Consider the following 57254-nt stretch of genomic DNA (forward strand, 5'->3'; position numbering starts at 1 on the left):
TCTATTTGTCAGCCACCAACCAGGATTTTCACAACGTTTATCATTTTAAAACGAAGGATTACGAGGCGTACGTTGACGGTTGGACGGGGGTGATCACCAATTATTACAATCAAAAAGAGCCTAGCGGGAATATCCTGTCCGATCAGGCGTATATCAAGCGGTCGAAGCAATTTCTGCGGGAACACGGCCGCGAACTTGACAAACAAATCAAGGCAAAAGTAAGCCGTGATGACGACGAAGCTACTGTTGAATTTTACCGTGAAGGCCAGGATCCTGAATTAAGCACAATGGGGTTTACTTGGAGGAAGGAAACACTGATAGGTTTTTCCGAGGACACGTCTGTTTACAACTTAGAAAGCGTGAAACAAGCCCGCGTTTCTGGTCAGGATATCGAGCGGGGTGTTGAAGCGGTCTATCGTAAGCTGGGTATACCCGTCTCAGCTTATCAGCTGACAGATATTGATTTATTATTTCCATCCAGCCTCAACTCGGCATCCATAAACGTGAAGACAAGCGACGGAACGGAGATGGCGTTCCATCCTGTAACAGGTGCATTAACGGCTATTACGTTCACATCTGAAAGCGCCTTGCCTTATCGCGGACAAGAGCTCGAAAAACGCTTGCTTTCATTATTTGATCAAGACCTTTCTCAGCTGAAAAGGGTGGAGTTAGAAAAGGATCTGATAGAATTTCAGAAAAAAGAAAGCGATGCTGTATTAAATACGAGCTGGACCATGACGAAACATGAAGAGGGAGCTTATCTGACGGTGAGAAAGGACTTTCGCAAAGCGGATGAAAAGCCCCCCTACACATATGCAGACGGGGAAAAGGCTTTTCGGAAAGTGTCTGAACACTATCAAAAAGGGTTGGTTTATTATAAACGGACGAAGCTTGTGATTGTTTCAGACGGGGATCAAAAGAGCCGGTATGCGTGGCTTGTCATCATCCAGCCGTTCGGCTCAAACGAACATGATGCATACTTGGTTGATGCCGTAACAAATGAGGTGAAACAATTTGATGACAAGTGAAGAAAAAAAAGCGGTGTTTCTTGATTTGTATGAGCTCTATCAAGAAGGTGAACTGGAAGAGGAAACCGTGATCTGGATGAAAGAGCATGAGCAGCTTTTTCAAGGCCAGGCTGAAGCGGCAGCAGTCGAGAATAGAACGCTTCCCGGCATACAAAAGGCAGATGATCGTCAGCAGCTCCGTCATATCATGGTTTTTGTTTACTCGTTGTATGGTGCTTTCCTGCTCCTTTCGATTTGGATGACGGTGTGGTTTTTTTTCTAAATGGCTTCCAATAAAAAACAGACGATTGAAGAACTGTACAGGGAATATTATCATGACATTATGTACTATTTGTACAGGCGAACCCATCAGCTTGAGACGGCGAAAGACCTGGCACAGGATACGTTTCTGAAAGCTTTTGCGGGCCTGGAGTCTTTCAGAGGCCATTCCTCGATCAAAACATGGCTGTATACGATCGCGCATCATACGTTTATCAACTGGTACAGAAAAGATAAAAAAATCCGGTTTTCCGATGTGACGGCCTGCGGCGACATGGAACAGCACACGTTTGAAATGCCTGAGCGCCATTTGGCAAACGCCATAAGGCAGGAGGAGCTGAAACATCACATTGACCGGCTGAAAGAACATTACCAGACCGTACTTATTTTAAGAGAGTTTCAGGAGCTTTCCTATGAGGAAATAGCGGAAGTGCTCGATTGGAAACTGTCAAAGGTAAAAACCAATCTTCACCGGGCCCGCCTTGAGCTGAAAAAAAGCTTGGAAGGCAGGGAGGTTTAACAATATGAAATGTCATCTTGTGAGAGATTTACTGCCTCTATACATAGAAGGCGATTGCAGCCGCAAAACGGAACATTTGGTTATGGCGCACATCAAAACGTGTGCAGATTGCCGGGAAATGTATGACATGATGAGGGAACCTGTCAATTTTCATGATGACGACAGATTGCCAACGGAAGCAGGAGAAGCGGAAGAACAAAAATTCAGGAAAGCATACTATCAAAGGCTGATTCTCAAAGGGGCAGCGCTTTTTGGCGGAGGCTACTTGCTGATGCTTTTGATTTATTTATTCTTTTTATAAGAACTGGCGGGCAACCTGCCGCCAGTTTTTTTGGAATTTAATAATCAAAAGCCCCTTCAGCCGGAAGGGGCTCTTTTTTATTCAAGCAGGCCTTTTTCGCGCATTCTTTTTTTGAGAGTAAAACCGCTCCCCATAATGACGATCAGAATTGCGACGGCAATTGCGACGCCGGCAGCGCTTTTTTCGGCGACTGCAACGCCGATCATCATGATGCTGATCACTGCAGCAAGTGCGAATAATAAGAATATCCATTTGATTTGTTTCACTGTTTTTCCCATCCCCTTAGTATGAAGTCTACTGTTAGTTTACAGAAAATCGTGCTGAATAGAAAGGGTCAACCGAATCTGGAAATTTGAAACAAATTGAAATAACTTCGTTCGTCAGTTATAATATGAAAGATTATCTAAATTTTTTAGGAGATGAAAATGTGAAACTTCGAGAAGATCTTCGCAATATCGCTATTATCGCCCACGTTGACCATGGAAAAACGACGCTTGTGGATCAGCTCCTCCATCAGGCTGGCACATTCCGTGCAAATGAAAACGTGGCGGAGCGCGCCATGGATTCCAATGACTTGGAAAGAGAGCGCGGCATTACGATTTTAGCGAAAAATACAGCGATTAACTATAAAGATACACGGATTAATATTTTGGATACTCCGGGACACGCAGATTTCGGCGGGGAAGTTGAGCGGATCATGAAAATGGTCGACGGCGTTCTGCTTGTTGTTGACGCTTATGAAGGCTGCATGCCGCAAACCCGCTTTGTGCTGAAAAAAGCACTTGAGCAAAACTTGACGCCAATCGTTGTTGTCAATAAGATCGACCGCGATTTTGCCCGGCCTGAAGAGGTCGTTGACGAAGTGCTTGATTTGTTTATCGAGCTTGATGCCAATGAAGAACAGCTTGAATTCCCGGTTGTTTACGCTTCTGCGATCAACGGCACCGCTTCAGCTGATCCGAAGCAGCAGGATGAAAATATGGAAGCTTTATTCGAAGCGATTGTCAACCATATTCCTTGTCCTGTCGATAACCATGAGGAGCCTTTGCAGTTCCAGGTCGCTCTGCTTGACTACAATGATTATGTCGGCCGTATCGGAATCGGACGCGTGTTCAGAGGAACGATGAAGGTCGGACAGCAAGTTGCTTTAATGAAGCTTGACGGTTCTATCAAGCCGTTCCGCGTAACGAAAATCTTCGGTTTCCAGGGCTTGAAAAGGGTCGAAATTGAAGAAGCGAAAGCCGGCGACCTTGTCGCGGTATCAGGAATGGAAGACATCAATGTCGGAGAGACCGTCTGCCCGATTGAGCATCAAGAGGCGCTTCCGGTTCTGCGCATTGACGAGCCGACGCTTCAAATGACGTTCGCGGTTAACAACAGTCCTTTTGCCGGTCGCGAAGGAAAATATGTCACGGCCAGGAAGATTGAAGAGCGCCTTGAACAGCAACTTCAGACAGATGTCAGCCTTCGAGTCGATCCGACGCCATCTCCTGACGCCTGGGTCGTATCCGGTCGCGGTGAGCTGCATTTGTCGATTTTAATCGAAAACATGCGCCGTGAAGGCTTTGAACTGCAAGTATCGAAGCCGGAAGTCATCATTAAAGAAATCGACGGCGTTCGCTGTGAGCCTGTTGAACGTGTGCAAATCGATGTGCCTGAAGAGCATACCGGATCTGTAATGGAATCAATGGGCGCGCGCAAAGGTGAAATGATCGACATGATCAATAACGGAAACGGGCAGGTCCGCCTGATTTTCAACGTTCCTTCACGCGGATTAATCGGCTACTCAACCGAATTCCTTTCCCTTACACGCGGTTTCGGGATTTTAAACCATACGTTTGACAGCTATCAGCCTGTTGAGCCTGGGCAAGTCGGCGGACGCCGCCAAGGTGTGCTTGTTTCAATGGATACCGGGAAAGCTTCAGCTTACGGCATTCAAGGCGTTGAAGAACGCGGCGTGATTTTTGTCGAGCCGGGCACAGAAGTATATGAAGGTATGATCGTCGGCGAGCACAACCGTGAAAACGACCTTGTCGTCAACATCAATAAAATGAAGCAGCAGACAAACGTGCGCTCAGCGACGAAAGATCAGACGGTCAGCATGAAAAAACCGCGTATCATGTCGCTTGAAGAATCGCTTGAATACTTGAACGAGGATGAGTACTGCGAAGTCACGCCTGAATCCATCAGATTGAGAAAGAAAATTCTCGACAAAAACGAACGCGAAAAAGCAGCGAAAAAGAAAAAGCTGGCAGGATTGTCGTAACATTTGCAGAACCTAAAAAAAGAGCAACCCAACTAAGCAAAGGGGAGGGGAATCTTTTTGACTGATGTAAGTGAACGGCTGTCGTTTTTTGCCGCTCTTTATAAAGTGGACCAGAATCCTGAGGCGGGAATGTGGTGGCTTTATGCCACCATCTTCGTCCTGTCTGCGGTCGTCTTTAAACTGGGGTTCGCCAAACGGCTGCCGCTGTTGAAAACGGCGATCATTTACTTTTTTCTGGCGCTAGGCTGTACGTTTTTAACTTTTTTCGGCGTTTTTCTGCCGGTTGGAGAAGGGCTGATCGTAGCCGTTTTAATCCTTTCGATTTACAAAATCCGTCTGCACCGTTCGAAAAAAGAGCAGACGGGGGCGAATACGTAGAAAAGACATAGCCAAAGAAGGCTATGTCTTTTCTGTATCCGCCAGAAAATCCGCTGTTAATAAGTCCCGAAACAAAGCCCTGGCAAAAAGAATCTCATCTGCTGAATACCGGCTTAAAAATCGTTTAAACCTTTGTTCGATTTTTTCGTGCTCACGCTGGTGAAGGTGATGAATACTTCTCCCTTTATGGCTTAAGCGGAAGTAGATTTCTTTTTTATTGTCGCTGAGCTGTGTCTTGCTGACGAGGCCTTTTTCGGTCAGCTTTGCGGTGATCCTTGAGACCGTCGCTTTTGAAAATCCCATCTTCTCGGAAATCGAGGTGACGTTGATCGGTTCGTGGTCGCCAATGCAGCTGATCGTATGGATGTCAGACATGTTGAGTTTCAGTTCAGCTCCGAATTCGCGTTCCATCTTTTTCATTTCAGCGGAGATGTGCTCTTTCATGACGGTTTCTTGCTGCTCTTGCTGATGAATGAGCCTGATGTACAGATCGAATATTTCTTGTTTTGCGTGTGTTAAATGCTCCATGCAGAAAATCGGCTCCTTTAATCGATGTTTCTGCTTTGATTATATCATTTTGTTGCGCATGAAACAAAATGATTAAACAGACTGAATGTGAGAGTTCCCGCACCAGCGGTGGATACCATCGGCAATCAATTGCTCCGCGTTTTCCATGGATTCGTCGACAGCCCAGGCCACGTGACCGTCGGGACGGATCAGCGCTGCTTTTACCCCATTCCATTCAGGCCTGCCGTCAATTGCTTTCACTTGTATACGCCGGACGTGAGGAAGGATGGAAAATTCCTTCGTTTCTATCCCGAATGTTGCTAATAAAAAGCGTCCATCACGGAGAAAAGTGTAGAGCCGTTTGACAGTACCATCTGAAAGGGTCAGATCGATATCTGGGAGACGTTTTCCGTTCAGCTCATGTTCAGGCATCTTTTCATCTGCTTCGTATTGCACGCTGAGCGCCGTAATTTGTTCTGCCAGATAGCGATTGACGTCTGAAAATCCGAGAATGCCGGATAATAATTCGCGGAGGTACAGGCCTTCACGTGTAAAATCAAACAGCTTTGTTTGGATTTGTGTATTGACGAGCAGCGCTTCCCCGACAGGGTGTCTTTCATTATGGTAACTGTCAAGCAGCCAGTCGGGGCACCGTCCGTTGATCTTTGCCGCGAGTTTCCAGCCAAGGTTCATCGCGTCCTGAAGCCCGACATTTAAACCTTGCCCTCCCGCGGGAAAATGAATATGCGCGGCATCTCCAGCCAAGAAAATTCTGCCGGAACGGTAATGCTCCGCCAACTTGCTGGCATTTCCGAAGCGGGACATCCAAACCGGGCTGTCCATTCCAAGGTCCGTGCCGCAGATGCGCTTGAGTTCTGTTTTTAATTCTTCCAGTGTGACGGGCTCGTGAAGCAAAGCTTGAGGCATGTGCGGCGCCGTTATGAGGACGCGGAAAATGCCGCCGTCTAAAGGCACGATCACAACGGCACCTTCACGGTTCTCGCAAGTATAAAAATGAGATTCCGGCGGATTTTCAAGCGACACATCACCAAGCATTGCCGTGATATTTGCATCAGTTCCGGAAAAAGCGATGCGCGCCTGTTTGCGAATGATACTTCCGGCTCCGTCAGCACCGACGATATAGGAAGCGGTTAGAAAGGACAGGCCGTCGGGTCCCTGGACGACGAGCTCGGCGGTTTCCTCATGCTCGCGGACAGCGAGAACTTCATGACCGCGAAGGATGCAGACACCGAGATTTCGCGCATGTTCCTCAAGCAGCTTCTCAGTTTCGTATTGGGGGATGAACAATGTAAAATTGGCTTGCGTGTCAAGCGCAGAAAAGTCCAATCCAGTCTTCAGACCGGCAAAATGCCCCGAAGGAATCGGTTTGCCAATTTCCTTAAACTGTTCTCCAAGCCCCCTCATTTCAAGTATCTCGATTGAGCGCGGATGCAGTGTGAGCGCTTTTGAGAATGGAGAAGGCTCTTTCAGCCGTTCGACAATACAGGTCTGGACACCGGCCAAAGCCAGCTCGGAAGCCGTCAGCAGACCGACGGGGCCGCCGCCTGCGATCAGTACATCAAAATCCATGATGAATCACTCCTTTTTTGTTACTCATGAAACAATTTTAAAATACTACAAATGAAAATGTTTATCAACTATAATCTTTAATTTTGTTACTGATGTAACAAAAAAGGCGATAAAAAAGCATGGAGCTTGTCCATGCTTTACGACTTGATCTGCTCTTTATCTTTTCTGTGCGGATATAACTTAAAACGGCCGGTTTTCATCCGGTTTTCGGTTTTGATTTTAATTCGTTCGCTGCATTCATGGCACATATAAGTATGTATCGGCCGGTTTCGGAGACGTTTGGCAATGAGTGTGTCATCATCGATTTTTTCGATTTTGTCACACAATGAACACTTTACCCTCACTTGATTCACCTCGCTTACGATTCATTATACCTTAATCAATCGGACAAATAAATTTTCTCCTTTAGAAAAAAGGAAAAAGCCTGTGCCGTCAAGAAAACAGTGGCACAGGCTTTTAAAAGTTATGGCTGCCGATTTTTCATATGCTTGTTCGATTGCTTATTTTGCTCCTTTTCAAGCTGTTTCTGGTTTCTGTCATTCAGCTGGTCGTTGTTGGATTTTGTAGGATTTGTTTGCTGATTGTCTGTTGCGTCGTTCGGCACTTCAGGAAGGACGCGCCCGACGATGGCTGCCAGCTCGTCGAGAATCCCTTTGACAGGACGTCCCGCTTGAATTTCCCTGCCCATTGCCCGCAGGCGGTTGACGGTGTCGGGATCTGCGACAACGGCGGCGTTTGCTCCGTAAGGGTCATTCTGCAGCGCTTCAGCCACGGAATACTTAATAGATTCGACTTTGCTGCGCTCCAAATTGTCTTTCACATCAATTCCGACGACGGCTAGCCTGCCGAGCACGACGGCGGTCGCATCATTGACACCCGGAACGCTTTCAGTGATCTTCACAAGGCGCCGCGAGATGGCTTGCCCGTCTTTACGGTTCACCGGCTCTTGGGAGCTGTTTTTTACTTGAATCGGTTTGTTGCCGGGAAGCTCGTTCGCTTCATTTCGGGCATTATTTTGAATGCCGCAGGCTGAAAGCAGCATAACGGTTTGAATTAGGATCAAAAAAAAGATTCGCACTTGAGGTTGCCTCCTTAAAAATGCTTTCATTAATTTTTATTGTTGAATTAACCTTCTATCTTTATTCACAAAAACATATATTTTAGCGGGCGCTCCATCAGCTTTTAACCCAATTGAAAAGAAAAGGCTAAAAATCCTGATCAGGAGGCGGAAGATTGAGTAAAATTTATGTGCTGGATACGAATGTGTTATTGCAGGATCCGAATTCAATCTTTTCTTTTGAAGATAACGAGGTTGTCATCCCGGCTGTCGTATTGGAGGAAGTCGACTCAAAGAAACGCTACATGGATGAAATTGGGAGGAATGCAAGGCGCGTATCTAAATTGATAGATGATTTGCGTTTAAAAGGAAGGCTGTATGAAAATGTTCCCCTACCAAACGGAGGAAGCTTGAGAATCGAGCTGAACCATCGCTCTTTTCAGCAGCTTCAAGAAATTTTTATCGAAAAAACAAGCGACAACCGTATTTTAGCCGTAGCGAAAAACCTCAGCCTGGAAGAGGAAACGAAAGAAGACGGCAGGCCGGTTATCCTTGTCAGCAAAGATATGCTGATCCGTGTCAAAGCCGATGCCATCGGCTTGATGTCAGAGGATTTTTTGCACGACAGGGTTGTCGACAATGATGATATATACAGCGGTTATACAGACGTGTACATTCGCCCGGATCAGATGAATTCCTTTTTTGAACATCACGATTTGCCGCTTCACGAAATCAGCAGTGAGATGCTGCGTCCGAACCAGTTTGTTGTCATGAAGGACGCGCTCGGCGGATCATCCTCTGCCGTAGGGATCGTAGATCAAAGCGGAAAAGCCGTTAAAAAGCTTGTTTTCGATCAGGAACAGGTTTGGGGCATACGTTCGCGAAATGTACAGCAGACGATGGCTTTGGAACTTCTTTTAAGACAAGATATTCCGCTTGTCACCCTGATTGGAAAAGCCGGCACAGGAAAAACCCTGCTTGCGTTGGCAGCAGGGCTGCTGCAGACAGAAGACCTGGGGAATTTTAAAAAACTTGTTGTCACAAGGCCGATCGTTCCTGTCGGAAAAGATCTCGGCTATCTTCCGGGTGAAAAAGAAGAAAAACTTCGTCCGTGGGTCCAGCCTATTTTTGATAACCTGGAATACTTGTTCAATGCAAAAAAGCCGGGGGAGCTTGATGATATTTTAGCGGGGATGGGCTCCATTCAAGTCGAAGCCCTCACATATATAAGGGGCAGAAGCATTCCTGACCAATTCATCATCATTGATGAGGCTCAAAATCTGACCAAGCATGAAGTCAAAACGCTTCTGACCCGCGTCGGGGAAGGCAGTAAAATCGTATTGATGGGAGACACCGAACAGATCGACCATCCTTATTTAGATGCGATGAACAACGGCCTGGCCTATGTTGTCGAGCGCTTTAAGGATCAAAAAATTTCCGGAAACGTGAAGCTTTTAAAAGGAGAGCGCTCCCGGCTCGCCAGGCTTGCAGCCGATCTGCTGTAAATAAAAAAACCCGGGCGTTTAACCCGGGTTGCAACTTGCATGGCCCGCGGGCCGGGTTGCCGGCAAGTGCCGATAGCCCGGCCGGGAAAGAGGAGGCGGATTTTTTCATCGCCTCCGGCGCACCCGTTGCAGTGTTGTAGCTTTAAACAATGTGAATTTCTTTTACTCGTTTCACAGGAGTCATCCTGTTTGAACCGTCGGGAAAATAAACGTGTACAGGCCCGTCTTCGCCAAGCGGCTTGCCATTGTTGCTGAAGCAGAGAATCATGCCGCCCGCTTCTTCGATCGGAACGGAAACGTCTTCACCTTCCGTTTTGAAGAGGCATTTGACGGCGGAGCCTGTCACCTCCGCATTTTTTAAAAAAGGTTCAAGCTTGATCCCGAAAGTGCCGTCAAGCAATTTCTCCTTTTCATATTTTTTCTCTGATTTCAGTGTCGGCGGCGATACAGTACCTTCCCTGATTTGCCGTTCCCGGTCAATCACAAGGTCGTCTTCTTCATCTTTTACCTCTCTGAAATCTGAAAAGAACTGATCGAGATCAAATTTTCGGTCATCAAAAATCCAAACGCTCGGATCGAGCGTAATCGAATACTTTACATTTCCTGTGATCGTTACAATGCTCATGTCTCTACCACTCCCTCACAAAAATTATAAGCGCTTTCTTTCAAATTGTCACTTCTCATAACAAAAGCCCTCTCCGGGAAAGATAACAGCAACGACGCTCGGATGGAGGGAAAAAACTTGAATTGCCGGGATAATGAGGAGCTTGAATATTTTGTCACGGAAGCGAAAAAAGTGACGGACAAAGGAAAGGTTGCATCTTACATACCGGCTTTGGCTGAATTATCGGAGGACGATTTATCGGCGGCGGTCTACTTTACGGACGGGACGTGTATATCAGCGGGAGACGTGGAAAAAGCCTTCACTCTGCAAAGCATCTCAAAAGTATTGTCGCTTGCTCTCGTCCTGATCGATCACGGTCCGGAAACAGTGTTTCATTATGTAGGACAAGAGCCGACTGGTGATCCGTTTAACTCCATCATCAAACTTGAAACCGTCAACCCGGGGAAGCCGCTGAATCCGATGATAAATGCCGGAGCATTGGTGGTGACAAGCATGATTAAAGGAGAGACGAATGCCGATAAGATCGGCAGGCTTCTTGATTTTATTAAAAAACTGGCAAATAACCGGAATATTACCTTTTGTGAGAAGGTCGCCGAATCTGAATTTGAAACCTCGATGGTCAACAGGGCGATGTGCTACTACATGAAAGAGCACGGTATTTTTCAGGCTGAGGTTGAGGATGTCATGGATGTGTATACAAAGCAGTGCGCCATTGAAATGAACAGCCTAGACTTGGCGAAAATCGGTTCTGTTTTTGCTTTGAACGGCAAGCATCCCGAAACGGGAGAACAAATCATACCGAAGGATATCGCGAGAATTTGCAAAACATTTATGGTGACATGCGGAATGTATAATGCCAGCGGCGAATTCGCAATCAAAATCGGCATACCCGCCAAAAGCGGGGTTTCAGGGGGAATCATGGGTCTATCCCCATACCGTTTCGGCATCGGCATCTTCGGGCCCTCGCTTGATGAAAAGGGAAACAGCATCGCTGGAATCCGGCTTTTAGAGCTGTTATCGGCGAACTACAGTTTAAGCATTTTTTAAAACGTGAGCGGAAGCTTAAAATGCGAGTCTTTGAAATACGGCGAAAGGACAGAAATAGCTTGCTTTTTTTCGGCTGAGGCTTTATCATAAATAGAAGAATTAGGTACTCGCCTGGGGAACGGAGGGATACTTTTGGCGTCTGAGATTGTAGTCGACCATCGTGAAAAAGCACTTGCCCTGTTAAAACGTGATGCTGATAAAATCTTAAAGCTGATTCAAGTGCAAATGGACAACTTAACGATGCCTCAATGTCCTCTTTATGAAGAGGTTTTAGATACACAAATGTTCGGACTCTCTAGGGAAATTGATTTTGCTGTCCGCCTTGGATTAGTGGATGAAGAAGAGGGTAAAGAACTGCTTTACAGGCTGGAACGTGAATTGTCTGCATTACATGATGCATTTACAAAAAAATAAATGAACACCTCAGAAGAATCTTTCTGTCTGAGTCAGCTTGTCGACGACGTTTCGATAGAAACAAACTGCCGGCAGGCTTTTTTTGTTATGGAATGAGAAAGAAAACGTCCGCTGATGAAGGAATGAATGCTGTTCGTGCCGAATAAACGAAGACGCATGGTATGCCGATAAAAAAATAGAACGGCAGTCTTGGAACAGACGGACTTTTCTTTCAGACGAGATTCGAAGTCTTATGAAAAGGGTATCTTTCGTGCTTTTTAAGAAAGTGTAGTAAAATAACGAAGGAGTTACCACAAACACATTTTGAAGGCAAGTAAGGAAGAGGATAATAATATGATAAAAAGAATGCTCAAATCCTATGATTATTCATTAATCTTCGCTGTATTCCTGCTGTGCGGGTTCGGGCTCGTCATGGTGTACAGCTCAAGCATGATCACAGCCGTGACAAGGTATGGACAAGACAGCAGCTACTTTTTTGACAGGCAGCTGATGTTTTTGGTGCTCGGAACCGTCATATTTTTATGCGCGGCGCTTTTTCCGTATAAGGCTTTTGCCAATCAAAAATTCCAAAAGTTTTTGCTGCTCATTTCCGTTGTCGCTTTGTTCGGGCTGTTCGTTGTCGGACACGTGGCCGGGAATGCCCAAAGCTGGTTCAGGGTTTCGAATTACGGCATCCAGCCGGGGGAGTTTGTCAAGCTGACCGTCATCTTGTATCTTTCTTCCGTCTATGCCAAAAAGCAAAGCTATATTGACAACTTGGGAGCCGGAATCGCCCCTCCCGCGATCATCACGCTTTTCATTTGCGCCCTGGTCGCTGCTCAGCCGGATGTGGGAACGGCCTTTATCATCGCTTTAATCGCTTTGTGCATTATTTTGTGCTCGGGATTCAGCGGCAAAACGCTGTTAAAGCTCGTACTTTTGGCCGGGGCTGTCCTTGTGCTCGTCAGCCCGCTCATTTATTTCAACTGGGACAGCATTTTAACAGAAGGACGGATGAAGCGGTTTGAAAGCTACCAAAACCCGTTTAAAGATGCGGGAGATTCGGGCTTTCAAGTCGTCAATTCCTACTTGGCGATCGGTTCGGGAGGGCTGTTCGGCCTGGGTCTCGGCGAAAGCGTGCAGAAGTATGGATATCTGCCTGAAACGCACACCGATTTCATTATGGCGGTCATCGCCGAGGAGCTCGGCATTTTCGGCGTCCTTTTTGTCGTGCTGCTGCTCGCTTTCATCGTTTTAAAAGGGTTTTATATTGCGAGAAAATGCGACGACCCGTTTGGAAGCCTGCTTGCGATCGGGATATCAAGCATGATCGCCATCCAGTCTTTCGTGAACCTGGGCGGCATATCCGGCTTGATTCCTTTGACAGGGGTGACGCTTCCGTTTATCAGCTATGGAGGGTCATCGCTCATTCTGCTGATGGCAAGCGCGGGGATATTGGTGAACATCAGCATGTTTAATGAATACTTTGACCGGTTCAAACGAAAACAGCCTGTCGTTACTACAAAAACCAAAGAAAATCAATATAAAAAAAGTATAAATTTTTAAAAAACTAAGCGTGTACAATGTCCATCCGATTCATTTAGAATAGATACATACTTAAAACAGCGGATGAGGGGGAACGACATGTCACAACAGTCTATTCAAAAAGTTCTTGTTGCAAACAGAGGGGAAATCGCTATCCGCGTATTTCGCGCCTGCACAGAACTGAATATCCGTACGGTAGCGATCTATTCTAAAGAAGACAGCGGATCATACCACAGATACAAAGCCGATGAAGCATACTTGGTCGGCGAAGGGAAAAAGCCGATTGATGCTTATCTTGATATTGAAGGGATCATCGAGATTGCGAAACGCAACCATGTGGATGCCATCCATCCGGGCTACGGCTTCCTGTCTGAAAACATTCAGTTTGCCAAGCGGTGTGAAGAGGAAGGCATCATCTTTATCGGACCGACCTCCAAGCACCTCGATATGTTTGGAGACAAAGTAAAAGCCCGTGAACAAGCTGAAAAAGCAGGAATTCCCGTCATACCGGGGAGCGACGGCCCAGTGGCTGATATCGCGGAGGTCAAACAATTTGCGGAGGAGTTCGGATATCCGTTTATCATCAAAGCGTCGCTTGGCGGCGGCGGCCGCGGCATGCGGATCGTCAGAGACGAATCGGAGCTGGAGGAATCCTATAACAGGGCAAAATCAGAGGCGAAAGCCGCTTTTGGCAATGATGAAGTGTATGTCGAAAAGCTGATCGAAAAGCCGAAGCACATTGAAGTTCAAGTCATCGGAGATAAAGAAGGTAACGTGGTTCACCTTTACGACCGTGACTGCTCTGTGCAAAGGCGTCATCAAAAGGTTATCGAAATAGCGCCGAGCGTTTCGCTTTCTGAGTCCCTCCGGGAAAAGATTTGCGATGCTGCCGTTAAGCTTGCGAAGAATGTTGATTATGTCAATGCCGGAACGGTTGAATTTTTAGTTGCGAACGATGAGTTTTTCTTTATTGAAGTCAACCCGCGTGTTCAGGTGGAGCACACCATTACGGAAATGGTGACGGGTGTCGATATCGTTCAGACACAAATCCTGATTGCTGCCGGACTCAGTCTAGGCAGCAGCGAAATCAGCATTCCGAACCAGGATGCCATCACGCTGCACGGATATGCGATCCAGTCAAGGGTTACGACTGAAGACCCGTCAAACAATTTCATGCCTGACACAGGCAAAATCATGGCATATCGCTCAGGCGGCGGTTTCGGGGTGAGGCTTGATACCGGAAACAGTTTTCAGGGCGCTGTCATTACGCCTTATTATGACTCGCTGCTTGTTAAGCTTTCAACCTGGGCTCTGACGTTTGAACAGGCGGCGGCCAAAATGGTCCGCAACCTACAGGAATTCAGGATCAGGGGAATCAAAACGAATATTCCTTTCCTTGAAAACGTGGCGAAACACGAAAAATTTCTCACAGGGCAATACGACACGTCTTTTATTGATACAACGCCGGAACTCTTTGTCTTTCCTAAGCAGAGAGACCGCGGAACAAAAATGCTGACGTATATCGGGAACGTAACGGTCAACGGCTTCCCGGGCATTGATAAAAAGAAGAAGCCGGAGTTCGACAAACCCCAGATCGTCAAAACGGATGTCGATCAGCCGATCGCGAGCGGAACAAAACAGATTCTTGATGAACGCGGAGCTGAAGGGCTCGTCAAATGGGTGAAAGATCAAGAGGAAGTGCTTCTCACTGATACGACGTTCCGCGATGCCCATCAGTCACTGCTTGCGACAAGATTCAGAACGCATGATTTGGAGAAAATCGCCAATCCGACAGCTGCGCTCTGGCCTGAGCTTTTCAGCCTTGAAATGTGGGGCGGCGCCACTTTTGATGTCGCTTACCGTTTCTTGAAAGAAGACCCGTGGAAAAGGCTTGAGAAGCTGCGGAAGGAAATTCCGAATACGATGTTTCAAATGCTGTTGAGATCTTCGAATGCCGTCGGGTATACAAACTACCCTGACAACCTGATTAAAAAGTTTGTCAGCGAATCCGCTGCGGCCGGAATCGATGTATTCCGCATTTTTGACAGCTTGAACTGGGTTAAAGGGATGACGCTCGCCATTGATGCAGTGCGCGAGTCGGGCAAACTTGCCGAAGCCGCGATCTGCTATACCGGAGACATTCTCGATCCGAACAGAACAAAATATAACCTTGAATATTATACGTCAATGGCAAAAGAGCTTGAATCAGCGGGGGCGCATATTCTCGGCATTAAAGATATGGCCGGCCTGCTGAGACCTCAAGCAGCATACGAACTGGTGTCAGCTTTGAAAGAGACGATCGATATTCCGATCCACTTGCATACACACGACACGAGCGGCAACGGTATTTTTATGTACGCGAAGGCGATAGAAGCAGGCGTCGACATCGTCGACGTAGCGGTCAGCTCTATGGCGGGCCTGACATCACAGCCAAGCGCAAGCTCGCTTTATCATGCGCTTGAAGGCGATAAACGCCGTCCGCAGCTGAATGTCGATGCGGTAGAGTCGCTGTCTCAATATTGGGAGTCTGTCAGAAAATACTACAGCGAGTTTGAGAGCGGCATGAACGCGCCTCATACCGAAATTTACAAGCATGAAATGCCTGGCGGCCAATACAGCAACCTTCAGCAGCAGGCTAAGGGAGTCGGCCTCGGTGATCGCTGGAATGAAGTGAAAGAAATGTACAGCCGGGTCAACCACCTGTTCGGGGACATCGTAAAGGTTACGCCGTCATCTAAAGTCGTCGGGGATATGGCACTTTACATGGTGCAAAATAACCTGACGGAAGATGATATTTACGAAAGAGGAGAATCACTCGATTTTCCTGACTCAGTAGTCGAGCTTTTTAAAGGGTATATCGGCCAGCCTCACGGCGGATTCCCTGAGAAATTGCAAAAGCTGATTTTGAAAGGGCAGGAGCCGATTACAGTGCGCCCTGGAGAACTTCTCGAACCCGTTTCGTTTGACGATATAAAAGCGGAGTTTAAGGAAACGCATGATCTGGAGCTTTCCGATCAGGATGCTGTTGCATATGCGCTTTATCCGAAAGTGTTTACCGAGTATGTTAAGACAGCGGAACTGTACGGGGACATCTCAGTGCTTGATACACCGACCTTCTTCTACGGCATGACGCTCGGCGAAGAAATCGAAGTCGAGATCGAAAGAGGGAAAACGCTGATCGTCAAACTTGTCTCTATCGGCGAACCGCGTCCTGATGCAACGAGAGTCGTCTACTTTGAACTGAACGGCCAGCCTCGCGAAGTGGTCATTAAAGACGAAAGCATTAAATCGTCCGTTCATCAAAAGGTGAAAGCCGACCGTTCAAACCCGAATCATATCGCGGCGTCCATGCCGGGAACGGTGATTAAGCTTCTTGTAAGCAAAGGGGACCAAGTGAAGAAGGGCGATCATTTAATGATCAATGAAGCAATGAAAATGGAAACGACCGTTCAGGCTCCGTTTTCAGGAACTGTTGAAAACATTCATGTGACAAACGGAGAAGCCATTCAAACCGGCGACCTCCTCATTGAGCTGAAAAAATAAAAGTGCGGCCGCTGACTTTTGTCGGCGGCCTTTTTTTATGAAAAAATCCCCCGCAACAGGCGGGGGATCAACCGTTTATTGTTATTTTTGCGCCTGTCTGCGATAGCGCGCAACAAGCAGCAGGAAGTAGCAAAGGATTCCGAACAGGCAGGAAATGAAGAAAGCGTGGGCGAGTGCAAATCCCAAATCCAGCCTGCTGTAGACAACCGCAATTCCTGAGGCAGCCTGAAGGATAATCAGGATCAGGGAAATCATCCAGCCCCAATAAATGCGTTTTTGATTTTTATACTGTTTGGCCGCATGTATCGCTGCCGCAATGATCCAAGCGAACAGAAGAAGCGCCGCAGCCCTGTGTCCCATCTGCACCCATTCGTGAAACTTCCCTGGGAGCCAGCCGTTTTGTGTGCTGCACATCGGAAAGTCAAGACACGCAAGGCTTGACTTCGTATGCCGGACATATGCGCCTGTATAAACGACGACATATGTGTATATAATGATTCCTATCATATGAAACTGCATGGTTTTTCCTATATAAAACGATTCGGCTTTCTGCTTGCTGTCAGCTTCAAACACGAGGAGCGTCAACAGCAGAACAGATGCAAAGGAAATAAGCGAGATTCCGAAGTGCAAAGCCATGATCAGGGCCGAAGACCCGAAGACGACCGCCGCAGCGCCCAGGAGCGCCTGAAGAATGAGGAAGACGACCGACATCACCGCGAGAAATTTCGTTTCTCTGATATGGCCGATTTTTTTCCATGTCCAAATGGCGAGAGCCAGCACAAGGACGCCGGATGTGCCGCTGACAAACCTGTGGCTCCATTCGATAATCGATTCAAGGGTTAGAGCCGGGAATATGCTTCCGTTGCAAAGCGGCCAAGATCTGCCGCAGCCCATTCCCGAACCCGTCTTTGTGACGAGGGCGCCGCCGATCAGCACGAAAAGCATGGCGATAGTTGTGATAATTCCCAAGCCTTTTAATGCTTTATTCATAAATTCAATTCTCCTTTTTTAATGCAAACTGACTAATAAAAAGATATTTACCACCTTCAAGTGTAAGCGAATTGATGTTCTGCTGCAATTCATAATGATTATTGTTCACAAAAATGCAATAGAAGGCGTTCACATTTTTATTGGTTTTGAAGACTTGATAATTGTGGCTTCGTTTGATAGAACTATATTAGAATGACAGTGGTTTTCCGCTCTTGTTCACAACTTTTCCTTCATCTGTAAAGAAAGTCATAAAAAGTTCACAAATATAAACCGGTTTGTCGATTAATATTTAATAGGCTGTTTTTTTCCAACCGGTAATCTTGTATGATAGAGTTGTAGGTTTTTTATGAATATACCGCTTCTCTTGACGTGATGAAGGTTTGAGTAAGGGGGGTTAGTATTATGGCTGAAACAAGAATTACAGCTGATACAGCAATGAATGGACAAATAGAAGAGACGACAGCATGGAAAGATTTCCTCGCCCTTATCAAAGTCGGGATTGTTTACTCGAACCTGATAACAACTTTTACGGGCTTGTGGCTCGCTTTTTACTTTTCAAATCTGAGCTTTCTAGGAAACCTTGATATCGTGCTGTTCACTTTAGCGGGATCCTCGCTTATTATCGCAGGATCATGCGTCATCAACAACTATTATGACCGTGATATTGACCAGCTTATGCAGCGGACGAGAACAAGGCCGACGGTGACTGGTAAAATCCAGCCTTCACAGGCATTGTGGTTCGGCATTCTGCTGACTGCGCTCGGTTTTATCATGCTGCTGATGACCAATCTGACAACTGCCGCAGTAGGCTTTGTCGGCGTCTTTACGTACGTGTTTCTATACACGATGTGGTCAAAGCGCCGCTATACCGTTAATACGATTATCGGAAGTGTGTCAGGGGCTGTTCCTCCTTTGATCGGATGGACCGCTGTCCAAGGCTCCATCGGAGTTGAGGCGTGGGTGCTGTTTTTAATCATGTTTATTTGGCAGATTCCCCACTTTCTGGCGCTTGCGATTAAGAAAACGGAGGAATACAGAGCCGCAAATATACCGATGCTGCCTGTTGTACACGGTTTTGAAGTGACGAAAAGGCAAATCATCATTTGGATTGCCTGCTTAATGCCGCTGCCGTTTTTCCTGGGCGGACTCGGACTGCCGATCGTCATTTTGGGAACGGTACTAAATATCGGCTGGCTCGTTTGCGGTCTGGTCGGTTACAGAAGCAAAAATATCATGAAGTGGGCAACGCTCATGTTTGTATATTCATTAAATTACTTGACCATATTCTTCGTTGCCATGGTCGTATTCACACTTTTTAAAATTGGATAGAACTCTATAATTCATCACATTGAAGGCTGTCACTTAACACTTCAAACAGACAACAATCATGTAAAAGCCGCCTTATCGATTTTTTTCGATTATGTTTAACAAGGCGGCTTTACGTTCATACATAGATGGTATTTTGAGTAAAAAACCTCATTATTTAAGAAATGAGGAAATGTAAGTGCTTTAATTTAAGTGGGGAGTCAGATGAATGAATAGGTGTCCTATAAACGTTTGAACAGTGAAAGTTTCAAAAGGATTGATTGAAAAGGGGTTGGGAAGAAATGTTAAAGAAATGGCGTCTGATGTCGCTGTTCACTATTTTGGCGCTCGTTTTAGCAGGGTGCGGAGAACCGTTCATATCAACGCTGCAGCCGGCGGGCGAGGTGGCTGATCAGCAGTATTTCCTAATGATTCTCAGCACGCTGATCATGGTTGTTGTTGTAGTGGTGGTAAGTTTCATTTTCGTATTTGTCATCGTCAGGTACAGAAGATCTAAGCTCGGTGATGACCACATCCCGAAACAGGTTGAAGGAAACCGCAATTTAGAAATTTTATGGACTGTTATTCCAATTCTTCTCCTTCTTATCCTGGTTGTTCCTGTTGTCGCACAGACCTTTGATCTTGCTGATACAAAACCGATGGATAAGAAAAACAGGGATCCGGAGAAGGCGCTGGTCGTCAATGTCCGGGCGAACCTTTACTGGTGGGAATTCGAATATCCTGACTACGGCGTGGTGACGAGCCAGGAGCTGGTCGTGCCGACCGATGAACGCGTTTACTTTAAGCTGAAAGCTTCCGATGTCAAACATTCATTCTGGGTTCCTTCAGTCGGGGGTAAGATTGATACGAACACAGACAATGAAAACAAATTCTTCTTAACGTTCGATTCAAAACGCGCTGAAAAAGCCGGAGACTATTTCTACGGGAAATGCGCCGAGCTCTGCGGACCTTCCCATGCTTTAATGGACTTTAAAGTTAAAGCGGTTTCGAAGGATGAGTTCAAGGAATGGATGAGCGATATGGAAAACTATAAAGCGGGGGCGAAAACCGATCTCGCTGTTGAAGGAGAAAAAGTGTTCAAAGAGAAAAACTGCCTGAGCTGTCATGCGACCGATTCAAAAGATCAAAGGGCGGAAGCGGCCAGAACGGCTCCGAACCTCGCGACTTTTGGAGACCGGTCGACGATCGCCGGTGTGAAGGAATTCAGCGATGAAAACTTGAGAGCGTGGCTCAAGGATCCTGAAAGCATAAAACCGGGCAACAAAATGACCGGCACATACCCTGATTTGAGCGACAAGGAACTTGATGCACTGACTGAATATTTAAAGGGGTTAAAAACGGAAGACTAACGCTTCAAAGGGAGAATGAGGGAGGTTACATTGTGAGTACGCTTAAGAAAAAGCAAGGTTTTGGGGCTGTATTATGGGACTATTTAACGACTGTCGATCATAAAAAGATTGCCATCCTTTATTTGCTGGGCGGCGGGTTCTTCTTTGTGCTCGGCGGAATCGAAGCGATGCTGATCAGGGTTCAGCTGATGATACCGAACAATGACATCATGAGCGGCGGAGTCTACAATGAGATCATGACGATGCACGGTACAACGATGATTTTCCTGGCAGCGATGCCGCTTTTGTTCGCACTGATGAACGCCGTCGTTCCGCTGCAGATAGGCGCGAGGGATGTTGCGTTTCCATTTTTGAACTCGCTCGGCTTCTGGCTGTTCCTTTTCGGCGGCATCTTTCTGAATTTAAGCTGGTTTTTGGGAGGGGCACCCGATGCCGGCTGGACGTCTTACGCGTCGCTTTCCCTTCATTCCGAAGGGCACGGGATCGATTTCTATGTTCTCGGTCTGCAAATTGCCGGGATCGGTACGCTGATTGCCGGAATTAACTTTCTCGCGACGATTATCAATATGAGGGCGCCGGGCATGACATACATGAGGCTGCCGCTTTTCACATGGACGACATTCGTCGCTTCGGCTTTGATTTTATTCGCGTTCCCGCCGCTGACCGTAGGCATCGCGCTCTTGATGCTGGACCGGTTGTTCGGAACGAGCTTTTTCAATCCGGAATTAGGCGGTAATACGATCATTTGGGAGCATCTGTTCTGGATCTTCGGACACCCTGAAGTTTATATTCTCGTACTCCCGGCGTTCGGAATCTTTTCGGAAATCATTCCGGTTTTTGCGAGAAAAAGGCTGTTCGGTTATTCTTCAATGGTATTTGCGACCGTATTGATCGGCTTTTTAGGCTTCATGGTTTGGGCCCACCATATGTTTACAACGGGACTCGGGCCTGTGGCGAACGCCATTTTTGCGGTGGCGACGATGGCCATTGCCGTCCCGACCGGAATTAAAATCTTCAACTGGCTGCTCACGGCTTGGGGCGGGAGCATTAAGTTTACAACGCCGATGCTTTATGCGATTTCTTTTATCCCGTCGTTTGTCATGGGCGGGGTGACAGGTGTCATGCTTGCTGCTGCACCGGCTGACTATCAGTTCCACGACACGTACTTTGTCGTGGCTCACTTCCATTACGTCATCATCGGCGGAGTGGTGTTTGCCATCCTCGCCGGCGCTCATTACTGGTGGCCGAAAATGTTCGGGAAAATGCTGAGCGAAGCGTTGGGCAAAATAACATTTGTGCTCTTTTTCATCGGGTTCCATCTGACTTTCTTCATCCAGCATTGGCTCGGGTTGTGGGGAATGCCGAGACGCGTGTTCACATACTTGCCGAATCAGGGATTTGACATGGCGAACTTAATCAGTTCAATCGGAGCTGTGTTTATGGCGGCTGCGGTCATCATACTCGTGATCAATATTATCGTGACGACTGCCAAAGGGGAAAAAGTCGGCAGCGATCCTTGGCATGACGGAAGAACGCTTGAGTGGGCCGTTTCTTCACCGCCTCCTGAATACAACTTTAAACAGCTGCCTCTAGTTAGAGGCCTTGATGCTTTATGGATCGAAAAAAGAGCCGGCAAGCAGTCAATGACCGCCGCGGAGCCGCTTCAGGACGTCCATATGCCAAACGGATCGATTCTCCCGTTCATCATGTCACTCGGGCTGTTTATATCGGCTTTCGGCTTCATGTACCGGACGGAATTTGCCTGGGGGCTGCCTGTCATTCTGATTGGATTAGGAATCACATTATTTATGATGCTTCTCCGGTCTGTAATTGATGACCACGGGTATCATATTCATAAAGAAGATCTGATGGATGATGACGACAAAGGGGTGAAGGCATAATGCATACAGAAGAGAAATTAACGGCTGAAACCTTCCCGGCTTCTCCTGAAAAAGCTACATTAGAAGGAAAAAATAAGTTTATCGGCTTTTGGCTATTTCTCGGAGGAGAGACGGTTCTTTTCGCGTCTCTCTTCGCAACATACCTTGCGCTGAAGAATTCGAATGCAGGAGGGCCGAAAACGACTGAGATGTTTGACATGGGGCTGGTCTTTCTGGCGACAATGCTCCTTTTAACGAGCAGTTTAACGAGCGTATATGCCATGTATCATATGAAGAACTTTGCTTTTAAAAAGATGCAGGTTTGGCTCGGAATCACTGTTCTGCTCGGTGCAGGCTTCCTGGCGCTTGAAATATATGAATTCACCCATTATATTCACGAATATGGGTTCACCATTCAAAGCTCGGCTCTCGGCTCCGCTTTTTATACGCTAGTCGGCACGCACGGTGCGCACGTTACGTTCGGGCTGCTCTGGATTCTTTCTTTGATGATCAGAAATGCGCGCCGCGGATTAAGCCTTTACAACGCGCCGAAGTTTTTTGTCGCAAGCCTCTATTGGCATTTTATCGACGTTGTCTGGGTGTTTATCTTTACCGTTGTATACTTGATGGGGATGGTGGGATAAAAATGGTGAATAACGAAAACAGAGGGAATCCCAAAACAGATCTTGCCTACCGCAAAAAGAAAAACGCGGAGGACATGAGATATCAGGTTATTTCATTCGGTTTGATGATCGGCTTGACCCTTGTCGCTTTTTTAACGGTCGCCTCAGATGCAGGCGTATGGTTTACGGTGCCGTTCATTCTGCTGCTAGCCGTCATTCAGGTTGCATTTCAGCTGTACTACTTCATGCATATGAGTCAGCGGGGGCATGAAGCGCCGACTTTGTTCCTTTATTCGGGCGTTTTGGTCGCTTTTGTTACCGTTTTGGCTTTTGTGACGCTTATCTGGTGGTAATCGAACCGACATACAGAAAGGAGGATGCCTCATGTTGGGCAGCCTTGAAATATTCGGTTTTCGCGCCCTGTGGAGCCCCTATTTCCTAGGGGCTGTCGTTTTCATAACCGTCCTTTACTTTTTTCTGATGAAACGATTTGGATCAGAAGAAGAGCGGGCATCCAGGAAAGAAATCGGTTTATTCGTGACAGCGATGTTTCTTTTATACGCGTCTAAAGGCAGTCCGATTGATTTGCTGGGACATATTATGTTCAGCGCGCATATGGCGCAAATGGCGGTTTTGTATTTGATCGTACCGCCTTTGATCATCCTTGGCATACCGCCTTGGTTTTGGAAAAAGATCATTTTTCTGCCGGTCGTCAAGCCGCTGTTCCGGTTTTTTTCAAAACCATTGATCGCGATTATCGTGTTTAACGGTTTATTTTCGATGTATCACATTCCTTTGGTGTTTGATTTTATTAAGACAGATGCCGTTTATCATGCCGTCATTACGGTGCTGATCTTCATTGCGGCGTTTTTCATGTGGTGGCCGCTTGTTCACAAGGTCGAGGAGCTTCCGCAAATGAACGGACTTTTGAAACTCGGCTACATTATGGCTGACGGCATTTTGCTGACACCGGCGTGCGCGCTGATCATGTTCAGCGATACGACCCTGTATTCGACATATTCAGATCCTTCCGCATGGGCGGAGGCAATGAAACTGTGCGTTCCTCTCGATACGCTGAGCGGAATGACGCTTACAGGTCCGGAAATGTTCAGCAGCATGCCTGTTCTGGAAGATCAGCAGCTTGGCGCGATCGTCATGAAAATCTTACAGGAAATCGTGTACGGGACATTTTTGGCGATTATCTTTTTCGGATGGGCGAGGAAGGAAAGAGCCAAAGACGAAAAGGAACTGGAAGAAGAGCGATACTCGCCGTCTACGGTTCATTAAGATGAAAAAAGGGTACAGCCTCATCAGAGGGGCTGTACCCTTTTTATGTACGTCTGCTACACTTCAAGCGCTGAAACTTTTTCTTTGATTGAATTCAGCACCGTCTTGCTTGTTTTGAGGAGCTGCGGCGGGAAATGTTCGTTTTCACCGTATTCCACTCCATGCGGATAATAATATTTGCCCAGAAGCGGTGTCATCAGTTTGATGACCGCGCGCCGGGCGCCCACATCGCCTTCGACGGCATATCCGAACACGCGGAGGTAGTACCTGCCTTCCACCATATCGAATTTGCGGTCATATGTGACGCGTTCATAATCCCATTGGCCAGCTCTTACGAACCCTTCGTTTTCCATGATGTCGTCTAACCGGTTAAGGTCAGCAGTCAAGCCTTCGATACCGGATTCTTCAAATTTCATCCCGTAAAACCCCCTTTAAAAAATTACCTTTACTGACAATCATAGTATGAAAGCGTTAAACTTTCAATCCTGGCTTTAGCCGATATATAAATATTTTTGTGAACAGTATGAATCGCGGGCGGCTTGACGACAATATGAACAAACGAAAGACAAGAGGAGGTCTTCTGATTGACACGTGTGAAAGATATTATGACAAAGGAAATATTATATTGTACAGTTCTTGATAATGTGTACGAGGCTGCCGTGAAAATGAAAGACGGAAATGTCGGAGCGATTCCGGTTGTGCTTGATGACGGTTTGGAACTGGTTGGGATCGTTACTGACCGGGATTTGGTGCTGCGGGGGATCGCCGTTAAAAAACCAAATTCGCAAAAAATTACAAATGTCATGACGACGGATCTCATTACGGTAAGTGAAGACGATTCAATTGAAAAAGCGGTTGATCTCATGGGAGATTATCAGATCAGGAGGGTCCCGGTTACACGGGGAAAGACGCTTGCGGGCATCATTACGCTAGGCGATGTTTCAACCCACAAAAAATCAAACCGGCAGGCTGGCGACGCGCTGACATTTATATCGGAAAACGAAGAGAGGCCTGGAGATTTTCTTCATTAAAACATATTTTGTCGCACATCTTAATAGGCTGTATTATCATTGAAAATTCATGTCAGTTCTGTTTAAATGACACTAAAGGCAAGTTTTTGATGCGGTGCGCCGTTTTATGGATAGATTGATCCGTCAGTCGGAGGTGAAAGTTTGAAAAATATATTAAGAGCGGTTGTGATCCTTCTCATCGTTGCGGCTTCATACACGCTGTTTATTCAATACGGTTCAACACCTGAGGAAATTGTGAAGGAAGACAAGCCGCAAGTCTCAAACGAGGATGCGAAAAAAGAGAAATCCTTGAACATTCCCGATTCCGGCTTGCTTTCTTTTATCGGAGAGTCGGCTGAGACGATCGAAAAGAAACTGGGGAAACCGGACAGGGTCGATCCTTCAGCATATGATTATGAATGGTGGGTCTATAGCCAAGGGGCAAAACAGTACGTTCAAATCGGCTTGCTTGGCGGCAAGGCCGTGACATTGTTTGCGACAGGCGACGGGTTGAACACCGCTCCGTTTAAAATTGGACGGCCGTCAAGGGAAGTTTTCAAAACCGCCCAGATCGCCCCGTATGTCAATGTTCAATATAAAGGCAGTTCATACCGTTTCGAATTTTCTGAGGAAGACATGAATACAAGGCCGACGGTGAAAGTCGGAGACATTTATGTTCAGCTGTATATGGATAAATTCGAGGGGACGCTGTCAAGCATCAGGGCATTTGATGCGCCGACTTTCATCAAGCAAAGGCCGTATGAAGTTGTCTACAGAGGCACCCTGATCGAACCTCAAGCATTGACAGAATCGGATTGGAAAAAAATCGAGAAAGCAAATGAGAAGCAGATCTTTGATTTGACGAATGTCATCCGCGCAAGACACGGTCTTTCCCAGCTCTCTTGGGATGAAGGCGTATCAAAAGTGGCATACGGCCACAGCAGCGACATGAAAGAGCACCATTATTTCTCCCATGTGTCAGAAACGGAAGGCACGCTCAAAGACAGGCTGGAAAAAGGGAAAGTGAACTTTGAGCAGGCGGGGGAAAATATCGCGCTCAACTATGTCGACGGGCCTGCGGCGGTTGAAGGCTGGTTAAACAGCGAAGGACACAGAAAAGCGCTATTAAATGCCGACTATACTCATCTCGGAGTCGGGGTGGACGAGAAATATTATACGCAGAACTTTATTAAAGAATGGCACTAGAGCCCGGGATCATACCCGGGTTTTTAGTTTTTAGAGAAAACCATGAAACTTTTAATGTTTGGTCTGCTGCTCACTCTTCCGCACGGACTCCTATAAAAAGAGGAATTTTTAGGCGAACACATTTTGCCGGGGCGGATTACACTATAGCAGGCATATGTTTTCGGAGGGGGTGTAGACGTTGGCAAATCAAAACGCGCAATCATCCATTGATGAATTTAAGCAATTTATTAAACGGCATCCTAAGTTGATTTCCGAAGTCCGGAAACAAGAAAAAAGCTGGCAGGAAGTATATGAAAACTGGGTTTTGCTCGGGGAAGACGATTCGATTTGGGATCCGTACAGGGAAAAAGAAGCTTCGGCAGAAAAGGAGCCTTCTGCTGGCGGCAAAAACGATTTCATTTCAAAAATGGTGACGGCCGTCCGAAAGATGGATGCCAATCAAATGAATGAGCAGATCAATAAAATGAGCCAGTCTATTTCTTCGCTGCAAAGCTTGCTCAGCCAGTTTTCGGGCGGAAGCCAAAAACAGCAGAATCAAAGCGGCGGCGAGCATCCGTTTTCTTTCCGAAAAGATTAGGGAAGGAGTCAGACATGCGTAAAGAAGTGCAGGAGTATGTGTTCGCTGATGAAGAGCGCCGCCGGTTCATCCGTGAGCAGCCGGTCTGGTACCGCAAGCTTTCGCGGAATCCGAATGACTTGTCAGCCTTTCATCTCGATATGATGAACTTTTATGAAAAAACGATTCCTCACAGGGTCAACCAGCTATCGGGCGGCATTCAGATGGCCCAGATGATGCTTCAAATGTTTCATGCGATGCGCACTCAGGATTAATTTAAAGCCTGAGTCTTTTTTTTATGATGATAAATCGTGTCATTCTGGCAAAGCTAGGTGTAAAGGAGTTGATCTGTGATGAAAAAGTGCTGGCTTGTAATCATGTTGTGCCTCTTGCTGGCCGGCTGCGCCACCCATAAACCAAAACCCAAGGGCGTTTCAGAATGGCGCGATGCAGCTTGTGCAAGCGAAGTTTTTGGAAAATAATAGTTTGGAGGCGGCACAGACATTTTTGAAAACGGCTGTTTTGTGATACACTATAGCTGGAGGTGCATGTCTATGTTTGCCACAATGGAATCGTTGCGGCTTCAAAATGAAGCATATGATTTGGCCAACATGATTCTTCAATCAGAGGCGGCTGAATATTACAGAAAATGCTACAAGCGTCTCCGCGAAGATGAAGAGGCCGGACGTATTATCGATTCGTTTACGAAAATAAAAGAACAGTATGAGGATGTGCAGCGCTTTGGCAAGTATCATCCTGATTATAAAGAGATATCCAAGAAAATGAGGGAAATCAAACGGGAGCTTGACCTTCACAATACAGTAGCCGAATTTAAAAAGGCGGAAACCGAGCTGCAATCTATCCTAGATGAAGTCAGCGTGGAAATCGGTCAGGCTGTATCAAAACATATCAAAGTACCGACTGGAAACCCTTATTTTGATAATCTTTCATCTTGCGGCGGCGGCTGCGGGTCAGGCGGAAGCTGCGGCTGTAAAGTTTCCTGATGAGGCTCGGTCGCCCCGAGTCTCGTTTTTTTTAGAACTTCATGCACAGAGCGACAGGCAGGTGAACAATTTGGAAATCAGGCGTCAAGGCTTAATCGTTTGGCTGCACTCCTTGAAGCAGGCGAAAATGCTCAGGAAATTCGGAAATGTTCATTACGTTTCAAAGCGGCTGAAATATGTAGTGGTTTATTGCAATATGGAAGATGCCGAAAGAATCATCGCTAAAATACGTTCGTACTCTTTTGTCAAACAGGTGGATCTTTCATACAAACCGTTCTTGAAAATGGAGTTTGAATCCAAGCAGGATAAAGCGAAAGAATACGACTATAAAGCCGGGCTCTAACTTGCTTTATTTTAAAAAAATCCCCGCAGAAATACCTCTGCGGGGTCCTTCTATTCCTTAAAAATCAAGGAGAAGGCAAAGGGAGAGGAGAAACCGGAGGAAGAACTTATGGGGAAACGTAAGTCTTCTCCGCGGTTGGCAACAACATCAATCGATGCTGTTGCTATTATTATCACCACTGAGCCTTTTTGCTATACATATGAATTTGTACTTTGGGTGTTTGTGCCAGAAAACACTTTATGATAAGATAGGAATGATTTTTTTCGAGTTTTAAGAAAAAGTGGTGGAAGTATGAGAGTGATTTCTGGGACGTATAAGGGACGTGCCTTAAAAGCGGTTCCCGGCACGTCGACAAGGCCGACGACTGATAAAGTAAAGGAATCCATCTTTAATATGATCGGCCCGTATTTTGAAGGCGGCACGGGTCTTGATCTGTACGCGGGAAGCGGCGGATTGGGGATTGAAGCGCTGTCGCGGGGGTTTGACCGCTTCATTTTTGTCGACCGTGATTTTAAAGCGATTCAAACCGTAAAAGGCAATTTGAAAACACTGGGCTTGGAAAAACGGGCCGAGGTATACAGGAATGACGCTGAACGGGCTCTCCATGCGCTGGTGAAAAGGGGCGCAAGCTTTGACGCCGTCTTTTTGGACCCGCCATATCGAGAACAAAAGCTGGAAGCGCTTTTATCGAAGATTGATGAAGCGGATATGCTGACTGACAGAGGTTTTATTGTAGCTGAGCATGGGAAGGAAGTTATCCTTCCGACCGAGGCGGGCGGACTTCAGCTTGCCCGTCAGGAAATATACGGCTTAACAGGCGTGACCATATACAGAAAGAGAGGGAATGGGGATGGCTAGCATTGCCGTTTGTCCCGGAAGTTTTGATCCGGTGACTTTTGGACATTTGGATATCATCAGGCGCGGGGCGAAAGTGTTTGACAAAGTGTATGTATGCGTCTTGAACAATTCTTCGAAAAAGCCGCTGTTTACGGTGGAAGAACGCTGTGGGCTGCTTCGCGAAGTGACGAAGGATATCCCGAATGTGCAAGTGGAATCTTTCCAGGGGCTATTGATTGATTATGCAAAGAGCAAGCAGGCGAACGTCATCCTGCGAGGGCTTAGAGCGGTATCTGACTTTGAATACGAGATGCAGGGAACCTCTATGAACAAAGTGCTTGATGAAAATATTGAAACGTTTTTTATGATGACGAATAACCAATACTCATTCCTTAGTTCAAGCATTGTCAAAGAAGTGGCAAAATATAAAGGTTCAGTCGCAGAACTCGTGCCGGAAGCGGTCGAGGCTGCACTTGAAAAAAAGTTTGCAAAAAATGAGCGGCCGTAATCGGCTGCTCATTTTTTAGCAGGGGTGAAAGACTTGGCATAAAGAATGCTGTAAATGAGAAGGGTGCCGATCGTAAGGAGCGGACCAATCTCTGCCAACGCGTTCCACATCTGCAGAAAGAAAGATTCCGTTTTCCCGGCCGTCAGAAAGGAGAAGGCCGGCTCCGTCGGAGAATAGAGCGATGTATAAAGAGGCTTCCAAAGAATAAGAACAAAGATCGCTGCATAAATTCCCTGAAGGATGCGGGCGATAAAAAACGGCTTAAAGCGAATATCGGTTTCAGCAAGAATGCCTGCAACCTGCGCCTGAACGCAGAAGCCGCTGAAACCCAAAATAAAGCTGACAATCACCGCTTGCTGGAGAAGCGCCGCATCCGTGGCACTGACCAGTTTGCTGCCGAGCGTAATTTCAAACAATCCCGATAATAACGGTTTATCAAAATCACCGGGGAATTGAAGAGCAGTCAAAATCATTCGTGTGGCGTGCGAAAGAATGTCGGTGATGTGCATCACAGAAAGAATGTTATTAAAAACCGAAAAAAGAATGATGAAGCCGCCCACCATTAACAGCGTTTGGACAGAAGAGATGACAGCATCGCTCAAAAGTTTGCCGAGCGGCCGCTTTTCTTCAAGTCTTGCCTGATGGAGCGCTTTTAAGGCTTCTTTAATAGAAGGCAAAGGAAGCTTCTTTCGCACAGCGGTGCGGTTCTCTTCTTTTCTTCCGTAAGTACGCATCGTCAACCCGACTGCGAAATTGCCCAAATAATGGGCTGCCGCAAGCACGACGCCGAGAGAAGGATTATGGAAAAAGCCGACCGCAACGGCTCCGAAAATAAACAGCGGGTTAGATGAGTTGGTGAACGAAGCGAGCCGCTCTGCTTCGACCCGTGAAATCTGCCGCTCTTGTCTCAGCCTTGAAGTCAGTTTTGCACCGGCCGGATTTCCTGATGCCATTCCCATCGCAAGCACGAACCCTCCGACGCCGGGAACGCGGAACACCGGTCTCATGAAAGGCTCGAGCAGCAGCCCGACAAACCTGACGACACCAAATCCGATCAAGAGCTCTGATAAAATAAAAAAAGGCAAAAGGGAAGGGAATACGACCTCCCACCACATGGCAAGTCCACTTTTAGAAGCGTCAAATGATTCTTGCGGATGGGTGATGACGGCGGCTGTAAACGAAAGCAGCAAAACGGCAATCATAAGTGTCTTTACCTTTGACATGTCCATTTCTAACCCCCTTTGCGGCTGTGAATACACATTGGAAACAGGATCATGATAAAATAAACGAAAAGCTTGCCCGATTTGTGCGGAAGCCTTCTCCGTGAAACTTCTTTATCATTATACGAAGGCTGGTCCTCATTTTAGACCACCAGATTGCAGATCGGCGATACAAATGAACCGGAAGCTGCTTGAGACTTGCTGAAGCCCTTCTCCTTAATAAGCATCAATAGAAGGTATGGCATACATCTGTGAATTCATGCAGGCTGAAAATTTGGAACCGGACGGAAGATGTGAGCCGGTGAAGATAAAGATGGAGGGTTACATATACATGCTGAAAAAAAGAATTATACGCATCGCATTACTGATCGTTATCATCACGGCCGCGCTGTCATTTGTGAAGCTGCCTTATTACATTACAGAACCCGGCGAAGCGACTGAGCTGAAACCTTTAATTAAAGTTGATAACGGCTATCCTGAAAAAGGGAGCTTTTCTTTAATGACAGTGAAAGTCGGCCCTGCAAATCCGCTTACATACATGTGGGCAAAAGTGCGCCCTTATCACGAAATTCTTCCGGAAGAAAATTTCAAACAAGAAGGCGAATCTGATCAGGAATATATGAAGCGCCAGCTGCAAATGATGAGAGATTCCCAGGAAAATGCGATGATCGCCGCTTATAAGCGGGCCGGAAAAGAAGTCAGCTACACGTTTAACGGCGTATATGCCATGACGGTCGTCAGCGGCATGCCTGCAGAAGGAAAAATACAAGTCGGAGACAAAATTAAAAAAGCTGACGGAAAAACGTTCCGTTCAGCGGAGAGCTTCGTCCGCTACATCGAATCAAAAAAAGCCGGAGACCCCGTGAAAATCGTAGTTGAACGGGATAAAGAAGAAAAAACATATGAGATGAAGCTGAAAACATTTAAAGAAGATCCGAAGAGAGCCGGGCTTGGCGTATCCCTCATCACAGACCGCAATGTCAAGGTGAAGCCGGAGGTCGATATGGACATTGAAAACATCGGCGGTCCTTCGGCGGGGCTGATGATGTCAATGGAGATCTATAATCAGCTGACAAAAGAAGACGAGACAAAAGGACACCATATTGCGGGAACCGGAACGATCGATGACGAAGGCAAAGTCGGTCCGATCGGCGGCATCAGCCAGAAAGTCGTTGCCGCAGATAAGGCGGGAGCCGACATCTTTTTTGCTCCGAACGAAGGCGGAAAAAAAGGATCTAACTACGAAGAAGCGGTCAAAACGGCAAAAGATATTAAAACCGATATGAAAATCGTCCCTGTCGACACGATGGATGATGCGATTCATTATTTGGAAGATAAAGTGAAAACCGCCTGATGAGCAACATCAGGCGGTTTTATTTGCGCAAAAATATCCGGCTGTCTTCGTCATACCTGATCGGCGAAAGGGAATATTCCTGCTCCGTCAGCATCGTCCGCCCCGGCTCTTTGAGCGGGGCGCTGTATACTTGACCCGCTTTTATGTCGAGCTGAAGGGAAGGGTGGGAAAAAGATCCCGTCTTTGTAATAAGGGGTACGCTCAAGCTTTTTTTCTTTTCCGCTAAATAGGCCTGTCCTTTTTTTGTCATGCCGAGAAGTCTGATGTATGCCGGATACGGTTCGCTTAACATGCGCTTGACGTCGGCTTTCTTCGTTTTTGTGAGGATATGGGTGTTCATGCGCTGCAGCCTTGTCCACGTATAGCGCTTCGTTTTCAAAAGCTCCATGTATTCCTTAAATGAGCCTGCTTTTCGGATCGCTTTTTTGGCGCGGTGCTCAAGTCCTTCTTCCACTTCATAAATCCCTTTCAGCTCTTCTGTATCCATTGTATGGAGGCTGTATTTCAAAAAGGGGAAATAATCTTCGGGCGAGTGCCACATGCCGAAAGTCCGGGCGTATTCATCAAGCTCGTCGATCGATGGCTTTGGAAGGTAGAAGCGGCTGTTCGCGAGGCTTCCCGTTTCAAAGATCGATTTGCGTATGCTTGTGGCGCTTGCGATTCGGTCCGCTTCCGGGAAGGCTGAATCGTGATAGCCCGAGGATCGGCGCTTGACGGTTTCAGGCTTCATGCTCAATTGCTTTTGAACGATGGCTTTCACATAATGGAATCCGAGTATGTTGTTCGGCTTTGAAAGGTCAACAATGTTTCTGCCGTCTCCGGTTACAGCCCGGAACGCCTTTGCCATCGCTTGCGGGTAGCTCAGCCCAAACGCTATTTGTTTTTTTGCTTCTTCGTTGAGCCCGTCTTCGTGCTCTATCGTATGTGCGGCTGTATTGAGAAACGCCTCAATATCGCCGTGCTCGCTTCCGAAAAACAAAGAAGCACACCCTAACTCATTTAAAATCGCGACGGCGCCTTCAGCAAACGTTTCCGCTTTTTGAACAGCGAATATGTAAGGAAGTTCAACGACGACATCGACAAAAGATGCGAGCGCCATCTTCGTTCGCGCCCACTTTGAGACGATGGCGGGTTCGCCGCGCTGCAAAAAGGAACCGCTCATAACGGCAACCGCCACCTCGCTCCGGGTTTCCGATTTTGCTTCCTTTATATGATATAAATGTCCGTTATGAAAAGGGTTGTATTCCACAACAAGGCCGACCGCTTTCATTTTTTCACCTCTCTTGCATCTCTTGAAATAGTTATGATACATTTACACATGGAATGTCCAGACGCCTAGCGAAAAACAGCATTTTTTCTAAGTGTATGAATTGTTGTTCACAATGTCAACGAATGAAAAGCGCAGGCGCATATCTGTAAAGAAAAAATATTGACAAAAAACATGATGAAAGCTATAATCATGTTTGTTGCTCACTTAGAGGTGATACAATGAAATGGACGATACATCAGTTGAATCAAATGCCGAAGAAAGACTTTGAATTTGATGAAACAGTTGATTTAAGCGAACTCTCTCAAAGCTCGGAAATACGCAGCATTTCACCGGTGCGGGTGAAAGGGCGCGCGGAATTCCGCTCAAAGCAGGCTGCATTTGATTTTACCATTTCAGGCGAGATGATCTTGCCTTGCTCAAGAACGCTTGTTGATGTTCGTTATCCATTCAGTATTTCTACAAAAGAACTGTTTATATTTCATAAGACCGAGGAATTGGAAGATGAAGACGTCCATATTGTTGAGGATGACCTCATCGACTTGACTCCGGTCGTGAAAGAAGAAATCCTTCTTGAGATCCCTATGCAAATCTTTTGTGAGTCTGTTCAAAAAGAAGAAGGTGCTCCGCAGGAGGGCAAGGATTGGCAGGTCATTACAGAAGATGACCGGAAAGACCGGATCGATCCGAGACTTGCCGGACTCGAGAAGCTCTTAAAACAAGATGATGAATCTTAACGCTCTTTAAGGAGGTGGGAATAATGGCTGTACCTTTTAGAAGAACTTCTAAAACGAAAAAAAGACTTCGTCGTACACACTTTAAATTGCAAGTGCCTGGTATGGTAGAATGCCCAAACTGTGGTGAGATGAAACTTTCACACCGCGTCTGCAAAGCATGTGGATCATACAAAGGAAAAGACGTAAAAAGCAACTAATCGTCAACAATGAAAAACACAAGACTTCAGGTCTTGTGTTTTTTTATTCCCTTCATCCTTTTATTTCCTGTAAAGAAAATAGTCTATCTACTCTATCAGCCGCATATGTATGAGGTAAATTCATAAAGTCATGGAGGGGGATAACATTTGACGATTACAAGGCAGGATGCATGGACACAGGATGAAGATATATTGCTGGCTGAGGTTGTTTTAAGGCACATTCGGGAAGGCGGCACACAGCTTTCAGCCTTTGAAGAAGTGGGCAAGGCTTTAAGCAGAACGGCCGCTGCCTGCGGATTCCGCTGGAATTCCTTTGTCAGAAAGCAATACCAATCAGGTATTGAACTGGCAAAAAAGCAGCGTAAAGAGCTGCGCAAAAAAATAGGCGTCCATTCTGCGAATCTTCCTGGATCTGTCAAAATGGTTTCCGGGAGCAATGCGGAAAATCTGACGCTCGATGATGTTATTCAATACCTTGAAAAGCTGAAAGAAGCCCCTGTTCAAAAAGACTTTATAGATGAGAAGAAAAAGCTCGCTGAAGAAATCAATGAGCTGAAACAAGAAGTTGAAAAGCTGCGAAGCGAAAATCAATCGCTGAAAAAACGGCTTGAATTGACGGAAGAGGACTATAAAGCCTTGATTGAAATCATGGAGAGAGCCCGAAAAATGGTCGTTCTTCAGGAAGGCGAACGAAACAAAAAGGTGAAGCCCCAGCCGGAGTCGAATGAAAATCTCGAGCCACTTGAAAAATAGAAAACCGGCCATCCTCTTTCGGCCGGCTTTTTTCATTTAGGCTGATTCAGAACTTTGATTTGGTTCGCTCGCAGGATGCCAAACGAGCGGATTTTCCCCTTTATCCCGGGCCATATCGTATTTAACCGGTGTAAAGCCCATCTTGCTCCAAAAATCGGATGATTTGACACGCGGGCTTGTGCGAATCGGGAGTCCGAATGATTTGGCGAACTCCACCAGCATCGTACCGTAGCCGTTGCGCTGATACCCCGGCAATACTTCAAGCTTCCAGAGCTCGAGGTAATCCTGGCCTTCTTCAAAGTATTGGTTGGTTTTTCCATCCGCTTTATACAGGCTCATTCTTGCGACGAGCCGATCCCCGTAATAGATGCCGTAAAAAGGTGAATTGCTGTCGTTTTCAATCATGTTGCTTTCAAGGTCCTCCAGCATGGAAAGCTCTTGAATCCCGTACTCCCTGAACTTTTTAAATTCTTCAAGCGTTTTGTAATTGATCAGCAAACGTTCGACTTTGACCATTATGTTACCCCCTTGTTTGTGGTCTACTTCTATTGTAAACGCTTTTTTCAAAAAATCCAAATGATAAAAATTTTCTAATATAATGAAGCGAAATGGTTCTGAATATTTGAAACAACTTACAAGTCAACGGCGAAAATTTCTGCTATGATATACAGTATATGAAAAAATCAGGGTGTGAGCATGTGAAAATCGGAGTCATCGGAGGAGGCTCGGTCGGCCTCCTTTTTGCATACTATTTTTCATTCGGCCATGAAGTGACGGTGATCGCTCGGAGAAAGGAACAGGCTGAAGCGATTGAAGAAAAGGGAATCCGCCTTCTTGAAGACGAACAAGAGATGATCAGGAACGTCAGAGGCAGGACTGAACTTGATCCTGACTGCGATCTTCTTTTTGTTGCCGTAAAGGAGCATCAGCTCGGAGGCGTTCTGCCGGAACTGGAACAGGCCGCGCCTCGTGATATCATGTTCCTGCAAAATGGAATGGCCCATATTCCCGTGCTTGATAAATGGCAGACGGGCCACCGCATTTATACGGGATCTGTGGAACACGGCGCAGTCAGGGTGGATGACCGCACATTCCGGCACACGGGAAAAGGGGCCGTAAAATGGAGCGCGTTCCGAAGTCCATCCGCCTCCCGGCTGAAAAAAGAGCTCGCTTCAGTTCATGAAGCGTTCCCTTTTATTTGGTGCGAAGACTGGTATAAGACCCTCGCCGGAAAATTGATTGTCAATGCGTGCATCAATCCGCTGACGGCTCTTTTGCGAGTGGAAAACGGCGCACTGCTTGAAGAGCCGATGTATGAGGCCTATATGAAGCTCGTTTTTGAAGAAGCGAGCCGGATTTTGAAACTTGAAGACCGCCAAGCAGCATGGGACCATGTTCTTTCCGTTTGCCGCCGGACAAAAAGCAACACGTCTTCGATGCTTGCCGATGTGCTGGCCGGAAGAAAAACGGAAGCCGATGCGATTATGGGCTATCTGCTGAAGCGGGCAAAAGAGTCAGAGGAGTCTGCTCCGCATCTTACCTTTTTATATCACAGTATCAAGGCGCTTGAAAACGAATGGAGCTAAATCTTTTGACCGAATCGCGGAACGTGCTATACTCGTTTCGGAAAGCTAACTATTTACTGGAGAAAGGAAGTTCTAAAGATGCAGCTTACTGAACTTTCCATACAAAGTCAAAACCCTTTTGTTCGAGACTATATAAATGGAAAAAAGGAGATAGAGCCGTTTTTCGATTACGGCCTGAGCAATGAAAGTTGGAGTGTCCGTTTGGATGACCTTTCCTCCCGGACGTATGACCGCGATGCTTTAGCTGACTATTTGCTCGACTATCACAGCAAATTTCAATCGGCAAGCATGAATGAAACAATCGAACGGCTTCGCGATCCGAAAAGCGTCGTCATTGTCGGAGGGCAGCAGGCCGGCCTTTTAACGGGTCCTCTTTACACTATACATAAAATCGTATCGATCCTTGTATTTGCAAAGCAAAAAGAACAAGAGCTGAACGTTCCGGTCATTCCGGTATTCTGGGTTGCGGGGGAAGACCACGATCTGGAAGAAATCAATCACGTCTACATTTCTGACGGGGGCAAGGTGAAAAAGCACAAGCTCCCGCAGTCTCACTGGAAAAAAAGCCAGGCGTCAAAAACGGCGCTCGATGCCGAAAAAGCTGAAAAGTGGCTGGACGGGATTTTTGCCTCATTTGAAGAAACGGAGTATACGAATGATCTTCTCGGCCATTTGCGCCGATGTTTAAGGCAGTCTCTTTCCTTCACCGATTTTTTCGAATATCTTGTTGCCGGCATGTTTGAACAAGACGGACTGATCCTTCTGAATTCCGGCGACCCGGGCATCAGAGCCCTTGAAGCGCGTTTTTTCCGGCAGCTGCTGAACAGAAACGACGAGCTGACCGATTCTGTCAAACGGCAGCAGGAATTCATGCAACAACTGGGCTACACACCGATTATTGAAGGAGCCGCACAGCATGCGAACCTTTTTTATGAGCACGACGGCGAGCGCTTTTTAATCGAAAAAGAAAACGGGGCGTTTTTTATAAAAGAGCTTCACCTTCAGTGGTCTGAAGCAGAGCTTTGCGATTTGATCTGCCAAAAGCCGGAAGCGTTCAGCAATAATGTCGTAACAAGGCCGCTCATGCAGGAATACCTTCTTCCGACATTGGCGTTCATCGCCGGTCCCGGAGAGATCAATTATTGGGGCGAGCTGAAAGGCGCTTTTCAGGTTATGGGTTATAAAATGCCGCCTGTCATACCGAGGCTTCAGGTTACATTCCTTGAGCGGCACATCGAAAAAAAGCTGGGCGAGCGGGGAATCGAACTCCGTGAATCGATTGAAAAGGGAGCGCGCGCCAAAAAAGAGCAGTATTTTGAAGATAAGGTTCCGAGCGGTTTTACCGATTCGGTCAAACAGGCGAAAGAAAAAATCGAAAACATCCATTCCGCTGTGCGCGCTGAAGCCCTCGAAATCGACGGGAGCCTCGACCCCCTTTTAGAAAAAAACTCAGGCTTCATTCAAGACCAGCTCGAATTTTTGGAGAAAACGGTTATCAAAAGGATTGAAGAAAGAGAAAACTACATTTTGCGTGATTTTGACAAAATTCAAACGAGCATCAAGCCTTTAGACGCTCCGCAGGAGAGAATTTGGAACATCGTGTATTATTTGAACAAATACGGTCCGAATTTCTTGGAAAAATACAAGGATTTGCCATATTCATTTCAAAACATGCATCAAGTTGTCAAACTTTGAAATAATTTTTTAAAAAACCCTGAGTAGTTCAGGGTTTTTTTTTGTTCTAAAACAGTGTAAAATAAATTTGTGGAGAGAAGTGGTGGATAGTGGTGAGTTGAGGAACGAAAGTGGGGGCCGAGATCATGTTTATGGGTGAATACCAGCATACGATTGATTCAAAAGGCCGCATGATCGTTCCGGCGAAATTCAGAGAAGGCCTCGGCGAGCAGTTCGTTCTGACGCGCGGGCTTGATCAGTGCCTGTTTGGCTACCCGATGTCCGAATGGAAACTCATCGAAGAAAAACTGAAGGCTCTTCCTCTTACGAAGAAAGATGCACGCGCTTTTACCCGCTTTTTTTTCTCCGGAGCCACCGAATGCGAATTGGACAAGCAGGGCCGGATCAACATTGCATCACCGCTTTTAAATTATGCAAAGCTTGAGAAGGAATGCGTGGTCATCGGAGTTTCAAATCGAATTGAATTGTGGAGCAAAGAGATTTGGGAACAATACGTAGAAGAGCAGGAAGATTCATTTGCCGAAATAGCTGAAAACATGATCGGATTTGATATATAATGAATCTTTGCGCATGCGGCGCTTCTGCAATCAGTTCATTTGAATAAAGGTGGGACTAGTAAAGAAATGTTTGAGCATACAACAGTATTATTAAAAGAAACAGTTGACGGTTTAAATGTAAAAGAAGACGGTACATATGTAGACTGTACATTAGGCGGTGCCGGTCACAGCGAATATTTGCTTTCACAGCTGTCTGAAAAAGGAAAGCTGGTCGCTTTTGACCAGGATGAAACCGCACTCCGCCACGCGAAGGAAAAACTGGCGGATCATGAAGGACAAGTCGTTTTCATAAAAAGCAATTTTCGGTATTTAAAAGACCGTCTAAACGAAATCGGCATCACGAAAGTGGACGGTGTTTTATTTGATTTAGGCGTCTCATCTCCTCAGCTGGATACACCTGAAAGGGGCTTCAGCTATCATCATGATGCACCTCTTGATATGCGAATGGACCTGTCGGCGGGCCTTTCGGCAAAGGAAGTCATCAATGAATGGCCTTATGAGGATCTCGTGAAAATCTTCTTTAAATACGGAGAAGAGAAGTTCAGCAAGCAAATCGCCAGGAAAATCGAAAAAGCAAGAGAACAATCGGCTATTGAAACAACAGGCCAGCTTGTCGATATCATCAAAGAGGCGATTCCCGCACCGGCAAGAAGAAGCGGCGGGCATCCGGCTAAACGGATCTTCCAGGCGATTCGAATTGCGGTAAACGATGAATTGAGAGTGTTTGAAGAAGCGCTTTTACAGGCGATTGAGGTACTGAAGCCGGGCGGAAGGGTATCGGTCATCACGTTCCACTCGCTGGAAGACCGGATCTGCAAATCGACATTTAAAGAGATGTCATCGCCTCCTGAACTGCCTCACGGACTGCCCGTGATCCCCAAGGAGTTTGAACCGAAATTAAAGTTAGTCAACAGAAAGCCGATCACAGCTTCTGAAGAGGAGCTTGAACACAATAACCGTGCGCGCTCAGCGAAGCTGCGCATCGCGGAAAAAGCACGAGAGTGAGCTGTACGAATTAAAAGGAGGTCATCAGTCTATGAGCAATTTGGCTTATAAAGTAGAAAAACAGCAACGACAGACAAACAGTGCAGAACAATCCGTTATCATCCGGAGAAGAGCATCGATAACGCTTGGGGAAAAGGTACTGATTGTGCTTTTTGCCCTGGCTGTACTCAGCGCTTCACTTTTTATGATTTCAAAGGCTTTTGCCGCGTATCAGACCAATATTGAAATTCAAAAGCTCGAAAAGAAGGTTGAAACGGAAAGCAGCAGAGTTGGTGACCTCGAAAAAGAAGCCGATATGCTGAAAGAGCCGGACCGTATCATGGACATCGCCCGGAAAAAAGGCCTTAAATTAGGTGATAAAAAAGTGAAAGACATACAGGAATGATGCACAATGCCGAAAAAAAATAAATTCATGAACAGAGGAGCGGCAATACTCAGTATTTGTTTTGCCCTCTTTTTCTTTGTTATCGTAGGACGATTTGCGTTTATTCAAGCGACGGGAAAAGTGAACGGCGAAGTGCTTGCACAGAAGGCGAACGAACAGTATGAGAAAAAGCGGACGATCGAAGCCCACCGGGGATCGATCCTTGACCGGAACGGAAAAGTGCTTGCCGAAGACACTTCGACATACAAGCTCGTCGCGATTATGAGCAAAAAGATGGAACCTCAATACGTGAAAAACAAGCAGCTGACGGCTGAGAAGCTTGCGCCGATTCTCGGTATGGATGAGGGGAAAGTGCTCGATATTCTCAATAAAAAAGGAGCGTTTCAGGTTGAATTCGGATCGGCGGGGCGGGATTTGACATATGCCCAAAAAGAAAAAATCGAAAAGCTGAAGCTGCCTGGCATCGTGTTCACCCGCGATACGAAGCGCTACTATCCAAACGGAATCTTCGCTTCCAATCTCATCGGCTATTCGCAGATCAACGCAAAAACAGGTGAAATGCAAGGCATGATGGGCCTTGAAAAAACGCTCAACGATTATTTGAAAGAAACGGACGGATACATGACGTACGACACCGACAGAACGGGCTGGCGCCTGCCGAACAGCAACGAAAATATTAAAGCGCCAAACAACGGAGACAACGTGTATTTGACAATCGATCAAAAAATCCAGGCGTTTTTGGAAGACAGCATGACCACCGTCCAAAAAGAATACAAGCCGAAGAAGATTATGGCGGCGGTCGTTGATCCGAAAACGGGCAAAGTGCTCGCGATGGGGCAAAGGCCGAGCTTCAACCCGAACGTACGCGATGTCACGAACTATTACAACGACCTTGTCTCCTACAGCTTTGAGCCAGGCTCAACGATGAAGATTTTCACATTGGCGGCAGCCATCCAAGAAGGCGTATATAATGGAGGAGAACCATTTAAGTCTGGATCATATTCGGTTTCTAAAAAAGATAAGCCTATTAAAGACCATAACGATGGAAACGGCTGGGGAACGATCACATTTAATGAAGGTGTTGAACGCTCCTCAAATGTTGCGTTTGCGATCCTTGCCAATGATAAACTCGGCACGGACCGCTTCAACCAATATTTGCGGAAGTTCCATTTTTACGACAAAACGGGCATCGACCTGCCTGGGGAAGCGAACAGCAAAATCAATTTTGAATATTTGCGTGATAAAGTAACAACTGCCTTTGGTCAAAGTTCAGCGGTCACGCCGATCCAGCAGCTTCAGGCCGCGACAGCGATCGCGAATAACGGAAAAATGATGAAGCCTTATGTCATCGATCATGTCGTTGATTCTGACAAAAACAAAACGATTTATCAAAATAAACCGGAAAAAGTCGGACAGCCGATCTCTGCCAAAACGGCAAAAGAAGTGCGCGATCTGCTGGGAAAAGTCGTCACATCTGATAAAGGGACGGGGAAGCCGTACAAGATCGAAGGATTTGATGTCGCCGGAAAAACCGGTACGGCGCAAATGACCGGTGAGGACGGAAAAATCTTGAAGGGACGCGAAGACTACGTGTTCTCCTTCATGGGCATGGCGCCGAAGGACGATCCGCAGCTTCTCGTTTATGTAGCCGTACAGCAGCCGCAATTAAAGGCTACGGAAACAGGTTCTGCTCCGGTATCAAAAATTTTCAATCCGGTGATGAAAAACAGTCTTCACTATTTAAATATCACACCGACAGAGACCAAAAAAGAAGAAAAGCAGGAAGAAAAACAGCTGGAAATGCCTGATTTCACCGGCAAACGAGCCAAATCCGCCGAAAAAGAGGCGCAAAACAGCAGCCTTGTTCCGGTTACGATCGGCGATGGCTTGGCTGTGAAAGAACAGTACCCGAAAGCGGGAGAAGCCGTCCTGTCGAATCAGAGGGTCTTCCTGAAGGCCGACGGGAAAATCACACTGCCTGATATGACGGGCTGGTCAAAGCGTGACGCTCTCCGCTTCGGCGCCATGGCAGGCATTCATATCGAAACGAGCGGCCAGGGTTATGTGAAAAGCCAAAATGTAAAAGCAGGCAAAGAATTAAAAGCCAACTCGGTCGTAAAAGTCAGATTGAAAAACGAATAGATCCCATCTAAAAGGCTATCGGCTCAGAGTCGATAGCCTTCCGTTTGGGCGCGGCGCCTCCTGAGCATATAAAAATAAGGGCCGTTCTATCAAAACGCCCCAAGGCATAAAATGAAACAAGCCTAAATAAGGAGTGAACGGTCTCTTGCGCGTTTCCAATGTAACGGTCAGAAAACGTTTAATATTCGTTCTGCTTTTTGGTGTGATCATCTTTTTGATTATTGATACAAGGCTCGGATACGTTCAGTTCGTTCTGGGGGATAAACTGACGACATTAGCTAAAGATTCGTGGAGCCGGAACCTTCCTTTTGAGCCGGAAAGGGGCGAAATATTGGACAGGAACGGCGTCAAGCTGGCGACAAACCAAAGCGCGCCATCGGTTTTAGTTGTTCCGAAGCAGGTTGAAAATCCGATCAAAACGAGCAAACTGCTGGCCAGCGTGTTGAATATGTCGGAAGAAAAAGCGTACAAACATGTCACGAAAAAAACGTCAATTGAAAGGATCAATCCCGAGGGCCGGAAAATTTCCCATGAGAAAGCAAAAGAAGTCAGAGATCTCAACTTGAAAGGCGTATACATTGCAGAAGATTCGATCCGCCATTACCCGTTCGGCAGCTATCTGTCCCATGTGCTCGGATTCGCGGGCATTGACAACCAGGGTCTGCTTGGCCTCGAAGCTTTTTATGACAAAGAGTTGAAAGGTGAAAAGGGCTATGTGAAATTTTATTCTGATGCAAAAGGCAAGAGGATGCCGGGGGAGGCGGATGACTATACACCGCCGAAAGACGGGCTTGATATGAAGCTGACGATCGATTCAAAGGTGCAGACGATTATGGAGCGGGAGTTTGATATCGCAGAAGCGAAGTATAACCCGGACGGAATGGTCGGTGTTGCGATGAACCCGAAAAACGGGGAGATATTGGCGATGGTCAGCCGGCCGGACTTTGACCCCGCAAACTACAAATCAATCGATCCTAAAGTCTATAATCGGAACTTGCCTGTATGGAGCACATATGAGCCCGGTTCGACTTTTAAAATCATCACGCTTGCCGCAGCTTTGGAAGAGAACAAAGTCAACCTCCAAAAAGATCACTTCTATGATAAGGGTTCCGTTGAAGTGGACGGCGCAAGGCTGAAATGCTGGAAGCGCGGCGGACACGGCGCACAATCGTTTCTTGAAGTCGTCCAAAATTCGTGCAACCCGGGATTTGTTGAGCTTGGTCAGCGGCTCGGCAAAGAAAAACTGTTCAGCTACATTAAAAATTTCGGCTTCGGACAAAAAACCGGGATCGATCTACAAGGCGAAGGAACGGGCATCTTATTCCCGCTTGACCGCGTCGGTCCTGTAGAGCAGGCGACAACCGCTTTCGGCCAGGGGGTATCGGTGACACCGATCCAGCAGGTCGCAGCTGTTTCTGCAGCTGTCAACGGCGGAACGCTGTATACGCCGTATATTGCCAAAGAGTGGATTGATCCCGTAACAAAACAAACAGTGAAAAAACAGACGCCGATCGCCAAAAGAAAAGTGATTTCTGAAGAGGCATCGAAACAGATCCGGTACGCGCTGGAGAGCGTTGTCGCCCAGGGGACGGGGCGGAACGCTTTTGTCGACGGCTACCGGGTGGGCGGCAAAACCGGTACAGCGCAAAAAGTCAAGGACGGGAAATATTTAAAAAACAATCACATCGTCTCGTTTATCGGAACGGCTCCTTCAGATGATCCGAGCATCGTCGTTTACGTCGCCGTCGACAATCCGAAAGGCACGATTCAATTCGGGGGTACGGTTGCAGCGCCGATCGTCGGAAACATCATGAGAGACAGCCTTCCACAGCTCGGCGTTAAGAAGCGGAAAGATCAGATTGAACGCAAATATCAATGGCTGGACAAAAAGCTGATCGAGGTCCCGAACCTTATAGGGCTTTCCGTGACAGAGCTTGAACCATTGCTGATCAACCTCAGGCTGAAAGCTTCCGGAAAAGGCGATGTCGTCGTTCAGCAGTCCCCTAAGCCGGGCGAAAAAGTAAAAGAAGGATCGACCATTCGCATTTACCTTGACAATAAAGACGGAGCCTCTGATTAATTCGGATCATGATAAGGAGCGGCAACCGGCTGATGACCGGGGGCCGTTCCTCCTAAAAAATATATAGATTTTAAAGGATTAGCTGGATGTATCCTCTTTTTTACGCTAAAATATGAACTGTATGTCTGCATGCAGCTCGTGCGGTTAATCAACGCAGGAACAATATGACAACGAATGAAGAATGATTAGACTTGAGAGGTTTGATACGATGAAATTAACAAAGCTTCTTACATATTTAAAAAATGCACCTTCCTATGCCGGCCAAGAAGACCCTGATATAACTTCAATTGAGATGGACTCCAGGGAAGTCAAGACAGGGAGTCTTTTTGTTTGTATAAAAGGCTATACAGTCGACGGGCATGACTACGCCCGGCAAGCCGCTGAAAAAGGGGCTGCCGCTATCGTGGCGGAAAGGGAAGTGGACGCCGATGTGCCGGTGATCATCGTCCGCCATACGAAGAGAGCGCTTGCCGTGCTGTCGGACGCCTTTTACGGACAGCCGACGAAGCAGCTGAAGCTGATCGGCATTACAGGCACAAACGGCAAGACATCGACTTCTCACATGGTGGAGGAGATCTTTAGAAAAGCCGGGAGCCGCACAGGACTGATCGGCACGATGTACACGAAAATCCATGACGAAACGTTCGATGCAAAAAATACGACGCCGGAAAGCGTCACACTTCAAAAAACGTTTAGAAAAATGGTTGATCAGGATGTGGATACAGCCGTCATGGAAGTGTCTTCACACGCTCTCCACATGGGCCGGGTCCACGGGTGTGATTACGATATCGCCGCATTTACGAACCTGACTCAGGACCACCTTGACTACCACCGGACAATGGAAGAATATAAACATGCGAAAAGTCTGCTTTTCTCTCAGCTCGGCGGATCTTTTAACCACGATACACCGAAGTGGGCCGTGCTGAATGCGGATGACCTTGCTTCAGCGTATTTCGCCCAAGTGACGTCAGCACACCTTTTGACATACGGAATTCAAAACGATGCCGATGTCATGGCTGAAAATATCAAAATGGCTCCGAAAGGGACAACCTTTGATCTGGTGACGCCCAAAGGTACTGCACAAGTAACGATTCCGCTTGTCGGCCTCTTTAACGTCTACAATGTTTTAACGGCCGCGGGGATCGCACTAGCAGCGGATATCCCGTTTGCCACGATCACAGAAGGAATTGAAGGGCTGAAAGGCGTCAGAGGAAGATTTGAGCTTGTGGACGCCGGCCAGGACTTTCCGGTAATCGTCGACTATGCCCATACTCCTGACAGCCTCGAAAATGTCTTGAACACGTGCAGAGGCTTAACGGAAGGAAAGCTGTTTGTCGTCGTCGGCTGCGGAGGAGACCGCGATAAGACGAAGCGTCCGAAAATGGCGAAAATTGCCGTTGACCTTGCCGATGAACCGGTCTTTACAGCCGATAATCCGAGAAGCGAAGACCCGCTCGCCATTTTAAACGATATGGAGGAAGGCGTAAAAGGGGCTTACTATCACAGCATCGTCAACCGTGAGCAGGCAATCTTTTTTGCCATTGCAAACGCCAAAAAAGGCGATGTCGTCCTGATCGCAGGCAAAGGCCATGAAACCTATCAGCAGATCGGCGGTCAAACCTTTGATTTTGATGATGCTGAGGTGGCCAAAAGAGCCATTCTTGAGCTGAAATAACCGAAAAAGAACTACAGGAAAGAGTTGTTGAAATGATGGATGAAATAAATCAACATATGAAAAAAAACAGTGAATATGATAAATGCGTATGCTGCTACTTATATCACGCGGAAGGGAGAGAAGAACGATGCTCGAACAAGTAATTTTATTTACCATTATCATGGGCTTTTTAATCAGCGTTCTTTTATCTCCGATTTTCATTCCGTTTTTAAGAAGGCTGAAATTCGGGCAGAGCATCCGTGAGGAAGGTCCGAAATCCCATCAGAAAAAATCGGGAACGCCGACGATGGGCGGCGTCATGATCATATTGTCGATTATCGCGACGACCATTGTCATGACAATGAAATTTTCCGAAGTCAGCATGAACATGATCCTTCTCTTGTTTGTTACGGTTGGATACGGCTTGCTCGGCTTTTTGGATGATTATATTAAAGTCGTGATGAAGCGCAACCTTGGACTCACATCCAAACAAAAACTGATCGGCCAAATCGTGATTGCTCTGGTATTCTATGCCGTCTACCACTTCCAAGGGCTGCCGACTGACATCCGCATTCCGGGAACAGAGCTGTCATTTGATTTCGGCTGGATTTATCCGGTGCTCGTCATCTTTATGCTTGTCGGCGGTTCAAATGCTGTCAACCTGACTGACGGGCTTGACGGGCTGTTGTCGGGTACTGCTGCCATCGCGTTCGGTGCGTTTGCAATTTTGGCATGGAACCAGTCGCAATACGATGTCGCCATTTTCGCGGTTGCTGTTGTCGGAGCGGTGTTAGGATTTCTTGTGTTTAACGCGCACCCCGCAAAAGTCTTTATGGGAGATACAGGATCGCTTGCCCTCGGAGGGGCGATTGTGACGATCGCGATTTTAACGAAACTGGAAATCCTGCTTGTCATCATCGGCGGCGTATTTGTCATTGAAACGCTGTCCGTCATTTTGCAGGTCATTTCATTTAAAACGACCGGCAAACGAATTTTCAAAATGAGCCCTCTTCACCATCATTACGAACTTGTCGGATGGTCTGAGTGGAGAGTTGTCGTCACTTTTTGGACAGCGGGACTTCTGCTTGCCGTCTTAGGAATTTACATCGAGGTGTGGTTATAAGTGGATACTCAAGATTTATTGCAAAATCAAAATGTGCTCGTACTGGGGCTGGCGAAAAGCGGATATGCTGCCGCTTCGATCCTTCATGAAAAAGGCGTAAAGGTTGTCGTGAATGACCAGCTGCCTTTTGAGGAGAATGAACCTGCGCGGATTCTCGCGGAAAAAGGGGTGGAAGTCGTCTGCGGCTCTCATCCGACGGAACTGTTTGATCTTCATTCGATCGACATTCTGATTAAAAATCCGGGCATCCGCTATGAAAACGTGATGGTCGAAGAAGCGCTGAAGCGGGGCATACCGGTCTGGACGGAGGTTGAACTTGCCTATCATCTGACAGATGCTCCGTTCATCGGCATTACCGGTTCAAACGGAAAGACGACAACGACAACGCTTGTTTATGAAATGCTGAAAGCCGATTCGAAAAAAGCGCTCGTTGCTGGTAATATCGGCACGGCGGCAAGCGAAGTGGCCAATCAGGCCGGCGGAGACGAATGGATCGTGACAGAGCTGTCGAGTTTTCAGCTCATGGGGACTTATCAATTCAGACCGAAAATCGGATTGTTATTAAACGTATTTGATGCCCATCTCGATTATCACCATTCGCGCCAAAATTATGAGCTTGCCAAACAGCAGGTCTATCGAAATCAATCGGAAACAGACGTTGCCGTTGTCAATTTGGACGATGAGACAGTCGTACGGCTTGCCGAGTGTTCAAAAGCGGAGAAGGTGTATTTTTCGGTCCGCCGGACACTTGAGCGCGGAGCGTGCGTGAAAGACGGCGTGATCATGTTTAACTGTGAACCGGTCATGCCGCTTGAAGACGTCGTTTTGCCGGGAGAGCACAATTTGGAGAACATTTTGGCCGCCCTTTGCATTGTTAAAACCGCAGGCGTCTCCGATGAGGCCGTCCGCAAGGTGCTGACGAGCTTTACCGGTGTAAAGCACAGGATGCAATACGTCGCGACGATCAAAAACAGACTGTTTTACAATGACAGCAAAGCGACAAACATTCTTGCGACCAAAAAAGCGCTGTCCGCCTTTCAAAAGCCGGTCATTTTGCTGGCAGGGGGGCTTGACCGCGGAAATGAATTCGATGAACTAAAGCCGCATATGTCTTTTGTCAAAGCGGTGATCACATTCGGCGAGACCGCACCGAAGTTTGAGAAGCTGGCCGAAGAAATGGGAATACAACAGGTTAAACGTGTCGATAATGTTGAACAAGCAGCAACTGCGGCGTTCAGCCTGTCAGACGAAGGAGATGTCATTCTTCTGTCCCCGGCCTGTGCAAGCTGGGATCAGTACAAAACATTTGAAGAACGTGGTGACATGTTTGTAAACGCCGTGCATATGCTTAAATAAGGGCTTGTCTCGTAAAGATAGCCCTAAGAATTAGAGCTTGGGGTGTTCGGCTTTGCAAACAAAAAAAACGTCACCGGATTTTTTGCTGGTTATCATTACGCTATTGCTTTTAACAATTGGACTGATTATGGTATACAGCGCCAGTGCAGTATGGGCGACTTACAAATACGACGACTCCTTTTTCTTTGCGAAACGGCAGCTTTTATTTGCCGGCATCGGAGTCATCGCCATGTTTTTCATCATGAATGTCGACTACTGGACGTGGAGAACTTATGCGAAAATACTGATCATAGTATGTTTCTTTCTGCTCATCATCGTCCTTGTTCCCGGGATCGGAATGGAACGGAACGGGTCGAGGAGCTGGATCGGAGTCGGCGCTTTCAGCATTCAGCCGTCCGAGTTTATGAAGCTCGCGATGATCGCATTTTTGGCCAAGTTTTTATCTGAAAAGCAAAAGAATATTACATCGTTTAGAAAAGGCTTTGTGCCGGCGCTGGGTATTGTCTTTTCAGCTTTTTTGATCATCATGATGCAGCCTGACCTTGGAACAGGAACCGTAATGGTCGGCACATGCATCATTATGATCTTCGTCGCGGGTGCGAGAATTTCACACTTCGTTTTTCTCGGTCTTCTGGGTCTGAGCGGCTTTGTCGGCCTTGTGCTGTCGGCGCCGTACCGGATCAAAAGGATCACTTCATACTTGAACCCTTGGGAGGACCCTTTGGGGAGCGGCTTTCAAATCATTCAGTCTCTTTATGCGGTGGGGCCCGGCGGGCTGTTCGGCCTCGGCCTCGGCCAGAGCAGGCAAAAGTTTTTTTATCTGCCTGAGCCGCAGACAGATTTTATTTTCGCGATTTTATCAGAGGAGCTCGGCTTTATCGGCGGATCGCTGATTCTTTTGCTCTTCAGCGTTCTATTATGGAGAGGCATCAGAATCGCGCTCGGTGCGCCCGATTTATACGGCAGTTTTGTCGCCGTCGGCGTCATTTCGATGATAGCGATTCAGGTTATGATCAATATTGGCGTCGTGACCGGCCTGATTCCTGTTACAGGCATCACGCTTCCGTTTTTAAGTTATGGCGGTTCATCACTGACCTTGATGCTTATGGCGGTCGGCGTGCTGCTGAATGTCAGCAGGTATTCTAGATACTAGATTTTGGCGATAACCCTGTTGCGAGATAGCAGGGTTATCGGCGTGTACATAAGGAATAAGGGGGAGAACAGATGCGGATTGTTGTTAGCGGAGGCGGAACGGGCGGCCATATTTACCCCGCCCTTGCGTTTATTAAAGAAGTGAAACGGCATCATGAAGATGTTGAGTTTTTATATATCGGAACCGAAAAAGGCCTGGAGAAAAATATCGTCGAGCGGGAAGGGATCCCTTTCAAGGCGATTGAAATTACGGGTTTTAAAAGAAAGCTGTCATTTGAAAACGTCAAAACCGTCATGCGCTTTGTAAAGGGTGTAAAAGAATGCAAAAAAGAATTAAAACGGTTTAAGCCCGACGCGGTGATCGGCACGGGCGGCTACGTGTGCGGACCGGTGGTATACGCCGCTTCAAAACTGGGGATTCCGACGATTATCCACGAACAAAACAGCCTTCCTGGACTCACCAATAAGTTTTTATCCAAATATGTTGATAAGGTAGCCATTTGTTTTGATGAAGCGAAACCGCATTTTCCTGCAGAAAAAGTTGTTTTTACAGGAAACCCGAGGGCGTCTGAAGTCGTCTCTATAAAAGGGGGCCGTTCCATGACCACTTTGGGCCTTTCAGAAGGCAAAAAAACGGTCCTTATTTTCGGAGGCAGCCGCGGTGCCACTCCGATCAATGAAGCGGTTATCGCGATGCAAAACGAATTAAAAAAGCGGGATTACCAGGTTCTTTATGTCACAGGGGAAGTTCACTATGATAAAGTAACAGCTGCGCTTAAAAAAGAAGGCCCCGCTCCGAATATGGTCGTTCAGCCATTTCTCCATCAAATGCCCGAGTACTTAAAAGAGTTCGAAGTCGTCGTGGCACGTGCGGGAGCAACGACAATAGCGGAAATCACCGCGCTCGGCATTCCAAGCGTTTTGATTCCGAGTCCGTACGTTACGGCCAACCACCAGGAAGTGAACGCACGCTCACTAGGGGAGCAGAACGCCGCTGTCGTTTTAAAAGAATCAGAGCTTAATGGAGACCGCTTAATTCAGGCGATCGATCATATTTTACAAGACGAAAAGACGCTGCAAGAGATGAAGAGCCGCGCGAAGTCGCTTGGCGTGCCGGACGCGGCCGAACGCTTGTACAATGTGCTGAAAGAACTGAAACATCATGCAAAATGATAAGACAGAAGGATTTTGGAGGTTTTCGATGGATAAGGTGATACAAGAATTAAAAGAACTTGAAGTCGGCAAAGTTCTGGAAAACGAGCCGCTCAGCAACCATACTACGATTAAAATCGGAGGACCGGCTGACGTGCTGGTGGTTCCGAAAAACATTCAAGCTGTCAAAGATACGATGAAGGTGATCAAGAAGCACGGCGTCAAGTGGACGGCCATCGGCAGAGGCTCGAATCTTCTTGTCCTTGATGAAGGGATAAGAGGCGTTGTCATCAAGCTCGGACAGGGGCTTGACCATATGGAAATCGACGGCGAGCAAGTAACGGTCGGCGGCGGCTACTCTGTCGTAAGGCTTGCGACAGGCATCAGCAAAAAAGGGCTTTCCGGCCTTGAATTTGCCGCAGGCATTCCGGGTTCGGTCGGCGGAGCGGTTTACATGAATGCCGGAGCCCACGGTTCTGATATCAGCAGGGTATTGGTGAAAGCATTGATCCTGTTTGAAGACGGAACGATCGATTGGCTGACGAATGAAGAGATGGCGTTCAGCTACCGCACGTCCATCCTGCAAAACGAGCGGCCGGGCATATGTCTTGAAGCCGTTCTCCAGCTGGAGCAAAAAGAACGCGATGAGATCGTTGCGCAGATGCAGAAAAACAAAGACTACCGAAAAGAAACGCAGCCGGTGTCCAACCCTTGCGCAGGCAGCATCTTCAGAAACCCGCTGCCTGAACATGCGGGCCGGCTAGTAGAAGAGGCTGGTTTGAAAGGCCATCAGATCGGCGGGGCAAAGGTTTCAGAGATGCACGGCAATTTTATCGTCAACGCAGGCGGCGCAACAGCACAAGACGTCCTGGATTTGATTGCATTCATTCAAAAAACGATTAAAGAAAAATACGATATCGACATGCACACTGAGGTCGAAATTATCGGAGAAAAACGGTAAACGGCCTCTCTACTTCAGATCGCCTTATGATATAATGTATGAAACAAACAAGCAAACGGCATCCTAGTATGTCGTTTGTTTCGCTAAATGGAAGCTTTTTAGCTTGCCCCGTGCTTTCATATGTCGAAAAGCGCGTCATTTTTCCGAACAAAAATAAGCAAATAAAAGTCTTTTTGTCTGCTTTATTAACCTGAGGTGAGCCTACGTGAAACCCGGTATTGATAAAGAAAAAGTAGTGAATATAGAAGAACGGATTCCCAAAATCAAAGAACAGCGAAAGCAAAAGGCAAACCGCCGGCTGATCACCTTTATTCTGCTCTTTTTCACGATGATGCTGATCATCATTTACCTGCAGACGCCGATCAGTAAAGTTTCGACGGTAGAGATCAAAGGAAACAAAAACGTTTCAAAAGACCAGATCATTTCCCTGTCTTCGATCCATAAAGGACAGACGGAATTCTGGAGTCTGAGCAAGCAAAAAGCCGCAGAAAAGATCGAGCAGAATAAATTGATCAAAAAAGCCGAAATCTCTAAACAGCTGCCCAACAAAATCGCCATCTCCATCGAAGAGTATAAAAGCATTGCGTTTTTGCAAAAACACAATGTGTACTACTCCGTGCTTGAAAACGGCACGGTGCTTCCTGAAGAGGTGACGCCGACTGACATCGGACCGACCCTTAATAACTGGGAGGAAGACGAAAAGCTCGTTCAAATGGCAAAACAGCTGAACAAGCTTTCCGATTCCGTGAAAAAATCGATTTCCGAGATTAACTATATGCCTCAAAAATCAAATCCTTGGCTGATCAGACTGTATATGAACGACGGCTATATCGTGACGGCTTCGCTGAAAACGTTCGGACAGAAAATGAACAGCTATCCGGCGATCGTAAAAGAGCTGCCGAAAGGGGAAAAAGGCATTATCCATATGGAAGTCGCGACTTATTTTGAACCTCTGAAAAAAACGGATGAAAGCAAAAAGGGAGACGGAAATTGAAGAGGCACACAGTCAATCTTTCACTCGCCATGCTTGTCCTCGGATTCCTGCTGTCTTTCTCCTATCAATTCGCCAGGGAAAACAAAGACCATGAAGAAACAGCTGAAAATTGGAAAGAGGAGTATTCCTTGCGCGACCGGCTGATTTCCCAGGAAAAGCAAAATAAGAAGCTGGAACAGGAGCTTTACAAAAAACAGCAGGAAGTACAGAAAACAGAGACGGCTTTGAAAAAGGAAAAAAAAGAGTATTACAATATTGTTGAAGATGTTGAAAGGTACAGAATGTTCGTCGGGGAAATCGGCGTTCAGGGCGAAGGAATCAAGGTGACGCTGAAAGACGCTTCTTACATACCGGAAGGTGAGAATGTCAACAACTATATCGTCCATGAAAGCCACATATTCCGCCTGCTCAATGAGCTGTGGATTTCCGGGGCGGCCGCGGTGTCGATCAACGGACAGCGTGTGACACATCATTCTTACATATCGTGCAACGGTCCTGTCATCACGGTTGACGGCAACCAGTATCCCGCGCCGTTTGTCATTTCGGCCATCGGGGATCCGGATGTGCTGATGCCGGCGCTGAACATTGCAGGAGGGCTTGTGGACCAGCTGAGCCGCGATCATATTTCAGTCAGCATCGAAAAACAAGACCAAATCGAGATGGAGCCCCTTTTAAAGCAGGGGGAATGAACGTTGAAAAGTTGGTGGGCGGACGTTGAAGAAAAATAATCGTTTCATCAGTTTGAGCATCCTGATGCTCATTTTCGGAATTATGCTGTCCGTGCAGTTTAATTCGCTGAAAGCGCCGAAAGTCCGCGATACGCGGGACATTTGGGACCTCAGGGAGGATCTGAAGAAAGAACAGAAAAAACAGCTTGAGCTGATCAGCGAAATTGACAAATATGAAAAAATGCTGAACACATACAGTCATCAAGAAGAAACCTCGCGGACAAAAGCGTTGAATGAAACGCTTCAAAACTTAAAAAAACAGGCCGGCTTCACAGATGTCACAGGGAACGGAATCATCATCACCATTTCTCAGCTCTTCTCGGAAGAACTCACGGGAGAATCCATTCAAAATCCGCCGCCAGACCTTCTGAAAAAGCTGATTAATGAACTGAATATGTATGAAGCGGAAGAAATATCGATCAATGACAGAAGGGTTGTCAACACGACGGTGATCAGGGATATCAACGGAACAACCAAAATCGACGGATATCCTTTGGACAACTATCCGATAACGGTAAAAGTCATCGGCAAAAACGCCGATAAACTATATAGCCGAATGAATGCTTCATCCCTGCAGGATCTGTTCGCGGGAGAAAATCTGGATTTGCAAATCAAAAGGCCTGAAAAACAAATCAAAATCAAAGCTTACGAAGGTTCAATGCAAGTTGCGCCATTGAAACCGCTCGAGAAATCAAAAGGAGAGAATTCCTAATGTGGCTTCCGGTTTTAGGGCTTTTGCTCGGAATTACAATCGGGTTCAGCACGAACTTCACCATTCCGGATGAATACTCAAATTATTTGTCCCTGGCGATTCTTGCATCCCTTGATACTTTGATCGGGGGAATAAGGGCCCATTTGGAAAGTGTATACGATGAACTAGTTTTTGTGACGGGCTTTTTCTTCAATATCATTCTCGCCATAAGTTTGGCTTTTCTGGGCGTTCATCTTGGTGTAGACTTGTATTTAGTCGGTATGTTTGCATTTGGCGTGAGGCTTTTTCAAAACATCGCGGTCATCAGAAGAATACTGCTCGCCAAATGGACGGCCTCGAGGAGAAAAAATTAAAAAAAATCGGATTTAAAAGAGGATATACATAGGATATCACGAATATTCACAGTAATCCTAAAACTAAAAACGAAGCGTATTGGTTTGTATTGATTGTTACACACTTGTAAAACCAGATTCATTGTATTGTTGTTCGGCAAATAATAGAATAGAATTGACTGAAATGTGAGGAGGTGCCATAGAATGAACAACAATGAACTTTACGTCAGTCTAGACATCGGTACGTCCAATATTAAAGTGATCGTCGGTGAAATGTCAGACGATTCTCTTAACATTATCGGAGTCGGAAATGTTCCCTCAGAGGGGCTGAAAAAAGGATCAATCGTTGATATAGATGAAACGGTTCATTCTATAAAAAAAGCGTTTGAACAAGCAGAAAGAATGATAGGTTTTCCGCTGACCCACGCGATCGTCGGGGTTAATGGGAACTACATCCATATTCAAGATACGAACGGTGTTGTGGCTGTCTCAAGCGAGAATAAAGAGATCCACGTTGAAGACGTGCGCCGGGTGATGGAGGCCGCTCAAGTCGTTTCCATCCCGCCTGAACAGCTGATCGTCGATGTGATTCCGAGACAGTTTATCGTTGACGGCAGAGGCGATATTACAGATCCGAAAAAGATGCTCGGCGTCCGCCTTGAAGTGGAAGGATCGCTGATCACGGGCTCTAAAACGATCTTACATAACCTGCTGCGCTGTGTGGAAAGAGCGGGAATTGAAATAACGGATATTTGCCTTCAGCCGCTGGCTGCCGGATCTGTCGCTTTATCAAAGGACGAAAAAAACCTCGGAGTGGCTTTAATCGACATCGGGGGAGGATCGACAACGGTTGCCGTATTTGAGGACGGACATCTTCTTGCGACCCGCGTCATACCCCTGGGAGGAGAAAACATCACCAAGGATATTTCAATCGGATTGCGCACTTCCACAGACGAAGCTGAGCGGGTGAAGAAGCAGTTTGGACATGCTTTCTATGAAGAAGCGTCGGAAGAGGAAACATTTGAAGTCGCCGTGATCGGGACAGACCAAAAGCAGACCTTTTCTCAGCGGGAAGTGGCAGACATTATAGAAGCCAGGCTCGAAGAAATCTTTTTATTCGTGGCAGAGGAACTGCGGAACATGGGAATAAAAGAATTGCCGGGAGGGTTTGTGCTTACAGGGGGACAGGCTGGAATGCCGGGTGTCCTCAGCCTCGCACAGGATGTTCTTCAAAATAACGTCAGAGTGGCTAGCCCGAATTATATCGGTGTAAGAGAACCTCAATACATGACAGGAGTCGGCCTCATCCAATTCGCTTACCGCAACGCAAAAATCCAAGGCAGAAAAGTAGGTTTTAAGATGCCGGAACAAGCGGTTCAGGAAGTCGCGGCAACACATCAAAAAGAAGTGCAGCAGCGACCGAAGCCAAAATCCAAGCAGCACGCTCAAGCTGAGAAAAAGCCGAGCAAAATGAAGAAAATATTTAACTTCTTTTGGGAATAGAGATTAGTCATTCGACGGATTAGGAGGATTTAGCATGTTAGAGTTTGAAACAAATATAGACGGCTTAGCATCGATTAAAGTAATAGGAGTAGGTGGCGGCGGTAACAATGCCGTCAATCGGATGATCGAAAATGACGTTCAGGGAGTCGAGTTTATCGCAGTCAACACGGATGCCCAGGCTCTCAACCTGTCAAAAGCGGAAACGAAAATGCAGATTGGTGCGAAGCTGACGCGCGGGCTCGGCGCCGGAGCCAATCCGGAAGTCGGCAAAAAAGCCGCAGAGGAAAGCAAAGAACAAATTGAAGAAGCGCTGAAAGGTGCAGACATGGTGTTCGTCACAGCCGGAATGGGCGGCGGAACAGGAACGGGCGCGGCACCTGTCATCGCACAAATCGCAAAAGATCTGGGCGCATTGACTGTCGGCGTTGTCACAAGGCCGTTTACCTTTGAAGGAAGAAAAAGACAGCTTCAGGCGGCAGGCGGTATTTCAGCAATGAAGGAAGCCGTCGACACCCTGATCGTCATTCCGAATGACCGTCTTCTTGAAATCGTCGATAAAAACACACCGATGCTTGAAGCGTTCCGCGAAGCGGACAACGTTCTCCGCCAAGGTGTTCAGGGCATTTCAGACTTGATCGCAACACCTGGACTGATCAACCTTGACTTTGCCGACGTCAAAACAATCATGTCCAACAAAGGTTCTGCACTGATGGGTATCGGTGTAGCGACAGGTGAGAACCGCGCTGCAGAAGCCGCTAAAAAAGCTGTTTCCAGCCCGTTGCTTGAAACGGCGATTGACGGTGCCCAAGGCGTGCTGATGAACATCACAGGCGGAACCAACTTAAGCCTTTACGAAGTTCAGGAAGCAGCGGACATTGTGGCAGCTGCATCTGACCAGGACGTTAACATGATCTTCGGATCTGTCATCAATGAAAACTTGAAAGACGAAATCGTCGTTACGGTCATCGCGACCGGCTTTATCGAACAGGATCAAGATGCATCTAAGCCGCAGAGACCTTTAAACCAAGGTTTAAAACAGCATCATCAGCCTGCTCCGAAACGGGAGCCGAAGCGCGAGGAGCCAAGCATGCCGCATCGCAGCCAATCACAGCCTGCCGAGGATACGC

At 46.9% G+C, this 57254-nt stretch carries 61 protein-coding genes (2 of these 61 cut by a window edge); 50 read left to right on the forward strand and 11 right to left on the reverse strand.

What is annotated here, in order from left to right:
* The 4 genes in view from M1D67_RS08515 to M1D67_RS08530 are tightly spaced (at most 4 nt apart) and all read left to right on the forward strand, a layout consistent with a single transcriptional unit that may run on beyond the window.
* Positions 1-1028: the 3' portion of a hypothetical protein gene (locus M1D67_RS08515; RefSeq protein ID WP_479831772.1), read on the forward strand. 895 nt of this gene lie to the left of the window's left edge; 1028 of the gene's 1923 nt are visible here — the last part of the coding sequence; its start codon lies off the left edge, out of view; the stop codon is at positions 1026-1028.
* On the forward strand, positions 1018-1290 hold the full coding sequence (locus M1D67_RS08520) for a hypothetical protein (protein WP_149169442.1): 273 nt from the start codon (positions 1018-1020) through the stop codon (positions 1288-1290). The genes M1D67_RS08515 and M1D67_RS08520 overlap by 11 nt, the downstream gene beginning before the upstream one ends.
* Positions 1291-1806: a sigma-70 family RNA polymerase sigma factor gene (locus M1D67_RS08525; protein ID WP_020451258.1), complete on the forward strand. Its 516-nt coding sequence runs from the start codon at positions 1291-1293 to the stop codon at positions 1804-1806.
* A 4-nt stretch (positions 1807-1810) separates the two neighbouring features.
* Positions 1811-2107, forward strand: a complete 297-nt coding sequence (locus M1D67_RS08530) for an anti-sigma factor family protein (protein ID WP_020451259.1) — start codon at positions 1811-1813, stop codon at positions 2105-2107.
* A gap of 77 nt (positions 2108-2184) precedes the next feature.
* Here M1D67_RS08530 and M1D67_RS08535 read toward each other — a convergent pair whose 3' ends face one another.
* Positions 2185-2373, reverse strand: a complete 189-nt coding sequence (locus tag M1D67_RS08535; protein ID WP_020451261.1) for a YlaF family protein — start codon at positions 2371-2373, stop codon at positions 2185-2187.
* 161 nt (positions 2374-2534) lie between these two features.
* Here M1D67_RS08535 and typA point away from each other — a divergent pair, with 161 nt between their 5' ends.
* Positions 2535-4373 carry a translational GTPase TypA gene (gene typA / locus M1D67_RS08540; RefSeq protein WP_020451262.1) on the forward strand — a complete coding sequence of 613 codons (1839 nt, stop codon included), beginning with the start codon at positions 2535-2537 and terminating at the stop codon, positions 4371-4373.
* Positions 4374-4430: 57 nt separating this feature from the next.
* Complete coding sequence (locus M1D67_RS08545; protein ID WP_003181448.1) at positions 4431-4751, forward strand: YlaH-like family protein; 321 nt, start codon at positions 4431-4433, stop codon at positions 4749-4751.
* Between the two features lie 21 nt (positions 4752-4772).
* On the opposite strand, the gene M1D67_RS08550 is transcribed toward M1D67_RS08545, so the two are convergent.
* From M1D67_RS08550 to M1D67_RS08565, 4 genes are all read right to left on the reverse strand, one after another.
* Positions 4773-5279: a MarR family transcriptional regulator gene (locus tag M1D67_RS08550; RefSeq protein ID WP_479831773.1), complete on the reverse strand. Its 507-nt coding sequence runs from the start codon at positions 5277-5279 to the stop codon at positions 4773-4775.
* Between the two features lie 72 nt (positions 5280-5351).
* Complete coding sequence (locus M1D67_RS08555) at positions 5352-6848, reverse strand: monooxygenase (RefSeq protein ID WP_216920504.1); 1497 nt, start codon at positions 6846-6848, stop codon at positions 5352-5354.
* Between the two features lie 137 nt (positions 6849-6985).
* Positions 6986-7192, reverse strand: coding sequence for a YlaI family protein (locus tag M1D67_RS08560; RefSeq protein ID WP_003181456.1), 207 nt, complete (start codon positions 7190-7192; stop codon positions 6986-6988).
* Positions 7193-7311: 119 nt separating this feature from the next.
* On the reverse strand, positions 7312-7926 hold the full coding sequence (locus M1D67_RS08565; RefSeq protein WP_020451265.1) for a YhcN/YlaJ family sporulation lipoprotein: 615 nt from the start codon (positions 7924-7926) through the stop codon (positions 7312-7314).
* Between the two features lie 155 nt (positions 7927-8081).
* Here M1D67_RS08565 and M1D67_RS08570 point away from each other — a divergent pair, with 155 nt between their 5' ends.
* Positions 8082-9410, forward strand: a complete 1329-nt coding sequence (locus M1D67_RS08570) for a PhoH family protein (protein WP_020451266.1) — start codon at positions 8082-8084, stop codon at positions 9408-9410.
* A gap of 142 nt (positions 9411-9552) precedes the next feature.
* On the opposite strand, the gene M1D67_RS08575 is transcribed toward M1D67_RS08570, so the two are convergent.
* The gene (locus M1D67_RS08575; protein WP_020451267.1) at positions 9553-10035 is read right to left on the reverse strand and encodes a hypothetical protein; all 483 of its coding nucleotides are present in this window, start codon (positions 10033-10035) and stop codon (positions 9553-9555) included.
* A gap of 102 nt (positions 10036-10137) precedes the next feature.
* On the opposite strand from M1D67_RS08575, the gene glsA reads away from it, so the two are divergent.
* From glsA to pyc, 4 genes are all read left to right on the forward strand, one after another.
* Positions 10138-11082, forward strand: coding sequence for a glutaminase A (gene glsA, locus M1D67_RS08580; RefSeq protein WP_371268713.1), 945 nt, complete (start codon positions 10138-10140; stop codon positions 11080-11082).
* A 132-nt stretch (positions 11083-11214) separates the two neighbouring features.
* Positions 11215-11496, forward strand: a complete 282-nt coding sequence (locus M1D67_RS08585; protein WP_003181465.1) for an Fpa/YlaN family protein — start codon at positions 11215-11217, stop codon at positions 11494-11496.
* Between the two features lie 333 nt (positions 11497-11829).
* Complete coding sequence (gene ftsW, locus M1D67_RS08590; RefSeq protein ID WP_479831774.1) at positions 11830-13041, forward strand: putative lipid II flippase FtsW; 1212 nt, start codon at positions 11830-11832, stop codon at positions 13039-13041.
* A 78-nt stretch (positions 13042-13119) separates the two neighbouring features.
* Entirely contained in the window at positions 13120-16563 is a 3444-nt protein-coding gene (gene pyc / locus M1D67_RS08595; RefSeq protein WP_020451270.1) for a pyruvate carboxylase, read from the forward strand.
* Positions 16564-16644: 81 nt separating this feature from the next.
* Here pyc and M1D67_RS08600 read toward each other — a convergent pair whose 3' ends face one another.
* Positions 16645-17553, reverse strand: coding sequence for a COX15/CtaA family protein (locus tag M1D67_RS08600; protein WP_020451271.1), 909 nt, complete (start codon positions 17551-17553; stop codon positions 16645-16647).
* Positions 17554-17955: 402 nt separating this feature from the next.
* Between M1D67_RS08600 and cyoE the strand changes: the two genes are divergently transcribed.
* The 6 genes from cyoE (at position 17956) to ctaG (ending at position 24018) form a co-directional block, all read left to right on the forward strand.
* Entirely contained in the window at positions 17956-18882 is a 927-nt protein-coding gene (gene cyoE, locus M1D67_RS08605) for a heme o synthase (RefSeq protein ID WP_020451272.1), read from the forward strand.
* A gap of 278 nt (positions 18883-19160) precedes the next feature.
* Positions 19161-20228 carry a cytochrome c oxidase subunit II gene (gene coxB / locus M1D67_RS08610; RefSeq protein WP_020451273.1) on the forward strand — a complete coding sequence of 356 codons (1068 nt, stop codon included), beginning with the start codon at positions 19161-19163 and terminating at the stop codon, positions 20226-20228.
* 32 nt (positions 20229-20260) lie between these two features.
* Positions 20261-22129, forward strand: coding sequence for a cytochrome c oxidase subunit I (ctaD, locus tag M1D67_RS08615; RefSeq protein ID WP_023857264.1), 1869 nt, complete (start codon positions 20261-20263; stop codon positions 22127-22129).
* Positions 22129-22752: a cytochrome c oxidase subunit III gene (ctaE, locus tag M1D67_RS08620; protein ID WP_020451275.1), complete on the forward strand. Its 624-nt coding sequence runs from the start codon at positions 22129-22131 to the stop codon at positions 22750-22752. The genes ctaD and ctaE overlap by 1 nt, the downstream gene beginning before the upstream one ends.
* A 2-nt stretch (positions 22753-22754) precedes the next feature.
* Positions 22755-23084 carry a cytochrome c oxidase subunit IVB gene (ctaF, locus tag M1D67_RS08625; RefSeq protein ID WP_020451276.1) on the forward strand — a complete coding sequence of 110 codons (330 nt, stop codon included), beginning with the start codon at positions 22755-22757 and terminating at the stop codon, positions 23082-23084.
* Positions 23085-23118: 34 nt separating this feature from the next.
* Positions 23119-24018 carry a cytochrome c oxidase assembly factor CtaG gene (gene ctaG / locus M1D67_RS08630; RefSeq protein WP_261379651.1) on the forward strand — a complete coding sequence of 300 codons (900 nt, stop codon included), beginning with the start codon at positions 23119-23121 and terminating at the stop codon, positions 24016-24018.
* Positions 24019-24074: 56 nt separating this feature from the next.
* Here the strand turns inward: ctaG and M1D67_RS08635 are convergent, their stop codons facing one another.
* Entirely contained in the window at positions 24075-24434 is a 360-nt protein-coding gene (locus M1D67_RS08635) for a YugN family protein (RefSeq protein WP_020451278.1), read from the reverse strand.
* Positions 24435-24602: 168 nt separating this feature from the next.
* On the opposite strand from M1D67_RS08635, the gene M1D67_RS08640 reads away from it, so the two are divergent.
* The 10 genes from M1D67_RS08640 (at position 24603) to coaD (ending at position 29482) form a co-directional block, all read left to right on the forward strand.
* Positions 24603-25049: a CBS domain-containing protein gene (locus tag M1D67_RS08640; protein WP_023857262.1), complete on the forward strand. Its 447-nt coding sequence runs from the start codon at positions 24603-24605 to the stop codon at positions 25047-25049.
* Positions 25050-25190: 141 nt separating this feature from the next.
* The gene (locus tag M1D67_RS08645) at positions 25191-26234 is read left to right on the forward strand and encodes a CAP domain-containing protein (protein ID WP_268490312.1); all 1044 of its coding nucleotides are present in this window, start codon (positions 25191-25193) and stop codon (positions 26232-26234) included.
* 178 nt (positions 26235-26412) lie between these two features.
* Positions 26413-26811 (forward strand): YlbD family protein, encoded by a 399-nt coding sequence (ylbD, locus tag M1D67_RS08650; RefSeq protein ID WP_020451281.1) that lies wholly within the window; start codon positions 26413-26415, stop codon positions 26809-26811.
* A 14-nt stretch (positions 26812-26825) separates the two neighbouring features.
* Positions 26826-27065 (forward strand): YlbE-like family protein, encoded by a 240-nt coding sequence (locus M1D67_RS08655; RefSeq protein ID WP_020451282.1) that lies wholly within the window; start codon positions 26826-26828, stop codon positions 27063-27065.
* Positions 27066-27143: 78 nt separating this feature from the next.
* Complete coding sequence (locus tag M1D67_RS08660) at positions 27144-27272, forward strand: hypothetical protein (protein WP_256163750.1); 129 nt, start codon at positions 27144-27146, stop codon at positions 27270-27272.
* Between the two features lie 72 nt (positions 27273-27344).
* The gene (gene ricF / locus M1D67_RS08665; protein WP_268490310.1) at positions 27345-27794 is read left to right on the forward strand and encodes a regulatory iron-sulfur-containing complex subunit RicF; all 450 of its coding nucleotides are present in this window, start codon (positions 27345-27347) and stop codon (positions 27792-27794) included.
* 70 nt (positions 27795-27864) lie between these two features.
* Positions 27865-28137: a YlbG family protein gene (locus tag M1D67_RS08670; RefSeq protein WP_009328559.1), complete on the forward strand. Its 273-nt coding sequence runs from the start codon at positions 27865-27867 to the stop codon at positions 28135-28137.
* A gap of 108 nt (positions 28138-28245) precedes the next feature.
* Positions 28246-28380 carry a hypothetical protein gene (locus M1D67_RS08675; protein WP_256163752.1) on the forward strand — a complete coding sequence of 45 codons (135 nt, stop codon included), beginning with the start codon at positions 28246-28248 and terminating at the stop codon, positions 28378-28380.
* Positions 28381-28428: 48 nt separating this feature from the next.
* Positions 28429-28995 carry a 16S rRNA (guanine(966)-N(2))-methyltransferase RsmD gene (gene rsmD, locus M1D67_RS08680; protein ID WP_020451284.1) on the forward strand — a complete coding sequence of 189 codons (567 nt, stop codon included), beginning with the start codon at positions 28429-28431 and terminating at the stop codon, positions 28993-28995.
* Positions 28988-29482, forward strand: coding sequence for a pantetheine-phosphate adenylyltransferase (coaD, locus tag M1D67_RS08685; RefSeq protein ID WP_020451285.1), 495 nt, complete (start codon positions 28988-28990; stop codon positions 29480-29482). The genes rsmD and coaD overlap by 8 nt, the downstream gene beginning before the upstream one ends.
* A gap of 8 nt (positions 29483-29490) precedes the next feature.
* On the opposite strand, the gene ylbJ is transcribed toward coaD, so the two are convergent.
* Complete coding sequence (gene ylbJ / locus M1D67_RS08690) at positions 29491-30711, reverse strand: sporulation integral membrane protein YlbJ (RefSeq protein WP_479831775.1); 1221 nt, start codon at positions 30709-30711, stop codon at positions 29491-29493.
* 322 nt (positions 30712-31033) lie between these two features.
* Here ylbJ and M1D67_RS08695 point away from each other — a divergent pair, with 322 nt between their 5' ends.
* Positions 31034-32056: a SepM family pheromone-processing serine protease gene (locus tag M1D67_RS08695; protein ID WP_020451287.1), complete on the forward strand. Its 1023-nt coding sequence runs from the start codon at positions 31034-31036 to the stop codon at positions 32054-32056.
* Positions 32057-32075: 19 nt separating this feature from the next.
* On the opposite strand, the gene M1D67_RS08700 is transcribed toward M1D67_RS08695, so the two are convergent.
* On the reverse strand, positions 32076-33326 hold the full coding sequence (locus M1D67_RS08700; protein WP_479831776.1) for a nucleotidyltransferase: 1251 nt from the start codon (positions 33324-33326) through the stop codon (positions 32076-32078).
* A 218-nt stretch (positions 33327-33544) separates the two neighbouring features.
* Between M1D67_RS08700 and M1D67_RS08705 the strand changes: the two genes are divergently transcribed.
* The 3 genes from M1D67_RS08705 (at position 33545) to gerR (ending at position 35010) form a co-directional block, all read left to right on the forward strand.
* On the forward strand, positions 33545-34060 hold the full coding sequence (locus tag M1D67_RS08705) for a YceD family protein (RefSeq protein ID WP_023857255.1): 516 nt from the start codon (positions 33545-33547) through the stop codon (positions 34058-34060).
* A 23-nt stretch (positions 34061-34083) separates the two neighbouring features.
* Positions 34084-34257 carry a 50S ribosomal protein L32 gene (rpmF, locus tag M1D67_RS08710; RefSeq protein ID WP_003181522.1) on the forward strand — a complete coding sequence of 58 codons (174 nt, stop codon included), beginning with the start codon at positions 34084-34086 and terminating at the stop codon, positions 34255-34257.
* Between the two features lie 147 nt (positions 34258-34404).
* Positions 34405-35010, forward strand: a complete 606-nt coding sequence (gene gerR, locus M1D67_RS08715; protein ID WP_195536276.1) for a sporulation-specific transcriptional regulator GerR — start codon at positions 34405-34407, stop codon at positions 35008-35010.
* A gap of 36 nt (positions 35011-35046) precedes the next feature.
* On the opposite strand, the gene M1D67_RS08720 is transcribed toward gerR, so the two are convergent.
* A complete protein-coding gene (locus M1D67_RS08720; protein WP_020451291.1) occupies positions 35047-35526 on the reverse strand; it encodes an N-acetyltransferase in 480 nt (159 codons plus the stop codon).
* A gap of 182 nt (positions 35527-35708) precedes the next feature.
* Between M1D67_RS08720 and M1D67_RS08725 the strand changes: the two genes are divergently transcribed.
* From M1D67_RS08725 to ftsZ, 19 genes are all read left to right on the forward strand, one after another.
* Complete coding sequence (locus tag M1D67_RS08725) at positions 35709-36596, forward strand: 2-dehydropantoate 2-reductase (protein ID WP_101560819.1); 888 nt, start codon at positions 35709-35711, stop codon at positions 36594-36596.
* 78 nt (positions 36597-36674) lie between these two features.
* A complete protein-coding gene (bshC, locus tag M1D67_RS08730; protein ID WP_479831777.1) occupies positions 36675-38291 on the forward strand; it encodes a bacillithiol biosynthesis cysteine-adding enzyme BshC in 1617 nt (538 codons plus the stop codon).
* A gap of 125 nt (positions 38292-38416) precedes the next feature.
* Positions 38417-38848: a division/cell wall cluster transcriptional repressor MraZ gene (gene mraZ / locus M1D67_RS08735; protein WP_009328555.1), complete on the forward strand. Its 432-nt coding sequence runs from the start codon at positions 38417-38419 to the stop codon at positions 38846-38848.
* A gap of 66 nt (positions 38849-38914) precedes the next feature.
* Entirely contained in the window at positions 38915-39853 is a 939-nt protein-coding gene (rsmH, locus tag M1D67_RS08740; protein WP_020451294.1) for a 16S rRNA (cytosine(1402)-N(4))-methyltransferase RsmH, read from the forward strand.
* Positions 39854-39884: 31 nt separating this feature from the next.
* Complete coding sequence (gene ftsL, locus M1D67_RS08745; RefSeq protein ID WP_020451295.1) at positions 39885-40238, forward strand: cell division protein FtsL; 354 nt, start codon at positions 39885-39887, stop codon at positions 40236-40238.
* A 6-nt stretch (positions 40239-40244) separates the two neighbouring features.
* Positions 40245-42380 (forward strand): penicillin-binding protein, encoded by a 2136-nt coding sequence (locus M1D67_RS08750; protein WP_479831778.1) that lies wholly within the window; start codon positions 40245-40247, stop codon positions 42378-42380.
* Between the two features lie 145 nt (positions 42381-42525).
* Complete coding sequence (locus M1D67_RS08755; protein ID WP_035338833.1) at positions 42526-44460, forward strand: stage V sporulation protein D; 1935 nt, start codon at positions 42526-42528, stop codon at positions 44458-44460.
* 208 nt (positions 44461-44668) lie between these two features.
* Positions 44669-46135, forward strand: coding sequence for a UDP-N-acetylmuramoyl-L-alanyl-D-glutamate--2,6-diaminopimelate ligase (locus M1D67_RS08760; protein ID WP_144497612.1), 1467 nt, complete (start codon positions 44669-44671; stop codon positions 46133-46135).
* A 127-nt stretch (positions 46136-46262) separates the two neighbouring features.
* Positions 46263-47237 carry a phospho-N-acetylmuramoyl-pentapeptide-transferase gene (gene mraY, locus M1D67_RS08765; protein ID WP_020451299.1) on the forward strand — a complete coding sequence of 325 codons (975 nt, stop codon included), beginning with the start codon at positions 46263-46265 and terminating at the stop codon, positions 47235-47237.
* Positions 47238-48593, forward strand: coding sequence for a UDP-N-acetylmuramoyl-L-alanine--D-glutamate ligase (gene murD, locus M1D67_RS08770; protein ID WP_256163760.1), 1356 nt, complete (start codon positions 47238-47240; stop codon positions 48591-48593).
* 52 nt (positions 48594-48645) lie between these two features.
* Entirely contained in the window at positions 48646-49746 is a 1101-nt protein-coding gene (spoVE, locus tag M1D67_RS08775) for a stage V sporulation protein E (RefSeq protein WP_020451301.1), read from the forward strand.
* A gap of 71 nt (positions 49747-49817) precedes the next feature.
* The gene (gene murG / locus M1D67_RS08780; protein WP_128822387.1) at positions 49818-50918 is read left to right on the forward strand and encodes an undecaprenyldiphospho-muramoylpentapeptide beta-N-acetylglucosaminyltransferase; all 1101 of its coding nucleotides are present in this window, start codon (positions 49818-49820) and stop codon (positions 50916-50918) included.
* 28 nt (positions 50919-50946) lie between these two features.
* Positions 50947-51858, forward strand: coding sequence for a UDP-N-acetylmuramate dehydrogenase (murB, locus tag M1D67_RS08785; protein ID WP_023857251.1), 912 nt, complete (start codon positions 50947-50949; stop codon positions 51856-51858).
* Positions 51859-52063: 205 nt separating this feature from the next.
* Complete coding sequence (locus M1D67_RS08790) at positions 52064-52852, forward strand: cell division protein FtsQ/DivIB (protein WP_101560823.1); 789 nt, start codon at positions 52064-52066, stop codon at positions 52850-52852.
* 29 nt (positions 52853-52881) lie between these two features.
* Entirely contained in the window at positions 52882-53541 is a 660-nt protein-coding gene (locus M1D67_RS08795) for a DUF881 domain-containing protein (RefSeq protein ID WP_371268716.1), read from the forward strand.
* A 25-nt stretch (positions 53542-53566) separates the two neighbouring features.
* The gene (locus M1D67_RS08800; protein WP_020451306.1) at positions 53567-54292 is read left to right on the forward strand and encodes a DUF881 domain-containing protein; all 726 of its coding nucleotides are present in this window, start codon (positions 53567-53569) and stop codon (positions 54290-54292) included.
* Complete coding sequence (locus M1D67_RS08805; RefSeq protein WP_003181559.1) at positions 54292-54645, forward strand: small basic family protein; 354 nt, start codon at positions 54292-54294, stop codon at positions 54643-54645. The genes M1D67_RS08800 and M1D67_RS08805 overlap by 1 nt, the downstream gene beginning before the upstream one ends.
* 183 nt (positions 54646-54828) lie before the next feature.
* The gene (ftsA, locus tag M1D67_RS08810; protein ID WP_020451307.1) at positions 54829-56127 is read left to right on the forward strand and encodes a cell division protein FtsA; all 1299 of its coding nucleotides are present in this window, start codon (positions 54829-54831) and stop codon (positions 56125-56127) included.
* Between the two features lie 34 nt (positions 56128-56161).
* Positions 56162-57254, forward strand: the 5' portion of a protein-coding gene (gene ftsZ / locus M1D67_RS08815; RefSeq protein WP_103749021.1) for a cell division protein FtsZ. 41 nt of this gene lie beyond the right edge of the window; the window shows 1093 of its 1134 coding nt (coding positions 1-1093); its start codon is at positions 56162-56164; the stop codon falls past the right edge of the window.

This window comes from Bacillus sp. PK6-025, from assembly GCF_056530265.1.

What these genes read in the sequence shown, in the direction of transcription:
- M1D67_RS08520 (WP_149169442.1), top strand. Translation starts at nt 1,018, where the DNA reads ATGACAAGTGAAGAAAAAAAAGCGGTGTTTCTTGATTTGTATGAGCTC.
- M1D67_RS08525 (WP_020451258.1), top strand. Translation starts at nt 1,291, where the DNA reads ATGGCTTCCAATAAAAAACAGACGATTGAAGAACTGTACAGGGAATAT.
- M1D67_RS08530 (WP_020451259.1), top strand. Translation starts at nt 1,811, where the DNA reads ATGAAATGTCATCTTGTGAGAGATTTACTGCCTCTATACATAGAAGGC.
- M1D67_RS08550 (WP_479831773.1), bottom strand. Translation starts at nt 5,279, where the DNA reads ATGGAGCATTTAACACACGCAAAACAAGAAATATTCGATCTGTACATC.
- M1D67_RS08555 (WP_216920504.1), bottom strand. Translation starts at nt 6,848, where the DNA reads ATGGATTTTGATGTACTGATCGCAGGCGGCGGCCCCGTCGGTCTGCTG.
- M1D67_RS08575 (WP_020451267.1), bottom strand. Translation starts at nt 10,035, where the DNA reads ATGAGCATTGTAACGATCACAGGAAATGTAAAGTATTCGATTACGCTC.
- glsA (WP_371268713.1), top strand. Translation starts at nt 10,138, where the DNA reads ATGGAGGGAAAAAACTTGAATTGCCGGGATAATGAGGAGCTTGAATAT.
- ftsW (WP_479831774.1), top strand. Translation starts at nt 11,830, where the DNA reads ATGATAAAAAGAATGCTCAAATCCTATGATTATTCATTAATCTTCGCT.
- pyc (WP_020451270.1), top strand. Translation starts at nt 13,120, where the DNA reads ATGTCACAACAGTCTATTCAAAAAGTTCTTGTTGCAAACAGAGGGGAA.
- M1D67_RS08600 (WP_020451271.1), bottom strand. Translation starts at nt 17,553, where the DNA reads ATGAATAAAGCATTAAAAGGCTTGGGAATTATCACAACTATCGCCATG.
- cyoE (WP_020451272.1), top strand. Translation starts at nt 17,956, where the DNA reads ATGGCTGAAACAAGAATTACAGCTGATACAGCAATGAATGGACAAATA.
- coxB (WP_020451273.1), top strand. Translation starts at nt 19,161, where the DNA reads ATGTTAAAGAAATGGCGTCTGATGTCGCTGTTCACTATTTTGGCGCTC.
- ctaE (WP_020451275.1), top strand. Translation starts at nt 22,129, where the DNA reads ATGCATACAGAAGAGAAATTAACGGCTGAAACCTTCCCGGCTTCTCCT.
- ctaF (WP_020451276.1), top strand. Translation starts at nt 22,755, where the DNA reads ATGGTGAATAACGAAAACAGAGGGAATCCCAAAACAGATCTTGCCTAC.
- M1D67_RS08635 (WP_020451278.1), bottom strand. Translation starts at nt 24,434, where the DNA reads ATGAAATTTGAAGAATCCGGTATCGAAGGCTTGACTGCTGACCTTAAC.
- M1D67_RS08655 (WP_020451282.1), top strand. Translation starts at nt 26,826, where the DNA reads ATGCGTAAAGAAGTGCAGGAGTATGTGTTCGCTGATGAAGAGCGCCGC.
- M1D67_RS08660 (WP_256163750.1), top strand. Translation starts at nt 27,144, where the DNA reads ATGAAAAAGTGCTGGCTTGTAATCATGTTGTGCCTCTTGCTGGCCGGC.
- ricF (WP_268490310.1), top strand. Translation starts at nt 27,345, where the DNA reads ATGTTTGCCACAATGGAATCGTTGCGGCTTCAAAATGAAGCATATGAT.
- M1D67_RS08675 (WP_256163752.1), top strand. Translation starts at nt 28,246, where the DNA reads ATGGGGAAACGTAAGTCTTCTCCGCGGTTGGCAACAACATCAATCGAT.
- rsmD (WP_020451284.1), top strand. Translation starts at nt 28,429, where the DNA reads ATGAGAGTGATTTCTGGGACGTATAAGGGACGTGCCTTAAAAGCGGTT.
- coaD (WP_020451285.1), top strand. Translation starts at nt 28,988, where the DNA reads ATGGCTAGCATTGCCGTTTGTCCCGGAAGTTTTGATCCGGTGACTTTT.
- ylbJ (WP_479831775.1), bottom strand. Translation starts at nt 30,711, where the DNA reads ATGGACATGTCAAAGGTAAAGACACTTATGATTGCCGTTTTGCTGCTT.
- M1D67_RS08695 (WP_020451287.1), top strand. Translation starts at nt 31,034, where the DNA reads ATGCTGAAAAAAAGAATTATACGCATCGCATTACTGATCGTTATCATC.
- M1D67_RS08700 (WP_479831776.1), bottom strand. Translation starts at nt 33,326, where the DNA reads ATGAAAGCGGTCGGCCTTGTTGTGGAATACAACCCTTTTCATAACGGA.
- M1D67_RS08705 (WP_023857255.1), top strand. Translation starts at nt 33,545, where the DNA reads ATGAAATGGACGATACATCAGTTGAATCAAATGCCGAAGAAAGACTTT.
- rpmF (WP_003181522.1), top strand. Translation starts at nt 34,084, where the DNA reads ATGGCTGTACCTTTTAGAAGAACTTCTAAAACGAAAAAAAGACTTCGT.
- M1D67_RS08720 (WP_020451291.1), bottom strand. Translation starts at nt 35,526, where the DNA reads ATGGTCAAAGTCGAACGTTTGCTGATCAATTACAAAACGCTTGAAGAA.
- bshC (WP_479831777.1), top strand. Translation starts at nt 36,675, where the DNA reads ATGCAGCTTACTGAACTTTCCATACAAAGTCAAAACCCTTTTGTTCGA.
- mraZ (WP_009328555.1), top strand. Translation starts at nt 38,417, where the DNA reads ATGTTTATGGGTGAATACCAGCATACGATTGATTCAAAAGGCCGCATG.
- rsmH (WP_020451294.1), top strand. Translation starts at nt 38,915, where the DNA reads ATGTTTGAGCATACAACAGTATTATTAAAAGAAACAGTTGACGGTTTA.
- ftsL (WP_020451295.1), top strand. Translation starts at nt 39,885, where the DNA reads ATGAGCAATTTGGCTTATAAAGTAGAAAAACAGCAACGACAGACAAAC.
- M1D67_RS08750 (WP_479831778.1), top strand. Translation starts at nt 40,245, where the DNA reads ATGCCGAAAAAAAATAAATTCATGAACAGAGGAGCGGCAATACTCAGT.
- M1D67_RS08760 (WP_144497612.1), top strand. Translation starts at nt 44,669, where the DNA reads ATGAAATTAACAAAGCTTCTTACATATTTAAAAAATGCACCTTCCTAT.
- mraY (WP_020451299.1), top strand. Translation starts at nt 46,263, where the DNA reads ATGCTCGAACAAGTAATTTTATTTACCATTATCATGGGCTTTTTAATC.
- murG (WP_128822387.1), top strand. Translation starts at nt 49,818, where the DNA reads ATGCGGATTGTTGTTAGCGGAGGCGGAACGGGCGGCCATATTTACCCC.
- murB (WP_023857251.1), top strand. Translation starts at nt 50,947, where the DNA reads ATGGATAAGGTGATACAAGAATTAAAAGAACTTGAAGTCGGCAAAGTT.
- M1D67_RS08795 (WP_371268716.1), top strand. Translation starts at nt 52,882, where the DNA reads ATGCTTGTCCTCGGATTCCTGCTGTCTTTCTCCTATCAATTCGCCAGG.
- M1D67_RS08805 (WP_003181559.1), top strand. Translation starts at nt 54,292, where the DNA reads ATGTGGCTTCCGGTTTTAGGGCTTTTGCTCGGAATTACAATCGGGTTC.
- ftsA (WP_020451307.1), top strand. Translation starts at nt 54,829, where the DNA reads ATGAACAACAATGAACTTTACGTCAGTCTAGACATCGGTACGTCCAAT.